The organism is Lysinibacillus parviboronicapiens (genome assembly GCF_003049605.2).
Lineage (GTDB): Bacteria > Bacillota > Bacilli > Bacillales_A > Planococcaceae > Lysinibacillus > Lysinibacillus parviboronicapiens.
The window spans coordinates 1318426-1376096 of record NZ_CP073713.1 but is presented as its reverse complement, the minus strand read 5'-3'; the positions used below and the strand labels follow the sequence as shown (position 1 = coordinate 1376096).

The following is a 57671-nucleotide window of genomic DNA, read 5'->3' as shown; positions in this document are numbered from 1 at the left end:
ACTAGCTATTTATTCGTAATAGAAAATTACATCTAGTATACATTCAGAAACCTTTAGTTTCGAACATCGTTGTTATTTGTTAATAGGAGGAGATTATTTGGACACTCGTTTTACATACGATAACTTCGTTAGCGACAATTCATTTACTTTGCTTGAGCCAATTTTTGAAGCCATTGTACTTTTCTCTGTCATCATGCTTATGATTGTCATCATAAAAAAAGTGCCGATTTGGTTTTCTGTGCTCTTCGCAAGCCTTACTGTCGTTATTTCTGGTCAATTATTATTCTTTAGTGGCATAATTGTTGATGAACTGGGGCTTGGTGGAAATTCGAAAGACTTCTTTTGCTTTATTGCCACGGTCGTACTACAATGTGCAGTGGTCTTGATTAGCCTGCATAAAACTTCAAAAAACGTAAAAATACCGCAGCGCTCGGCAGAGAGTTAACCCTCACTGAGCATTGCGGTATTTTACATCTATACGAGAGATTATAGCGCTTTGACTTTAGCTACAACATTTTCGACTGTAAATCCGTATTTCTCCATCACTAATTCACCTGGAGCAGAAGCGCCAAACTTGTCGATTGCAAGTACATCACCCTCGAAGCCAGTATATTTGTGCCAGCCGAATGATGCACCCATTTCGATAGCAAGACGTTTTGTTACTGCTTTTGGCAGAACGGCCTCTTTGTAAGCTGCGTCTTGTTTTTCGAAGCGATCCATTGACGGCATGGAAACAACTGCTACATCCAAACCTTCAGCTTTTAACGCTTTTTGTGCTTCAACTGCAAGAGAAACTTCTGAACCTGTTGCAATTAGAATGGCATCTGCTACTTCTTTAGAAGCAGGAGATACTGTGTAAGCACCTTTCGTCACACCTTCACGAACTGTATCGATAGACGCGTCAAGCACTGGTAAGTTTTGACGAGATAACACTAAAACAGTTGGTGTTTTTTCAGATGCTACTGCAAGCTCCCAAGCAACAGCAGATTCGTTCGCATCAGCTGGACGAACAACAGATAGATTTGGCATTGCGCGTAATGATGCTAAGTGTTCAATAGGTTCATGTGTCGGACCATCTTCCCCTACAGCGATGGAATCATGTGTGAATACATATGTCACAGGAAGTCCCATTAATGCAGAAAGTCGCATAGCTGGACGAACATAGTCAGAGAATACGAAGAACGTACCACCGAAGACATTAACACCACCATGGAGTGCCATACCGTTCATCGCTGCACCCATAGCGAACTCACGTACACCAAACCAAATATTACGGCCAGCGTAGTTATCTGCTGAGAAATCGCCCGCGCCTTTCATAGTCGTTTTGTTTGAGCCAGCAAGGTCTGCTGAACCACCGAAGAAAGAAGGTGTCTTCTTAGCGATCGCATTGATAGCATCACCTGAAGAAGAACGAGTTGCGACAGATTTACCTACTTCATATACAGGTAATTCTGCTGCGAAATCTTCAGGTAATTTACCATTCATGGCATTTTCAAATTGTGTCGCTAATGTTGGGAATTCAGCTTTATATGCTGCAAATTTTTCGTTCCATGCTGCTTCAGGTTGAGCACCTTGCTCTACTGCCGCTGCATTAAATGTGTCGTATACTTCAGCAGGGATTTGGAATGGTTCATGTGCCCACTCATATGCTGCCTTCGTTAACACAACTTCATCCGTTCCAAGTGGTGCACCGTGTGAATCTGATTTACCAGATTTATTTGGTGAGCCGAAACCGATAACTGTTTTTACTTCAATAAGTGTTGGTTTGCCAGTTGATTTTTTCGCTTCTTCAATAGCTGTGTTAATCTCAGTTACATCTGTACCATCTGCAACTTTCAAGTAGTTCCAGCCATATGATTCGAAGCGTTTTTGCACGTTTTCTGAGAATGATTTTTCTAAATCACCGTCTAATGAAATATCATTTGAATCGTAAAGCACGATTAATTTTTCAAGCTGTAAGTGGCCAGCTAAAGAAATAGCTTCAGCTGCAACACCTTCCATTAAGTCGCCGTCGCCGCAAAGTGCGAATGTGTAGTGATCGACGATATTATGACCTGGCTTGTTGTAAGTAGCTGCTAAATGGCGCTCAGCCATTGCCATACCAACTGTCATGGCAATACCTTGACCTAGAGGACCTGTTGTTGCCTCTACCCCAACTGTATGACCATATTCTGGATGTCCTGGTGTTAATGAATCCCATTGACGGAAGTTTTGAATTTCTTCCATTGGTAAGCCGTAGCCGCCAAGGTGCAGTAGGCTGTATAAAAGCATTGAGCCATGACCTGCAGAAAGTACGAAACGATCGCGGTTATACCATTGTGGATTTGCCGGATTGTGGCGAAGTTGTTTTGTCCATAGCGTATAAGCCATTGGCGCTGCCCCCATTGGTAATCCTGGGTGACCTGAATTTGCTTTTTCAATCGCATCGATTGACAATGTTCGGATAGCATTAATCGCTAGTTGATCCGCATGTTGAGTCATTATGTTGTGACATCCTTTCTCGTCCTATATATTGTTCTTTTACAGTTTAGTCAACATTGTCTTAGAAAACAATGGTTTTGTTATACTATTTGAGATTTATGACATACTTAATAGAATTGTGTCACATTAATTTAAAAATTTATTTTTTTTCGCTTGCTTTACCTTCTCCGGCGTAACATCATTGCCCTCTGCATCTACAACTTTGACGTTTTCAATTGTATCGCGCATAGATGCTCTAAACGTATCCAAATACTCTTTACGCAGTGCAGTACGTTCTTTTGCTTCTTCTTCAGTAAGATTACCTGTTTTAGCTTTAGCTGATAATTCATTAATTCGATTGATTTTTTCTTTTGATAACATAATTCCACACCTTTCAGTACCTATCTTAATGAATATGGTACGCAAAGTATAGCATGAATTGCTTCAAAATGCAGTTATATCAGCCTTTTAAGCGATTTAGTTGTGTTGTAAAATAATGCAAGAAGTAAAGCAGAAAAAAAGTGTGTAGCTTGATCCTTTAAGTATCCTACAATTTCTGTTTTTTGATATGGCTGACCCTAAACCTAACTGTCTTTTTTCACCCAAAAATTTGAGCAGCAAGAGCAAATAGTGTATTGTTTCGAGGTGGCATTTCTACAGAATTAATGATCATAACTGGCGGGTTACTAACCTCCTTAAAGCCACTTTGTGTCAACAATGCGACAAACTCTTCGTTCCCCACTGGCACATCTATTCGCAATTTGCCTTGATGGTTTAAAGCCAAATTATTTAGTATTAAGGAGGCCGTTTGACAATCAGGTGCTACAATTGGTCCTAGCAATAAATTAATTGGCCCTAAAATCGAGATACCGAATCCAATAATTTTTGCATGTTGATCTTTAACGACTAAACATTGTTTGGCTTGTTTTATTCTATTGTGAAGAAATGTACTTCTTTTATCGCCAAATGCTGCTTCGTCTAATGTTAATATTTGATTTAAATCATTTTCATGATAATTTTCAATGGTCATATTATTGGTCGATAACCCATGGTTCACTCTATAATTATCCGCTAGATACTTTTGTACATAATCGACAGTTTTAAAACCCATTTTTTCATATAAGGGTTCGCCTTCTTTTGTCGCAATAAGCATTATAGCGGTATCTCCAGCAGCACTGTCTAAACATTTTTGGGTAGCATCTTTTCCTAAGCCCAATCCTCGGAAATCTTGATGGACAATCACCATGCCAATGGAAGCTATATGCGTATCATACTTAATGATGGCCGCACTTGAAACAATTGTACCTGCTGCATCTTTGTGACCAAATATTTTACCAGATGACAAAACCGTGGCAATTTCAAATTCATCATAATCCCACTCAACTGACGCTGACAATGTAATTAACCCCGAGATATCATTTTCATCAAATTCTACTAGCGCTAACGTATTTTTGTTATATGTAGTCATTTGTTTTCTCCCTCCCCAGTTCCGTGAAACCTAACATCATACTTATATTGGTGGCACCATGTAGGAAATTGCACCTGAACGATGTCTCCTAAGGAACATTTGTTCTAATTTTATCTATACAGTTTGAAATTTACAAGTAATGATAACAATATTCTGTACTTCTTCATTGTTTACCAATAAAATGTAAATAATGCAATCATGACTAAAACTTATGGTTGTGATGAAATGAATAAATGGGAGGTAAAAAAATGTTTATAAAATCACCAAGATTAGTAATACGGGAATTTGAGCCTGATGATTGGCAAGCTGTCTATGCGTACACTTCCGATATGAATGTGATGAAATATATTCCTGAAGGTGTTTTCAGTGAGAAAGATGCAAAAAACTTTGTCAGTGAGAACATGGAGGAAGCTAAAAATTTCCCAGTAATTTTAGTAGAAGAAAATATCCTGATAGGGCATATGGTTTTTCATCAATATTTTGGAGAACATACGTATGAAATTGGTTGGGTGTTTAACCCTGACTATTATAATAAAGGCTACGCCTCAGAAGCAGCACAAGCTCTATTGAATTATGGCTTTAAGGACATGCAGTTACATAGAATTATAGCCACTTGCCAACCACAAAATATAGCCTCATACAAAGTGATGGAAAAAATCGGCATGAGAAAAGAAGGTTATTTCAAAAAGTGTATACCGCACGGAGATGAGTGGTGGGATGAATATTATTACGCTGTTTTAGCGCAAGAGTGGACGTAAAACCATCGTAAAACGACAAAAAAAGATTAGGGGCGCAAATTATTTGCCCGCTAATCTTTTTTGATGTTCTTGATATCGTCGATGTACAGTTGCCTTACTCACTTCAAAACCGAGCCCTCTAAGTGACATCGCAATTTCCTCAAAAGTGAGACCGCGATGACGAAGTCGCACAATTTCTTCTATAGGCACTTCTTTGCGTTCCTGACCAGCTGGATTCCCACGATTGGACAGATTTTTTTCAGGACGATAGCCGTTTTCTACCGCACGACGCATTCCCCTACGAATTTTCGCATTATGAATTTTACGTTGGTACTCCTCGACAATCGCTAAAATTTCGAGCAGCATCGTGTCCATTTCATTCAGCTGTACTGGTCCGGCATCACGCATAGAAAAAACATCTGTTTCAGTTTTTTGCAATAAATGTAGCACTGCCATTCGAGCATTACCACGTCCTAAACGTGTTTCATCCTGCACAAATAATGCTTGAATCTCTTGTTCTTTTATGAAATCTAGCATTTCTAGCAGTCCCTCACGCTCGACATCATAGCCGCTATGTTTATCCATAAAAACACACTTTACTTCATAGCCTTGCTGTTGAGCATAGTGCACTAATTCTTCTTCTTGTCGCTCAAGTGACGAACTTTGCGTCTCTTTTTCTGTACTTACACGGCAATAGACGACAGCCGATTGGTGATTATTCATCATTTTCCACTTCTCGCAATTTCAATTGAATTTGTGGGCCTGGCGTTTTCCCCCACTAATGGTATGACCAATGATTTTCCTGCAACAATATTGACGTTTTTCAATTCATTTTCCACTTTCACAATCTTTATCCAGTCATCTGTTTCCATTTTACCACGGTATTGTTCTGCTAACGACCATAAGCTATCGCCATGTTCTATATGAATTTCTGTATATGTAATATCCCCAGGGTCAGTTACAAAAAGGTACCCCGCAAATAGTAAACAAGCGCCGATTAAAATTGAAATATGTGTATTTTTCTTTATCCAGTTCATGAATTATAACCCCTTTTTAGAATGTTTGTTCGGAATGTATGTTCTGATTTTAAAACGAACAAACGTTTTTGTCAAACACTTTTCGAACCTATGTTTGCATAAGTGTTCGCATTCTGCTATACTATCTAGTAAGAAGAACAAAAGATAAAAAGAGGTGAGCAATCATGAAAAAAGTTTCTAAAAGACAAGAGGACATATTAGCATTTATCAAGGAAGAAGTGCGCGCAAAAGGTTATCCACCATCAGTACGAGAAATCGGTGAAGCGGTTGGGCTAGCTTCTAGCTCAACAGTTCATGGCCATTTAGCTCGTTTAGAGCAAAAAGGCTTCATCCGTCGAGATCCAACAAAACCACGTGCCATTGAAATTTTAGAGCCCGAGGATTCCATTCAAAAACAAAGCGTCATTCATGTACCACTTGTAGGAAAAGTAACAGCTGGATCACCAATTACAGCAATCGAAAATATCGATGAATATTTCCCTTTACCAGATACTTATGGCACAAGCGAAGATCAGCTATTTATGTTAGAAATCATGGGTGAATCGATGATTGAAGCAGGCATTTTTGACGGAGATTTAGTCATCGTTAAACAAAAGGCTACTGCCGATAATGGTGATATTGTCGTTGCCATGACAGAAGAGGATGAAGCGACAGTTAAACGTTTCTTCAAGGAAAAAACACATTTCCGACTTCAACCAGAAAATGCGACAATGGAGCCAATCATTGTTGACCAAGTGACGATTTTAGGACAAGTTGTTGGCTTATACCGCCGCGTGCATTAATGGACTCACAATATTGCTCCATCAAAAAAGAGAAGCATGCAACTATGCTTCTCTTTTGTATTTTAAACTCGCTTTGATAAAAGCTGTAAACAGCTTCTTCGCCACTTCATCACCTACAATTGCTTGTTCTTCAGGATGCCACTGGACTGCGAGACAAAATGCCAATGAGTCATGGACCACCGCTTCTACGATACCATCGCTCGACTTTGCTACGACATTTAATTTTTCCGCTAGCACATTAATAGCTTGATGATGCATTGAATTCACAGCAATCTTATCTTCTTCCACAATCGTGTTTAATAAATTATCAGGAACAACGTTGACATAGTGTGTAGCAACACCCCGAGCTGCTTGCTGTCTATGCTTTAACAGCTTACTACTGTGATATTCACTATCAATATCCTGATAAAGCGTGCCACCAAGAGCAATATTTAATAGTTGGATACCACGACAAATCCCAAAAATCGGCATTTGTCTTATTAAAGCTGCCTGAATCAAAGCGAGTTCTAGCGTATCCCTTTCTGGTTGAATCTGCCCTAATCCTGGCGTCGGTTCTGCGCCAAAGTGAAATGGATGCACGTCATAACCACCAGAAAGTAATAAACCATCAGTCAATGATAAAATTTGCGCCACATCATTCTCTACCCCAAGAGGGATAATAAATGGAATGCCACCCGCTTCGATAATACTTTTACAATATGCTACATTTAATCTTGACGATAAATCATCCTCTGCAAATGCTGTTATCCCAATAATAGGTTTCACACAATCGCCTCCCCTATCTAAAAGGTTTAAAGTCTACCATAATCCTACATACCAATTAATCATGGCGTCCCCAAAGAAATATACAAGAATCGCTGCAAGTGCTATCGACGGACCAAACGGTATAGGTGTTTTTCTGCCTTGCTGACGCAGTCGTAGCACCACGATGCCCACTACCATCCCAATGCTTGCGGCTACAAATAGTGTAAGTAGTGTATTCAACGTGCCAAGTACAAGGCCAAGTAAAAAGAATAATTTAATATCACCACCACCCATGCCGCCACGTGACAGCACTGCAATCAGATATAATATGCCAAAACCAACTACTGCGCCCACTAGACTATCCCACCATGGTGTCAGTGGTGACATGACACGCCCAACTAACAACAATGGTAAAAAGAATATCAGTACTTTATCAGGTATAAGCATATACGCCAAGTCAGAAACAACGAGTATCACTAATAATGATATCAATAACATCGCCACTACAAATTCTACGCTAAAACCTAATCGCCAATACGCAAATGCAAATAAAAGTGCGGTGATAAGCTCCATTAACGGATAAATCCATGAGATTTTTTGCCCACAGCTACGACATTTGCCACCTAAACAGACATATGACAACACTGGCACTAAATCCAGTGCAGTTAGTTGTCTCTTGCAATTCGTACAGTGTGAAGGTGGGCTGACAATCGACTCTTTCAGTGGAACACGTAGCCCCACTACATTAAAAAACGAGCCAAGTACGAGCCCAAAGAGGAAAACTGTCACTGTATAAGCCATTTCCATTTTTATGACCTCCTAAACGAATAGGCGCCCATACATTTGAAGTATGTGCGCCTATGTATCATTGTTGTCCTTCATAATAGAACGTTGTCACTTGAACGGTTGCCTGTAGGGTTAAATCTGCATCTTCATCAAGCTGATCTTGTTCCCCTGGTAAGCTAAAGCTAATCGTATCTGTTTTCATGACACGCTCTAGTTTTTCTATTTCCTTCAAAAAGCTGTCAAGTGCAGTAAAATCTAAAGCGGCGACTTCTACACTAAATGTCACTAGCTTCAGCTCAGCAGGCAACGTTTCCTTTGCAATTGAAGAAACTGGCAAATTTTCATCCGCTTCGGTCTGCTCCCCGTTTACCTCTGCCTGTGCTTTTTCAACCATGTTAGGCTCTGTGACCTCTGATTGTGCCACAGCCGTATCATAATTATTAAAATTCAATGACTCTAATCGCGTACCAGACACTTCTTCTATTTCAGCCATATCTAAAATGATTTTTTCAATGGCCCTTGTTTCAGGCACTTTTTGACGCAACGTTAATATATTTACCAGTTCACCTTGCACTTCATCTAGCTTCGTAAGTTGTCCTTCGATCTCTGTAATTTGTTGTTGAAGTTGGTTAACATTGCTGACTTTTGCTTCGACTTCATCGAGCTTTGGCAGTAGTAAATAGTAATAGAGTGCAAATAATAGTGCTACAGTTAAAGCTACTAGTAACAAGATTGATGAATTTTTACTACTTGTTAACTTATTCATGAGCGTCGACCTCCAGCTAAATACATATAATCTATAGTCGCTGTAATTGTCACTGCATAACGAGGAACTTCCTTAAACTTTTGCTCCGGTGTTTGCTCTATGTGCTCCCCAAGCTCAACATTAAAGTTTGATATCGAACTGATTTGTGTATCTTTGAAATAATTACTTGCAAGAAGCCGTTCAACATATGTAGATATAGCTGTCATTGATTCAAAATCTACTATGATATTGATAGTATCCGCACCAAATTCGTAACTACGTAAATAGGAATGGACTGGCAACAAATTACGTGTTTCATCTATCAGTGGTGTCACCGGATAAGAAACACTTTGCACAAATTGTACGGACTGCTCCAATGACCCCTCATTGACACTTTGTCGCATATCTAGCTCCTGCTGTAATTGCTCGCTTTGTTCCATTAACGCTTGTTCTTCGTTTGTTAAAGCCTTTATCTCACTTTTAGCAGTGAAAAACATCATGAATACATAGGCGATGATAATGCCCACCGCTATAATAAGTATGCCATATAAAAGCTTTGGCGATGTTGTCTTTTTTTCGAGCTGTGGTAAGAGGTTAATGTTTGGAACCATTAATTTACCTCCTTTAAAGCCAAGCCAAGTAACGTCGAAAACTCTCTTTTAAAGGCTGGGAAATACTGCTTCACCATTTCTTCATTTACAACTGTTAATGGTACGCCTAAATTAGACTCCAATAAATGGCCAATTGTTTTTAGTAGTGGGTTATCACCGAGTACGATAATTTCATCGACTGATTTTTCACCTTTATGTAAAGAAAATTTAAAGAAATTCATCATACGGTCAATTTCAAGCACCTGATCCATCACGACCATGCGGTAATCATCGATTTCGCTGCTATAGCTAAATCGATAGCTAAAATCATCCTCTTCTTTATTCTGCCATTGTGTTAAATCCGTTTCGATCGATTGATAACGTAAAAACTCTATCTGACCTTGCGAAAAAATACTAATGGACAGTTCATTGATAGACCAATCAGCAATTAGATATGTTTTATCACTAACTAAAACATGCAAATTTTCTAGCAATCGAATATTGCACAACGCACGAATATCCGCAGCTTCCGGCTCTAAAGAAACATCAAGGAACATACCGACCATTTTATTTATCTCTTCCGATGGAGCCGCAAATAACATAGCCTTCCCATCGTCTGGCTCAGGATCATACACATCAATCAACGGATCTTGGAATGGTAAATGAATGGAATGCCCAAGCTCCATTTCTGCATAACCCCTTAGTTCGTGAAGCTTAACATCTTTCGGATAATCAAAACTCTTTAAAAGCACCGTAGTATCCGGCACAAACATACGCACAGCTTGTTTTTTCCCGGTCCATTTCACTACCTGCTCTTTTATAATTTCAAATAATTCTACTTCTTCAACAATGGTCGCATTTTCAACAATGCCCGGTGTTAAAGGATACTCATAGCCCTGCCACTGACTAGGCTCCGGTCCTTTCGCCACAATCGCACGTAACACATAATCCTTTAATTCTATTGAAACATGCGACTTTCGCTTTCTCTTAAACATGTGAAAAGACCCCCTTTTCCATTTCAGTATAAACGATTCCCTCAATTAGTCATCCATTTCCCAGCCAGAAACGCTAGGAATTCTTCATTTCTGGCTGAGTTGGGAGGACTGATCATTTTGAAGCTATGTCAGCTTCCAGTTGGAGGTTACTGTGTTGATTCCTTTGCACCTTTTATAGTATGTCCACCTTCACCGCTCCCTTTTTTATCATCTTCATTAATACCTTCAATTGTTGCGCCATCAAAAGTTACTGTTTTAGACCCGCTATAAGTTACTACAGCATCACTTAATGTTTTAGGATTAGCATTTTCCACTATTGCAGTTAGAGGAATTTTACCCGCAGTATCCAAGTATTTAGCAGATTTTAATTGATCCACTGTAATTGATTTTACAGTTGAACCTCCTGTAGCATTTGTATCACCCGCTGGATTCTCTGTGTAATAAAGTTGACCCGCGTTTAAGACATTAATCGCATCTGCTTTCACGGCGTTATAGCGTGAGTTTTCGATGATGTTACCAATGGCTGGAATTGCAATAGCTGAGATAATCGCTAGGATAACGATAACTGCTAGTAACTCTATTAAAGTTAAACCTTTTTCATTTTTCACGTGTTTCTTGTTTAGTAATTTTTTGAACATAGTAGGTTCCTCCTTGAAATTTTATTATATGAAGTGTGTGTACACGGACTTCCTTGAATTTTTTATGTGAATAACTTTTATATGAATAGCTAGTTAAGGTACTCTGATTACGCCAAACAAAACAAATTTAATGAACAACCAATTTTACATATTCTCATATAGCTGGAACATCGGTAAAAATATCGCTGCGACAATCACACCAACCACTAATGCAAGCACAACAATCATCAGAGGCTCGATTAATGACTTCAATGTATCAACAGCGCGATCAACCTCGTCCTCATAAAAATCAGCTACTTTTTCAAGCATGTAATCCAACGAGCCTGTACGTTCGCCAATTGACGTCATCTGTGTGACGAGCGGTGGAAATAGCCAGGTTTTTTCTAATGGCTCCGATAAAGTGCCACCCTTTTCTAAATTATCGCGGGCTTCTAGTACCACCTTGCCAATAACGGGATTCCCCGCTACTTTTTCAACAATCGTCAGCGCCTGTAAAATGGGTACAGAGCTACTAAAAAGAGTAGCCAGTGTTCTCGTCATTCGTGCAATCACATCTTTTTGTAAGAGCTGCCCGAAGACAGGCATACGCAAAAGCACAACATTGACTGTATAGTGAAAATCCTTGTTATTTTTATAAAAAAAGTTAAATCCGACTACTACAATAAGTAGTGCCAAAATAACGATATACCAAAATTCAATTAGCCAATCACTGATGCCCACGACAATAATGGTAATTAAGGGCATCTCTAAATCCATATCTTTAAAGGCATCCATAAAGGTCGGCACGATAAAGACCATTAAAAACATCCCAACGACTAATGTTAGAACTGATAATACTGCTGGATAAGTCATAGCGGATTGAATTTTCTTTTTAATGTTATACTGTTTTTCTAGTGTGCCTGCTAATCGCTCAAGCGTATCATCGATGTTTCCAGTTGCTTCACCGGCCCGCATCATGTTAATGAAGAGCACAGGAAATACTTTAGGATGTTTGGCAGAGGCATCTGAAAACGACGAACCGCTTCGAATGTCTTCCTCAACTTGCATCAAGGCACGCTTTAATGGCTTACTCCTTGTTTGTTCCCCTAAAATATGAGTGGCTTCCACTACAGATACGCCCGCACGAATGAGCGTGGCATATTGCCTACAGTAAATGACGAAATCCTGATGTTTGACCTTGGTACCAAAGGCGATGTCCTTGTGTAAAATACTATTGGACTCTTGAATATCTCGTGCATTGATGCCCTGTGCACGTAGCTTATCAATTGCCACTTTTTTATTTGGCGCATCAATAGTGCCCTTTTTTTGTGCCCCTGTTTTCGTGCGACCACTATAGCGAAATACTGTCAACTATAATCACCAGCGTTCATAAATGGTCGTGCATCCTCTAATAAAATTTTTCCTGTAGCGATTAAGTGCTGCATGGATGATTCCAGTGTGTGCATCCCCAGAGCCTTACTTGTCTGCATCACACTTGGAATTTGGTGAATTTTCTCATTGCGAATTAAGTTGGCAATGGAAGGTGCTTGTACCAAAATTTCAGTTGCTGCAATACGTCCCTTTACATCTTTGCGTACAAATAAACGCTGTGAAATAATTCCTTGCAGTACATTGGCAAGTTGCACACGGATTTGACTTTGCTGATGTGGTGGAAACACATCAATAATGCGGTCGATTGTGGTTGGTGCACTGCTAGTATGCAAGGTTGCCATGACTAAGTGCCCTGTTTCAGCAGCAGTAATTGCCGTCGAAATTGTTTCATAATCGCGCATCTCACCAACTAAAATAATATCGGGGTCCTGCCGTAATGAAGCCCGTAAACCATTGGCAAAGCTCTTCGTATCGACGCCTACTTCCCGTTGGTTAATGACTGATTTTTTATGAGCATGTAAATACTCAATCGGATCTTCTAGTGTGATAATGTGCTTGGCACGCGTTTCATTTATGTAATCAATCATTGCCGCTAAGGTCGTGGATTTTCCTGAACCAGTTGGCCCCGTTACTAAAATAAGCCCCTGGGGTTTTTCTGCCAATTGATACAGTACTTCTGGCATATTGAGTGATTCAATGGACGGTATTTGCGCCTCTATTAAACGTGCCGCAATTGTTACTTCATTGCGTTGATGGTAGGCATTGACACGGAATCGGCATTTTCCAGGCAAGGAAAAATTAAAGTCCGTCTCGCCTTTCTCTTCAAATTCCTGTAGTTTATGTGCTGGTAAAATAACCTTCACCATTTCCTGTAAATCTTCTGTCTCTAATGGTGTTTCTCCATATGGCTCTAGCTTGCCATGGATACGATACACAGGGGGAATGCCTTTCGTTAAATGTAGATCAGATGCTTTTTCCTCAAATGAACGGGTTAATAGTTCAACAATTGAATATGCTGTCATTTATGTCACATCCTAGTCTGCGCTTGCTACGCGTAATATTTCTGATGTGGTCGTTTGGCCAGCAACGACCTTTAATAGCCCGTCCACTAAAAGCGTATGATAGCCTTTTTGCTTCATGTAATCCCTTATGACGCTATCACCCATACGACTTAAAATCATGTCTTTTACTGTGCGGTCAACTGGCAAAATTTCATGAATTGCCATACGTCCACGGTAACCAGTCTGATTGCAAGCTGGACAGCCACGACCTTTCTTGCCATGTGTTACACCTTCGATCCCGTTTTCTTCTAGAATTTCGAGTTCACGTGAAGTAAATGCATATGTTTCTGGACAATCTCGACACACTTTTCGTACTAAGCGTTGAGCCATAATTCCGACAAGTGAAGAGGATAGAAGAAATGGTTCAATCCCCATATCATGTAAGCGTGAAATAGATTCCACTGCGCTATTTGTATGCAATGTGCTTAACACTAAATGGCCTGTCAGTGACGCACGGATAGAAATCTTTGCTGTTTCAAGGTCACGAATTTCACCAACCATAACGATATCTGGATCTTGACGTAAAATGGAGCGTAAACCAGTCGCAAACGTTAAACCGACCTCTTCTTTAACCTGAATTTGATTGATGCCATCTAGCTGGTATTCAACTGGGTCTTCCACCGTAATAATATTGACGCCCTCTTGATTTAAATAACTAAGTGCAGCATATAAAGTGGAAGATTTTCCTGAGCCTGTTGGTCCTGTAATTAGCATAATGCCATTTGGATGGGCAATCATTTTGCGGAAAAGTGCTTCATTGCTTTCACTAAAACCTAATTTGTCTATGTCATTTGCCGCATTCGTTAAATCTAAAATACGCATGACAACTTTTTCCCCGTAAATAGTGGGTAACGTTGATAGTCGGATATCAACTGGTCTGAAATTAACATTCGTTTTAATGCGCCCATCCTGCGGAATACGATTTTCAGTAATATTTAAATTGCCCATAATCTTAATACGTGCTAGAACAACATTTTGCATATGTTTGGGCAATGAACGCTCGGTACGTAACACCCCATCCACTCGATAGCGCACACGCAGTTCAGTTTCCTGAGGATCAAAATGGATATCACTCGCTCGCTGCGCCACACCGTTCGCTATTATTTGATTCACTAAACGCATAATCGGCGAATCTTCGTTTTCGATTTCTTCTTGCGTGTCTGTTCCCAAAGCACCTAAATCTTGTAGTGCTGCATCCATCGATTCTTGTAAATCATAGTATTTCGTTATCGTACGGTACAAATCATCCTTAGCCGCAATACTTGTCTCTATTTGACAGCCTGTCGTCATGCGAACTTCTTCAATTGCAAAATAATCCATCGGGTCTGCCATAGCGATAAATAATTTGTTTTTCTCCTTACGAATAGGCATAATATTCGTCCGCTTCGCTAGTTCAGCTGGAATTAACTGTAGTAACTCTGGGCTTATTGAAAATTGGTTTAAGCTAATATGCGGAATGCCCAGCTGAAACTCCAGTACTTCGATGAGTTGCTGTTCCGTTAAGTAATTTTCTTTAATAAGAAAATCCCCTAGCTTTTCCTCTTTCATTTTCGTCGTTAACGCATAATCTAGCTGTTGCGCTGTAATAACAGCTGATTCTACAAGTAAATCGCCTAAACGTTTACGTCCTACAGCCATTTGCTTACCTCCCTTTTTATCACGGACTCGTTTGCACAAAATTGCCACCTTTATCGTAATAACCATAGACAATTTCTGGATCGTCTACTTGCGTATCGTTATTTGTCTTTGCCAAACTGTCTGTATCAGACAAACCATTACCATCTAGATCGATTTGTAAATCTGGGTCTGCTGTAGCTGCACTTGCATTTTGTGTTGGCGCAGTCACAGGGGCAGGCTCTTTCGTGGAGCGTGTAACTATCCGATTTTCAGGCGCATAATAGTCTTTACTTATAAGCTGTTCATCCGTTGTACCATGCTCAACAATGGAACGATAAACCTCCACACGAAACCCCTCTTGACCTTCTTGTTCCACTCTCTCTTGCCCAACTTTTAAATCATCAGAATACCGATAAATAATACGAGGTTTTACAATTTTATCTTTAGTAACACGAACAGTAATTTCTTTGTCCTTTGTCGGTGCAAAAATTTCTATTTTTAATTGATTGCCCTCAAGAGTTGTTTTCAACTTTCCAGTAAGTGTAGAGCGGTTGATAAATTGTAAGTCCTTATGTAACGCTACATTTACATTAGCCTCGATGCCCTTTTGCATATAACTAGGCAATACCTGTTGTGCGTGACGTTCAATTATTTCATAGTCTGCTTGAAGCACAACACTGTATATCGTTGAAGCAAGAAAGTTTAGTCCTGCTTCACTTACAGCGCTTGTTTGTTCACCTAACAAAGACAGCAAGGACACTGGTTTATTCGGCACTAAATTTAATTCTTGTAAAGAGGGAATGATTTTAGGAATCCCAATGGCCTCGGCAGGTATATCCACTACTTGGAAGCCGATTCTTTCCTCTGTTTGCATAAAGGCATCATTTACAACTGCTTCAATTTCATGATTGCGCAAAAGACTTGCCTGCGAAGAAATATTAAGAAGTGTTTTTTCTGATTGCCAAATGTCTACTGCCTCAATTTGCTGAATACTCTCTTCATTTATTGTGACGGGAATTGGAACATGCACCACTTTATCCTCTTGCCAAAATGCATACCATGGTTTTTTTGTCAGCGATTCATATTGTGTGATTGCTGCTGAAGTATCAAAAGAGAGTTGCTTAGCGTCTAGCGTTATGGAAGTATTTCCACCACTAATTACGATTGCTGTCGCTTGCCATTGAGTTATTGCTGCCTGTAGGGTTGATTCTAACGCTGCGTCTTTTATTCCTTCGATTTCAATACCACCAATCGTTGATTCCTTGGTATCCTCCTTGGCAAAAACTGTGCCATTTAACACAATATTCGGCAGACAGACCGCTACTATTAGCACTGCCCCTATCAACATCATTGCTATTTGTAAGTATCTTTTCATAGCCTGCCCCCCTAATTTGCTACTAAATTATATATGTTTCAACTAGTTTTAATACTATATACTCATTACATTTTCAAGGATACTACAAAATAACATTAATGGCACTACTATCAACCCATTTTTTTCTAAAATTTTTTCTTTTGTCCATAAAAACTTCGAAAAACAGCCTACTTTATAGTTAAATAAATGATATATTATCGATACACACATCTTTTATACTAGGCAATAGGGATTGCACCATTTTCACTACGTTTAAATGAAATACTAATTTCAGGCAGTTAAAGTCTAAGAAAAATCAGTTATTATGATTTCGATCTAAACTCAAACAGTATTTTAAAGTACATATCTATATTCTCAGCGTTTAAAGGAAGTGAACATGATGTTTGTAAAAAACAACGAATCGGGCATTACACTTGTTGAAGTTGTTGCCTCGCTCGTTATCATCACTATTATTCTAGTGAGCTTTTTCTCATTCTTTATGAACACCGCCAAAACGACCAAAACAGCCAATCATATTTTTGATGCCACTTACTATGCTCAGAAAGAGATGGAGGGATTTTACAATCTAACCCAAACGACTGTCATTCATAAAGATGAGAATAAAGAACAACAAATCAAACAAGCGATTGTTACCAAAGGTTATGAACCAGATGAAAATAACAGTGGTTATTTTAAGAAGGAAGGAGATGTGACAATAGAAAAAAATAATGTTTTTAATTATAAACTGAAAATTATTGACATAGATAAAACGTTAACGCGCTTTACGATCTACGTGTGTGACAAAGAGAAATCATGTGGGAGCAATACGGCAAAAGCTCAAATGGAAAACATTTATGAATGGAGGGCTAGGTAATGAAACACCAGAAAGAATGTGGTTTAACACTTGTAGAAACACTAGCCGTTACTGTCATTGCAAGCATTATTTTGCTAGCTGTATACTCCATTATCAGTCAAAGTTCAAACACCTATGTAAAACAAAGCAACACTAATAAAGATATTAATGATGCTGCATATGCATTAAAGGTCATCACAAAAGAAATACGTAAAAATCCTAAGTCTGTATCAATTGATTCTTCAACACAATTAACGATTAACAAAGATATTTCCGATAAAGAAATTCGTTTTGTTTTTGATGACAAAAAACAAATGTTGAATAGAAATGGCGTAATTCTTTCTACAGGTATTCAAGATTTTCAAGCTAGTATGAACGGGCAAGCCATTACAATAAAAATTACAAATGTGCAAGGTAAAACAAGTACTACTGAATTATATTTAAGAAAGGCGGGAGCAAAGTGAGTCAGAAATATTTATGTAAAAATGAACATGGTTACACTTTTGTTATTGCCCTCTTTGTTATTGTTTTGATAGCAGTATTAGGGCTTGGATTAATGTCCGTCACTTCAAACACCTTAAATACTACGAAGCATGAACGAAACGACCAATCTATTTTTTATATTGCTGAAGCTGCACTAAATGTAAAAAAACAAGAAGTTTATACTATAGTCTATAACGCATACGACTGGACAAGAGAAAAACACAAAAAAACGAAAAAAGAAGATCGAGATAAAATTGATTTTGTCAAAATGTTTATCGACAAAATCAAGGATGACATACCAAGTCAACCTGTTTCTTACAGCAACTTCGAACCCCAGTTTAATCAGCAACCCGAAGCTTGCATCAAAGTGACTATAGAAAGTGAATCACCGTTGAAAATAAATATTGAATCAACCGGCTATCTTTTAGACTCTTCTCCTACAGCAAGTTGCCCTAATAACATCGTTAAACATAATCGTACGGTTGAACAAATCATTGATGTAGATTTAAATTTGAAATTATTAACGGATATTGATGGTGAAAATGGAGGTGGAAATGGTCCTAACCTTCCAAATCTTGCAGTACAAACGACTGGAAACATTCGATTAGAAGGGTCTGCTAAAATCGATGGCAGTGCAGTTTCGAATTCCGGCTCAATTTATTTAGAAGGGTCTGCCAATATTACTGGGGCTGTGGGAACTAGTCAACCGTTAGATGCACCAGATTGGTTAATCAATAGAGAAAAGCTTAATGACCGACTTGTTGATACAAAGGTACCTGAAATATCATTACCAGAATTCCCGAACAGTATTTTTAATACTTTGGCCTCATCAAGTTATCCGAAAGATTTCCCGCTAACAAACGGGAACTACGCCGCTGGTTCGGATCCACCACACTCTAGAGAATTATTAACATTGACTGAAGATGCGAAGCTAAATAATTTCTCTGTGCCAGACGGTAAAAGAATTACCATTGATATTGGTGATAAAACAGTGAATTTATTAGTAGAAAATACCTTCAGCATCGGAAGTAATGCTACTGTTAATATAAAGGGCAATGGTAAATTAAATATTTATGTGAAAAATTCACTTACCATCACTGGCACACTAGGTACAACGAATAGAGACCCAAATAATATAAATGTATACTATGCAGGAACTAAGATACCTAAGATAGATGACGGCGGAAGCTTAATCGCTGCATCTTTATATGCAGAAAAATCGGACTTAGCTTTAAGTGGTGGCGGTGGAATTAGCGGTAATATCGTTAGCGGCGGCTCGAATGTAACAATTGGAGGCGGAAGAAAACCAACTGGACAATATATTCTGGCCCCAAACGCTAAAGTTTCTCTTGGTGGAGATTTCAAAGGTGTAATTATAGCTCAATCCTATCTGGGAAATGGCTATGGAACAGTTACTTACGCACCAGGTATCGTCCCACCCCCTTTCCCTCCTAGTTCAACACCAGATTATAGTGATCCAGAACATTTAATTACCGAAGAAGATTTAATGGAAATCTAATGACAACAAGGGTTGCCCTCACAAATATGGCACATGGAGAAAACAACTCGTTTTTTCCATCTGCCTTTGTTTTTTGCTGTTGCGCTACAAGCCACTTATGTTACCGATAATGTGCAACAGAGCGCAATGCTTCTTTTATGAACAACAGTCTCTATTTCTCGCATTACTATTTCCTCAACAATCGCCCCGACAACAGCATGCCAATGCCACCAATCGTGATAAATAGTATGGCTCTTATTAGTAAATCTAGTGCTGATAAATCCAAGAATATGAGTTTTATAAAAGCAATGGCTAATACTGCAAAGCCAGTAAGTCGTAGTTTTCGCAAATGATGTACTGAACTCAGCCAAAGTGAGATACTTGCTGTAAGGAACAGTGTCATTGTCGATAAGGCAATACTTAGCTTCCAATCGAGTAGACTGTTATAGGCAAGCTGGTACACAAAGCCCCAAATAGCTAGCATGACAAGCACAACCCCTGCACTTACAGTAGTATCCAAGAATTTTGCCATGCGTTCTTCATATAGTTGATAGATGCGTCCCTTCATTAGCAAATCAATAACAATTGCCACAATAACAGCCATGTAAACAAGCCTTGTTGCTAGATTTATCCATTCAATACCTTGCATATTGTATGGAAGGACCGTCAGCAGCAGTGTAAAGAACAGGAAAAACACACCTAGTACTGGTGTTAATGCGCGTCCCTTCCACTTTACAGGTAGTAAAAGCGATAGGACAAATATTAGCGCCAAAAGGATAAACATGCTATGCGGTATTTCGCTAACACCTGCAAAATAGGCGGTATCGAGCTTGCCAACATACGCTAGGATATAGCCAGTCGTGATAACAGCTAACAAGTCGAGTACATATAGATCCTTCATCAACTTTTCAAATGTAGTCAGCGTCTCTTTTGGACGTCTTGCATATACATATATAATCAAGAGATATATTCCAGGCATCAACAAGCTAGCATGATCTATGCTGAAAAATGGTGTCGGCTCATGGATAATAAAGCTTAATGTGAGAGTAATCGCAAATAACAATGAGCCGACGACTTTCATCAAGCTTGCTCGCAAACGTAAACCCATCATAACACCTGCAAATACAATGAACGGGAATAACAAATGATCCACTTTCTCTGGCAAACTCATAACAAGTAACGTATTACATAGTGTGATAAAAGCGAGTGTTACGGCACTATCAAATGCCTCCTGCCATTTTTGCTTATAGCCATAACTCGCTACAGCTACAAATAAGCTAAGTAACACGATCAGCAATAACTCATTATAGTCGACATTTCTTATGATTAAATTCATGAGTAATAAACTAAAAGTCCCAAGGCTAAATTGCATTCCAACATGTAGATGTTTCCATGTGGATTCGGGATTGTATAAACGACACCAACTCATGAAATAGAGAGCAAGTACAATGAGCATACCTATCGCAAACACAACTTGGTTGTCACTGTTCATAAACGCTACAACGCTAACAGCTAGTACAGTGAAAAAGGTCGCAACATATAGAGCAATTTTCTGTTTATGTTGAAGAATGACAAATTGCAACATGGAAAATAGAACGATGACAAAGATTAATATAATGACAGAGCTAAAATCCATATATTCTAATAAATATGGTAGTAATAATGAGGTAAAGGCCACAAATAGTGTAAGGACCTCATTTTTCTTGAAATAACTAATGGCAATGCCATAACCAATGAATATAACAGCAATGATAAGTGCCATTGTTAAACCAAGTACTTCGTATAAAATAGCACCAGCCGCTGTGGTTAAAATCCCAATAATAAATGCGCCACCGTATAAGGAAATCATGATGGCTGATGACCCAAACTTTTTAACCTCTATCACATAAGCTATGACAGCTAAGCTAATAGATAAAATATAGGCGAGGATGATTTTTACCTCGTTCGACAAGTAGCCGTAATCACTCACGAGTTTTAAGCCCCACAGCACTCCTAGCACTAAAATAACCATAAATACTTTCGGTAATGCCCACATAATGCGCTCCTCTAATGAACGCTGTGGTTGCACCGTTTTTTCATGAACAGGCATTGGTCTAGGATTGGGTGTTGGCGTTGGAGAAGTTTGTTCGAGCATGGATTTTCTGGCATTCAGCGTACTTGTCTTGTCAACAGCAGGTGACTGCTTCAACGCATCCACTTCTTGCCGCAAATCCACAACCTCTTTTTCTAGTTTGGCGATTCGCTGCTCCAATTCTAGCGACATTCAATCATCCTCCTTACTATTCCAATTTTATTACATTATACCATAGTCAACTTTATTGTAAAATTACACTTTTGGTGTATTTAATAATTTTTTTATCTCGGTTTTCGATACATGAGTGCACGTTCACTATCTCGGGTGCCTCGTGTAGTAGGGTCAACAATAACCCCCATTAAAACGAGAATCGATAACACTGTATTAATGATGGACGTTAGCTGATCGCTCATCGCACTTGTTAATTCATAGCCAAAAATAGCTGCCACTTGCTGTGCGAGTAATAGCAGTAAGGAAAACAACGCCAATAAAAATGGTGTATGCATTAACCGTATTCTCCAGTTAACTCTCATAAATGCTCACCTCCCCCCTCCCTCACCACAGTATATGCTTAGAGTTCCGTGGTACATATGCAAAAATGGAGCTTTCAACAGTGATTTCAAAAGCTTTGATTACAGTTCTGGCTATCAGCTTTTTTTCATCGTCTGGCAGCTGTTTTTTTCGCGAGGCTACCGGCGATTTCCGCGGTCCTATCAGCGATTTCCTCACTTCTTTCAGCGATTACGAAGAAACAATTAAAGTTGGAATGATAACCAATTTCAGTCTACCTATTCAAACATCTTTATTTGTTTTTTAACGACTGTATTGTAACTGTAAAACTAAATGTTTGATATCTAAAAAAGGGAACACCCGCTAACCAGGAAGTTCCCTTTTATTTCTTAAGATAAAAGTACACCAAATCAAAACGCCAAAATTATTAAAAATCCTCCAGACAATCTAACCGTAATAGACACTTTCACATGTTTCAGCTGCTGGTTCATAAAAACAATGATTTTTAAATTGACCAGTAAAAGGTTGACCGTACCATGTAGGAGGACAGGGAGCATATGGATTAAAATACCAAAGGGCGAATTTCGCTGGATGTTGTCTCCAATAATCCAGATTCTGTTTTGCTAATCTTTTTTCAGTCGATCTCGCTCTTTGATAAAATAAATTCCCTTTTTGAACAGCTTCAAAAGAATAATTTCCTCCTTGTACCTGATAAATGACATCTTCAATTGTTCTTACATCTTGAAAGTCTAAACAATTTGCTACAGCACGATTAACAATTACATTGCCAACATATAACATCCCTTGTTTTCCTTCACCCTCGGCTTCCGCTCTCATCATCCTTGCCATTAAATCAATGTCTGCTTCACGGTATTTTACTCTTGGCATTTTTCCACCCCAAATATATAGTATGAAAAAAAGCCTCCATTGATGTCGTTTTTAATACCTTATCCAACTATCCTGTGACGTTAGTTGAATACCTCAGATTCGATTTATTTGGATTTAATTTTCCATTCATTGTTGTGACATATGCAAAAAACATCCACATGATGTTTACGCCAATTTTCTCGTTGATGTACCAGCCAATCGCTTCTCAATAGCCTTCATGTTTACTTCGTATGGATAACTCACTCCTGTTCCCATAGAAAAAACACCTCCTAATTGAAGTTTAAGTATGTATGAACTGCTCCCTGTCAAGTAGACAGTGGAAATAATAAAAATGCTTTACGCGGCTTGAGACCTGAATTCCAAGGGGCTCAAGCTGTTTAATTTTTCTTGATAGCGCTCTGAATTATAAAACGAAATGTATCCTAAAATTGCTTTTTTTAGCGCTTCATATGTATCATATTTATTTAAATAGTATTTTTCGCATTTGAGCGTACCCCAAAAAGCCTCGATTGGTCCGTTATCGATACAACGTCCCACTCTAGACATACTATGTACCATCTCGGCATCATCTATCATACGTTTGAAAAGTTTTGAAGTATATTGATAACCACGATCGCTATGAATAAGTGGATGCTCATCCTCTTTTAATTTTTGTATGGCTAGTGTCATCGTTTGAAAAACAAGTTTATTGTTATTCGAGTGCCCTAATACATAACTCACAATCGAATTATCGTATAAATCAATAATGGCGCTTAAATAAGCCTTTTTACCATTCTCATATTTAAATTCCGTGACATCTGTACACCATTTTTGATTCGGTTTATCTGCTTTGAACTTGCGACTGAGTATGTTTTCTGCTACATAATCTGGATTCGATTTACGATATTTTTTTCGTTTTCGACGAATCACCGATTTTAATCGACACATTTTCATCAAACGATAAATACGTTTTTTATTTACCTTCGGTAAATCTACTTTTTCACGATGACGATTGATTGTAAGTGTGATGCGACGATATCCATAAATCCCATCTACTTGTGTATAAAGGTACTGAATTGATTCTAGAAGCTGTTCATTCTCGATTTCTCGTGCTGATGACTGACGGTTCAACCACTTATAATAAGCAGCACGTGTAACATCGGCAATTTCACATAATAAAATGATTGGCAGTGCTTCCTTCGCTGCTAATTCTTGAATGGCAATATAACGGCTATGTATACGGCTTTTACTTAACGACGCCTCCTTTCGATTTCCTCTAACTTTTTTAAGAAGAGATTTTCTGCACGTAATCGTTCATTTTCACGTTCCATACGCTGGATTTCTAAACGAAACTTGTCTTCAGTGCTTAACTCTTCTTCTAACTTTGTACGCCCACGGCGATCATGCAAGCCTAATTCCCCGTATTTTTCGAATTTTTTTACCCATTGATATACTTGTTGGTAAGAAACCGCATATTGTTCAGCTGTTACTTGATAATTCTTATCGTTGGCAATACAAACTTGTGCTATTTCAATGCGCTCTTGTACTGTTGTTTTTCTACCTTTAGTCATAGTTTGGCTCATTCCTTTACCCGAATCTTTTAATTCACTATGACTAGTATACTTTTTTATCCAATTCCTTAAAACCGATCTACTAGAAAGTCTATACTTTCTTACAACCTCTCTTAATGAAAATTCGCCTGAAAGATAGTCTCGGACAGCCGCTAATTTTAATTCCTTAGCATAACGATTCTGCTGGTTTAATCGTTCAAGACCCTCTTCTCCAAAATAACGATAATCATTTTGCCAATCTTTAATCGTATCACGATGCACTTTATATAATTCGGCAACTTCATTAAGAGTAAATTGGCCAGTATGATAAAATTTTAAAATCTCTAATTTTTCTTCTTTTGAAAAACTACACGTTCTCATAAAAAAATCTCCCCATTTGATAAACAGATTTTATTTTTTAATCTGTCTACTTAATGGGGAGCATACCAGTAAACCCCAAATTCAATCGAAGATGCTTTTTTATTTTTCTATACGTTTGGGGGTAGTCCCATAGACAGGCGTAATAAGCAGACTTCCATAGTTTTATAGAGGGTTTCAGCTATGAACCTCTCCCGTTTAAATGTCGGTATTATTCGTTTGACATCATACCTAAAACAAAGGAATACGTCAAAAATATTTTGAAATCACAGCTTTATTACAAAAACTTCGTATTCAGTGCAGCCATAATTGCTACTCCAATCGATACAATGACTACTAGAATCGGTGCATAAAAAATTAAAAAATCATGCATTTTCTTACACTCCTTATACATGTGTTTCTTCTTTACCAGATACATAGTCTTTGTTAAAGACAAATAGCTTAAATACTAAATATAAAGAAGGTACAAGCAATACTAAGCCTGCGACAAATGCCACAACGAGTGCAATGGCCATCGCTTCATTCGTAAAACTATCGTGAATCGTTAAGTACGGATAAAGTAGATATGGATAGTGTGAAATCCCATAGGCGAAGAATGCGATCGCAAACTGGAAGATTAATAAAATGACGGCTAACCCATATTTTACTTTCGCCCATAATAGCCAAACTGTCGCTAAAAAGACAATGCCAGATAGCGCAAACAACCAAGATAAATCAACCATTTGGACATAATGCCAATTCCCAAGCGACTTTATCTCGATAATGATGCCCAGTGCACTAACAATAAGTGGCACCGCCCAAATAAGAGCGTATTTACGCATCAATTCACATGCTTTATGATCCCCTGCTTTTTGTGCGTACCATGTTAAAAAGACAGCTGAGATATACAGTACTGCAATGATACTTAATACAACGATGGACCATGATAATGGGCTTGTCAGCAATGCTTTGTAGTCTAAAACTGGCTGGTCGCCTTGCATCGTCACAAAACCACCTTCAGAAATCGTTAGAATGACCGAAAATGCAGCTGGGATAAAAAGACCTGACACCCCATAAGCGAGTGCATAGCCTTTATGTCCGCTCATACCGCTATAAGATTCAAAGGCATAGTAACTACCGCGAATTGCTAGCAAAATAAGCGCAACGGAAGCCGGTACTAATAAGATGGTACCGTAGTAATATGCGCTTTGCGGAAAGAATCCAACAATCCCAACAAAGAAAAAGACTAAAAAGACGTTGGTAATTTCCCATACCGGAGATAAATACCGCTTAATAATGTTTGACACAATATGGTCATTGCCGCGCATTAAACTATAGGCATTAAAAAATCCTGCGCCAAAATCAATCGATGCGACAATCACATAGCCTAATAAGAAGAGCCAAAGTACCGAAATACCTAGTATTTCTAATGCCATACAGATTCACCGCCTTGTCGTGCTGCTAATTCTTTTTCAACCGGGTTGTTTTTAAACATGCGACATAATACGACTAAACTGCCGATTGCCAACACAAAGTAAACAATCGCAAAGGCGATAAATAAATATTCTACGCCGGTAGCATTTGTCGCGCCGTCTTCTGTGCGCATAATGCCATATAATATCCATGGTTGTCGTCCTAATTCCGCTAACCACCAACCTGCTTCAATCGCTACAAGTGATAATGGACCACTTAAAACAATCAGCACTCGGAACCCTATTGATTCAACCCACTGCCACTTTCTCCATTTTCCTACTAAATAAGCTACTGAAAGGACAATCATCATCATACCGATCGCTACCATGATATCAAAGAAATAGTGGGTCATGAGTGGTGGATGTTCGTCTTCTGGATATTGATCTAACCCAATCACTTCTGCATTGAAATCATTACTAGCTAAAAAGCTTAACATTTTAGGAATGCGGATTTCATACTTGATTTCTCCTTCATCTAGTACACCAAAGAGGATTAAATCTGTCCCTTCTTCTGTTTCGAAATGCCACTCCGCTGCGGCTAGCTTTTCAGGCTGATATTCGGCTAAGTATTTTGCTGAAAAGTCACCAACTAATGCAGAAGCAATAGAGAAAATAACACCTAATTTCATCATCATAAATAATGATTTTTTGTGATACATATGGTCTTCGCCGCGCAATAGCTTATACGCTGCAATCGCCGCTAAAATAAAAGCTACCGTCATATAACTTGTTACGAGTACATGCCCGATTTTTGTCGGCATGGCCGGTGTAAACATCGCTAAAATTGGCTGAATATTAATGAGCTCACCATCGACGATATCAAACCCTTGCGGTGCATTCATAAAGGCATTGACAATCGTAATAAAAACGGCTGACATTGATGCCCCTATTGCTACAGGAATAAGCAATAATATATGATTTTTTGGATTCTTAAATCGATCCCATGTGTATAAATAGATTCCTAAGAAAATCGCCTCAAAGAAGAAAGCGAATGTTTCCATGAATAGCGGTAGTGCAATGACCTGCCCTGCTAATTCCATAAAGTCTGGCCACAGTAACGATAGCTGTAAGCCGATGACTGTACCTGTTACGACCCCAACTGCGACTGTAATTGTAAAGCCACGCGCCCAACGTCTTGCCATCATCGTGTAGTGCATATCATTTTTCTTATAGCCTACATATTGAGCAATTAAAATCATTAACGGTACACCCACACCTAGTGTTGCAAAAATAATATGGAAAGATAACGTTAATTCGGTTAATGCCCTACTCCAAAAGACAGTTGCCTGTTCCATCTAGATTCACTCCTAAACTCCAAATATTGTTGTAATCACCGCTACTAAAAAAACAGCTGAAATGGTGAAGCTCGTAATCATAAATCCTTTCGATTTTTCCATAACCAATCACCTCTTATAAAATATCTAACCATGTTTTAATGGCCGTACCTAAAATTAATAGTGCTAAAATAGCTTGTAGTGCTTTTGTATTGAGCTTGCCGCCGATCTTTGCGCCAAGTGGAGCCGCAAGTATACTTGCCACAATCATTACCGCTGCTGGTCCATAGTCGATTTGCCCAGTCATAATTTTGCCGACCGTTCCACCAATCGATGAAATAAACGTAATTGCTAAGCTCGTTGCAATCGTCATACGTGTTGGAATTTTCAATACAACCAGTAAAATTGGTACTAATAAAAAGCCACCTGCTGCTCCAACAATCCCCGAACCAACCCCAACAATAAACGCCAGGCTCGCTGCGAGTGGTTTACTAAATGTAATTTGATCTAACGGCTTATCGTCAATTTGCTTTTTCGGAATAAACATCATCATAGCTGCAATCAAGGCTAAAACACCATATACAATATTCACTGCCGCTTCTGATAACATGCTGGAACCAAAGCTACCGATGAAGCTGCCTGCTAAAATAGCTATACCCATATAAAGAATAAGCGTTTTGTTTAAATAGCCGCTTTTTCGATATGCCCATACACCTGCAATCGATGCAAATAATACTTGAATGGCACTAATACCGGATACTTCATGTGCGGTGAAGGCAGCTAATCCAAATAACGGAGGAATATACAAGAGCATTGGGTATTTAATGATGGATCCCCCAACACCTACCATCCCCGATACGAATGATCCAATAAAACCAATTAAAAATATGACGACGATGAATGTAAAATCCATCGTACACACCTTCCTTCTACCTTATTTACTTTAAGTATAGAGAGTGCGCTGTTTCTAAAGTATAGGGGGAAGCCCCTATACTTCCGGAGAAAAAGGCGGATTTGTGTGTTCGGAAAATCAATGACATGAGGGAAACTATTGGGAGGAGGAGGATGAACAAGTTTCTATTCTTCCCCTCAGCATCTAGCATGTAAAAAGCGATAAAGCCGATTGCTTTATCGCTCAAGACAAGGGTAAAAACGGATGATAAACTGTTCTTCGTTACAGAATGTTGGCCTGTATTGTCTACACGAAGTTGGACATAAAAATAAGGGCTAGTACATTCAGACTACCAACTAAGGAGCGTGCTACTATGTCACGGCAACGTCGCACTTTTACATCTGAATTTAAATTGCAAATTAGTGAAGTTTTATGAAAATGGAAAATCCCGTGCAGATATTGCCCGAAAATTTACTCTTAGTACGGTGAAGAGGTTAATCTATACAAAAAGACGGTCTTAGAAATTCTTTTCAACTTCAACCACTAACAAATATAAAAATATCAAAAAATCTGCCCACCTATTTTAAGGATGAGCAGATTTTATTGGACAGCCCTCGCATACTACGTAATGTACTTATTCGTAATGCCATATTGAATGAGCTCTGCCTTGTTATTTAAATGTAGCTTTTGCATAATGTTTGCTTTATGGTTTTCTACCGTTTTGGCACTAATAAATAGCTTTTCTGCAATTTGCATATTCGTAAATCCTAAAATAGTTAATCGAACAATTTCTTGTTCACGCGTTGATAAAATATCTGGGTTGTTTTTTCTTTTTTTCTTAAATAATTTTTCGATTTGTTCTCGTGGCAATCCGACTTCATAGTAGCGGCGTCCTGTATAGACACTTTGAATCGCTTCATACATTTCGCCACCTTGACTATTTTTTAAAATATAGCCATCTGCCCCAACTTCCATCGCCTGTTGAATATAGGCTATTTCGTTATGCATTGTCAGCATAATGACTTTCATTTCAGGTAAATTCTTTTTAATTTCCTTCGTAGCAGTAAAACCGTCCAAACCATTTGGGATCGAAATATCCATTAAAATCACATTCGGCTCTGTTTGGTAGGCAAGCTGAATCGCCTCTTCCCCGTCACTTGCCTCTCCTACAACTGTAATATCTGGATAATTCCCTAAAAGAAGTGCAATGCCCTTTCGTATTAAAACATGGTCATCGACGAGCAATATTTTAATCATGTTGCGGCCTCCATCTCGGAATGACAATATCAATACATGTACCTTGTCCTAATTTTGACATGATTGTACAAGTGCCGCCCAGCTGATCGACTCGTTCTTCCATATGCTTTAGACCAAGCCCCGCATTTTGAATCTTCTCTCGTTCAAAGCCAATCCCGTTATCTTGAATTGTCATATAAATATGCGTGTTGTCCTTTTTAATATGGATATGCACTTGTGTTGCTTTTGCATATTTAATAATATTATGCAGCGCTTCTTGTGTGATGCGATACAAATTAATCTCGACTGCTGGGTCACATCGGTCAAGACCACGTGTCGTTAATTGAATAGCCAAATCCGGTATTTTAATCGCATCAATTGTCGCCTGAATGGTTGGCTCTAACCCTAATTGGTCTAAACTGTGCGGTCGTAATTGATGAGAGTACGCGTTAATGTCATTCATTACCCTTTGCAGTTCCGCACGTACCTCGGAAATATACTCATTCAACTGGGCATTATCCTGAACAAATGATTCAATTGCTTGCAGCGCAACAGATACCGAAAATAATGATTGTCCGACACCATCATGTAGTTCTTGCGCTAACCGTTTATGTTCTGATTCTTTTGCTTCAATTAATGCTCGAATCATCTTTTTATTGATGGCCGCCTCTTGTGCTTTTTTAAATGTTTCCTGATCACGTAATACAAGCAGATATTCTGTTTCCCCTGTATTTTCATTAGCATAAATTGCGGCTGTGCTCATTTCGACATCAATCTTTCTCCCGTGATATGTGGGCATTTCCGATAAAAATGAAGGCACCTCATTGTTCGCAATTAGATAGCACGTTGATTCGCTGTGCTCCTTTTTTCGGGTCATACAATAGGAGCAATACGGCACAAAATCACCAATCTGCCAACCCGTCAAGCGTTGTGCAGCTGGGTTCATCATAATGATTTCCCTGCTTTCCTTCATAATGATAATACCATCTTGAATATGCTCATAAATTTGCTGTAAATACTCATTTTGTAGGCGGGATTGCATATTTTACGCCTCCTTATAAATCATCGCTTTTACTTTACACGGTTTTTTTCATCATCGTATAACTATTTACACTATACCCTTTTTTTCGTAAAAAACGGCTAGCCATATTTAAATCCATTTGACTTTCTACAAGCAGATGGATGGGGCGATTTTCGATTTCTGTATAAAAACGTGGCAGATAGCCATATGGAATATGCTTACTATCATAAACTAAACAGCCTGCTGTATTGTAATCACGCACATCAAATATTTGATGTGCCTCATCTACTTGGCGATACGGAATGACTTTCACCTGTTTGACGGGGACAAGACGGATATAAAAAATACGCGCTAAGACAATGCCTACTACACCGATTAGTAAAACTTTCATATGAAACCTCCAAAGAGTGCCTCACATTAGAAGGCACTCTTGATATTGATTAATTATTTTACTTCTTTCACCCATTGACCGTAACCGCCAGTCATATTGACTAAATTGTGGAAGCCGTTTGCTTTTAATATGCTGGCTGCAATAGCAGAACGACCACCTGCTTGACATTGAACAATGAGTTTTTTATGTTGTACTTCATCTAAACGATTTTTTAATGTACCCACCATAATGTGCTGTGCACCTTCAATATGCCCTTCGTTATATTCTGTTAGATTACGCACATCTAATACAACTACATCTTCTGCGTCCATCATAACTTTTGCCTCTGAAGGTGTAACATTTTCATATGAATCTAGTACATTCGCTTGCTCAATCATCGCCTCTACATGTGCATAACCTAGTACTTGGTCAATACCGATTGATCGAAGTGCGATCAGCATGTCATTCATCTGAGCAGGATCAACTAGTAAATATAAAGGTTCCTTGTAGTTAACAATCCAGCCCATCCAGTTTGTGAATGCGTTATTAAATGGCACGTTCTTCGTTCCCTTAATATGTCCTTGTGAGAAGCTTTGTGCATCACGTGTATCTACTACTTGCTGCCCTGCTGCAATCAATCCTTCAATTTCTTCAACAGAAGTAATAGCTTGTGGCTCTGGTAAATTTTTAATTAACGCAAGACCAATTTTATTGACTGATTTCATCACTGCAAAATAATAAGGTGGTTCTGGTTGACCGTCTAATAATGCTTTCACAAAGTCTGGCTCGTTGTTAAATTGCATTGCCCAGTTGAATTGTTTTTCATAGCCAACGGTTGTAGAAGGTACTGCACCAAGCGCTTTCCCACACGCACTACCTGCTCCATGAGCTGGCCATACTTGTAAATAGTCTGGTAATTGCTTAAAGCGCTCTACAGATGTATACATCACTTTTGCTCCTGCTTCAGCTGTACCTTGAATACCTGCTGCTTTTTCAAGTAAGTCTGGTCGACCAATATCCCCAGCAAATACAAAGTCACCTGTAAAGATGCCAATTGGTTTGTCTGCCGCTGCTCCATCTGTTAACAAGAATGAAATTGATTCTGGCGTATGACCTGGTGTATACATTACTTCAAAAGTCAGCTTACCAAGTTCAAATTTGTCACCATCTTTTAATAACACATGGTTAATGCCTTCTAAATTTTGGTATTTCCAGTTTTCATCGCCTTCATCTGAAATATACATTGTTGCACCAAAACGATCGGCTAACTCACGAGAACCTGCTACAAAATCGGCATGGATGTGCGTTTCTAACGCCCCAACGATTTTCATATTTTCTTTTTCAGCCACTTGGATGTATGGCTCAATGTTGCGCATTGGGTCAACAATCACTGCCTCGCCTTTTCGTTGACAACCTACCAGGTAAGAAGCGTGTGCTAATTTTTCATCATAGAAATAACGTAATAACATAAAATCCTCTCCTTTTAATTTGATTGTTTATTTAAAACCTGTAGTGTTGCTTGTACATATTTCAGTGACTTTTGAACACTCGGGTCTTTTAACCATTTCATAATGGTAAAGAGTTTTACTGGTTCTGCTGTTGCTTCTACTTGTTGTTGAATTTCTTTTACTAGCGATAAGCCTTGTTTTCCTTTTTCTACAACAGGTTCTGTGTAGGAGTGGATACTTGCTGTTGCATAATCGATTGTTTGTTTATTCCCTAACACAGCTGTTGCAAAATCGAGCATGTCCTCTAACTGATTAATCGTTTGTAAAAGCTTCGGCAATTTTGCTAATAAACCAACTAATGCTTCCACTGTTTCAAGATTTAAGTTATAGCTTCGTACAAGTTCGTCGTATTTTTGAATGGCTTGCTGATCTTGTAATACCGCTTGTCCAAAACTTACTATATTGCCGATTGCTTGTAAGTTTTTTTCATATGTCGGCAATTGCTGTAGTAATGATACGAGAGCAGTTTGAACTTCCGGCTGTGTTAGTTGCTCTAGTAACGGATTCGTATCCATCACACATGCCTCCTTCCTACATCGTTCCTTTTAGCATGCCGTCCCAGTACATGATCGGTAATAAATGTTTTTTCATAATATACATGCTCGTACGTTCAACTGCTTGGTTAAATGGCATAGATTCAGCAGGCTCTTTTGTATAGTCAAACTCTGCTAAAATTAACTTGTTGTAACCTGTTACAATTGGGCAAGATGAATAACCGTTATACGTTTTATCCATTATTTGATTGCGCATACAGGCTAGTACATTTTCGGCTACGACGGGCGCTTGCTTGCGAATGGCTGCTCCTGTTTTAGATGTTGGCAAGTTTGCACAGTCTCCAATACCGAATACGTTTGCATATTTTTTATGCTGCAATGTATACATATCCACATCTACCCAACCATTTTGATCAGCTAATGGGCTATTCGCGATAAATTTTGGTGCATTCATATAAGGTGTGACGTGAATCATGTCATACTTCACTTGCACTATTGCACCGGTATCTAGATTTTCGAAGATAGCGATTTTTTCATCCGTTTTAATTTCGATTAAGTTACGGCGGAATCGTGCATCGATTTGTTTTCGTTCCACTACTTTTTCTAGCGCCTCACGGTATTTAAGTACATCGAAAATGGCTGAATTTGCTGAACCGAATACAACGTTCATATTTTGACGAACCCCCACTTTACGGAAGTAATCTTCAGCTATATGCATAATTTTTTGTGGTGCACCACCGCATTTTACTGGTGAATTCGGGTGTGTAAATAAGGCTGTACCCGATTTTAAATTGCGAATAGTTTCCCATGTATAATCTACATGTTCAAATGAATAGTTACTGCAAACAGATTTTGTACCAAGCGCTTCTTTTAACCCTTTAATGGCACCCCAGTTAATTTCAATACCGCCTGCTACAACTAAGTAATCGTACGTAACAGTTGTTTGATCTCCTAGGATGACTTCGTTTCGTTCAGGTTTAAATTCAAGCACAGGTTGTTGCATCCATACTGCACCTTCGGGGATAATAGATTCCATTGAACGTTCAGAGTCTTCTTTTTTAGCAGCGCCTCCACCAACTAGCGTCCATAGCGGCTGATAATAATGCTTAGATGCTGGATCTATAATCGCCACTTCATGGAAGAGGCTTTGCGATTTTCTTATTAAGCGAGCGGCAACAGAAATACCAGCTGTTCCCCCACCAACAATGACGACGTTGAAAGAATTTTTCATGCTTCTTCCTTCTTTCTGCATTTTTGTGTTGTGAAACTTACACTCTCATCATAGTGAAATCTATATTTCAAAAACATAGGGGTTTCCCCCTAAACAATGACTTGTTTTTAGTGGAAAACCCCTAATTTTATTTATATTTATCTATATTAATATAAGAAGAAAGGAGCTGATACAAATGCATTCTTTACAAACATGGGCAGCGGCACATAAAGGGAAGCTGCTTATCCTCTTTGTTTTATCTGTATTTTTAGGTGGCAGTATCGTTCTACAAGGCTATAGCATTGTGCAAATTGTCAACCTTGTATTTATAGAACAAAGCCCTTTTTCATCTACACTTCGTTTTTTACTTTTATTATTTCTTGCTATTTTGTTACGCTTATTTACACAGTTTTGGCTAAATAGAATAGGTGGGACATTGGCTGAGCGTGTCAAAAATTCGATTCGCCAAGCATTGCTTCAGCATTGGACACAAAATGCAATGGAAGCGCAAATGACCACACAAACAGGTGAAAAGGTGACATTGTTAATTGATACAGTAGACCAATTAGAAAGTTACTACCGGGAATATATACCACAGGTCATCAAAACAACCGTCGTTCCACTCATGGTGTTAATCACTGTCTTTATGACACATGCGGCAAGTGGCTGGATTATGCTGATTACAGCCCCGTTTATTCCGTTAACGTATATCATCGTCGGCATGCAAACAAAAGCAAAAACCGAAGAACAATTAGTGGCGATGAATCGATTTTCTGGAAAATTCCTTGATTTACTGCAAGGACTTCAATCAATTCGCCTCTTTGGACAAAGTGATAAGCAAGAGGCTGTGCTAGCACAAAACAATAAAGGATTTATGGAACGTACATTGTCCGTTTTAAAAATTGCCTTTGCTTCCACATTATTTATTGAATTAATAACAACATTAGGGGTCGGATTGGTCGCGCTCGAGATTGGTTTTCAAATGATTGTCTTTCAGTCGCTCACTTTTGCACCTGCATTTTTTGTTTTAACATTAGCACCTGAGTACTACAATTCCTTAAAAGAACTCGGCGCAGCCTTTCATACAGGTCGGGGAAGTTTAGGCGCGGTTTCCATTATTGAAGAGGCTATGCAAACAACCGCAACACCCGTGCATTGGGGCAAAGAGTCGATTGACGATAAACCACAGCTTTCCTTACAAAACGCAACATACCAATATGAAAATGGACCGCTCATTGGCCCAATTTCTCTTGATGTAAAACCTGGGGAAATGGTTGCTTTAATCGGTCCAACTGGTCACGGTAAAACAACGATTTTAAATATGCTGTCAAGTATGGTGGAATTATCTAACGGTGCGGTTATAATCGATGGTAAACCGCGCACACAACTGTCAGAGCAAGATTGGTATCGTCAAATGAGCTATATTTCGCAACATCCATATGTATTTGCTGGTACGCTTCGAGATAATATTCGAATGGGGCTTTCAGCTACTGATGAGGAGATTTATGAAGCATTGCATAAAGCACAACTCACATCTTGGCTGGACACATTGTCTGAACAATTAGACACAAACATCGGTGAAGGTGGACGTGGATTATCTGGTGGCGAAAAACAACGCGTCGCTATTGCTCGTGCTTTTTTAAAGAACCCAGCAATTTTATTTTTCGATGAACCAACTGCCGGACTGGATGTGTTAACAGAGCAACTGCTCACACAAGCGATGTATACATTCCGTCAACATGCAACCGTCATTACGGTCGCACATCGATTCGAGAGCATTCAGCATGCTGATATATTATATATTATTGAAAATGGTCAAGTTAGCGTGAGCGGCACACATGCACAATTAGCATCTCACCCGTTTTACGAATATATGAAGAAAAGAGGTACGTATCATGAAAGCACTTATTCAGATGATTTTACATGATAAAAAAGATGTGCTACTTGCGATGACTGCTGGTACAATTAGCGGTCTTACAGCAGTCGCATTATTTGCACAGAGTGGCTTTCTCATTTCAAAAGCTGCTCTCATGCCTCCTTTCTATATCATTTTGATTTTAACGGCATTTTTAAAGCTTTTTGGTGTCGCCAAATCCGCTAGTAAATATGCCGAACGCTATATTTCACACCGTGTTACCTTTCGCTTTATAAGTGCTGTACGCATGCGCTTTTTTAAAAAGCTAGTACCGCAAACAAACTTATTATATTCATACAAAAGTGGCGATTTATTAAATCGGATTACGAGTGACGTGGATCTATTGCAACATTTTTTCTTAAGGGTCATCTATCCACCGTTTATTGCGCTATTTGTTTTTTTCGCAACGATTCTTTTTACACTGTGGTTTTCACCGTGGCTAGCACTGATTTTGATGATGGGCTTTATATTCACAAGTACAGTCGTCCCTGCAATTTTGATTTTTCAAAAATCGAATACAACTGTGCCAGTCAAAAATGCATTTACAAATGAAGCAGCGGAATATTTATACGGTTACCGTGATTTACAGCTACATTACCAATTAGCAACGAAGGAACAGTCGTTACAAATCATAAGTACAGATTATTCACGACTAAAAAAACAAGTGCTAAATCGTGAACAAAGCATACATTTTTGGAATCAGTTCATTTCTTTATTAACGGCGTTTTTCATCGTCAGTGTAGGAGCCTATTTCGTTTCCATCGGTACTTTAGATGGTTTATACCTTGCGATGCTAGTATTAGTGGCATTAACAGTGTTTGAATCGGCTATCCCACTTGCGATGCTACCTAGTCATTATAAAAATGCTCAAGAAGCGACCGCGCGATTAGATGCGATTGCACCACCCACTTCTCCTACTGAGCGTATGCCATTAGTAAGCAATAAGCCATTGCACATTACATGTGAAAATGTATCTTATACGTATCAAAACACATTGCATTCTGCTGTTTTACATGTCAATTGTACAATCGCCGCAGGTGAAAAAGTAGCGATTGTCGGTCCAAGTGGCTCTGGCAAATCCACATTATTTCAACTGCTTATTCATGAGTTCAAGCCGATTAGTGGCGAGATTTTTATAAATGAGCAGCCGATGCGCTCTATCGATGAGCAGGAACTTTGGGCACAAATGAGTATTCAATTACAGCATAATCACTTTTTCTCTGGCACCCTTCGAGAAAATTTACTACTGGCAAAACCAAACGCGACAGATGAAGAATTACAGCAAGTGCTCGACCAAGTATTTATTACGAAATCATTAACTGCTATTGTATATGAAAAAGGCGGCAATTTATCAGGAGGCGAAAAACAACGCCTGGCCTTTGCACGTGTCCTATTAAAAAATAGTGACCTTTGGCTGTTAGATGAACCATTCACGAGTGTAGATGCTCAAACCGAGGTGCATTTATTTAATACTTTACTCACGAAAGGAAAAGATAAAACAATTGTCCTAATTACACATAAGCTAATAGATTTAGCAAAAATGGACCGCATCTTCGTGATGAATAATGGCACACTAGCAGAAAGTGGGACATTTGATCAATTGCTTACACAGCACGGCCTTTTTTATACGATGTATATGCAACAAATACGTTGTGATAAAAAATGACTATGTGGGATCAACGCTTTAAACAATAGGAATATGTATACGGATTAGAAGCAAATAAATTTATATGAGAACAGTCTGACCGTTTTCCAACGGGCTCTACTATTATATGAAGACCAATAGCTCGCTTACGATACAGGTGGTCTCAAAGATGTAGAATGGCTTTACATGGACACGATGTATTAGCATGGGCACAGCTATTCCCATGGTGCATTTCTTTATAGGTGAAGCAACACGCTATGTTGTGCAAGTAATAGTGAAAAAGTAAAACAGATTTTGTAAGTCGTAGCACTTCATATAATCGAGGATGAATTGAAAGGATGAGGCATCTGCTCATCCTTTTAATTTTGTTGTGGTTTACACGATGGGGTTACTTGGGTCTGCTGGTTTTGACTGGATAGCCCCACGTTTTGCTCGTTCGTCCAAGCACTTTTGACCGTTGATGATGACCAATTTCGCTCAATCTAGACAGTTTATCATTCCACCACTTCAACAATCACCTTTGCCTCTAGCTGATATTTTTCGTCCTGCTCCACTTCGATGACAAAGGCCGTTCGCTCCATTAATTTCATGTTGTTCAAGTTAGCTAAGGTAATGAAATTTATTCAAAATGCTGTGATGATTAGATTAACTCATTAGCTACTTTAAATTTTTTAGCATAAGTACCCCATTTTATCGGATTTCTACAATGACCTATATTTTCGTAGTAATTCCCCTCCTATTTGTGTATACATTCCCACGATTTATTAAGGCAATTCCAGCACCACTTATAGCAATCTTTAAAAAACAGCCTTTAATTATAATCAATAATGTTTAGTTGCCGACATTGTTGTTATAAATTTTTATTTTAATCGACAACAACTTTTTATGTTAATTGAAAATAAGCTGGAAAATCATTTACAGATTCAAACTTTATGTGTGCGTTACATCAAGTGAAAATTTTTCCATCAAATGGATTGACAATTTTCACATCACGTTATATAGTTAGTTACACAACTAACTAACCAACGAACTAGGAGGTGTATTGTGAGCTATTCGTTAAGCAATGAAAAGCCTATTTTCCAACAAATTCGTGAACGCATTGAGGATTCTATTCTCGATGAACTGTTACAGCCTGAAGATCGCATTCCATCAACAAATGAATTTGCCAAAGAATATCAAATCAACCCTGCTACAGCAGGAAAGGGCGTGAACGAATTAGTGGATAAGGGTGTGATTTATAAAAAACGTGGCGTCGGTATGTTTGTTAGTACTGATGCGCGAAAGATATTAATTGCTGAGCGGAAAGAAAGTTTTTTTGCCCAGCATATTGAACCACTGAAAAAAGAAGCCACAAGATTAGGCATCTCACATGAAGAATTACAAAATATGTTACAAAGGGGATAACTTATGATGATTAAAGTAAGTAATGTAAGTAAATCGTATAAGCACAAGCAGGCGTTAAAAAATGTCTCGTTTACGATTGAAGGTCCGAAAATCATTGGTTTCTTAGGTCATAACGGTGCTGGAAAAACGACCTTCTTAAATCTGTTAGCAGGACTCATTGTTCCATCTAACGGAAGTGTTTGTGTGAATGGAGAAAATGTCTTTAATGCCCCATCTATTTTACGTGACATTTGCTTTGTTGCAGAGAGTGGTAATTTTCAAGAGGAAATGACGATTGCTCAAAGCTTAAAAGCCAATAGCTTCTTTTATCCAAAATGGGATGAAAATCTTGCTTTAGAGCTACTACAGGTATTTGCGCTTAATCCAAAAGACAAAGTGCGCAGTCTGTCGAAGGGAATGGTCTCGGCACTGGGTATTATTACAGGGTTTGCAAGCAATGCCGCCATCACGATTTTTGATGAACCTTATATCGGGCTAGATGTAGCCGGACGTAATACATTTTATGATTTATTAATTGAAAAGCAGTCTGATAATCCAAGATTATTTATCTTGTCAACGCATTTAATTGATGAAGCAAGTGCGTTGTTTGAGGAAATCCTTATCCTTCACGAAGGACAATTACTACTTCAAAAAACGGCGGATGAATGGCATCAGCATATTGTCGCTGTGAAAGGTGGCGCTCTTGATGTCGAGCAGGCAACTGCTGGTTTAGAGGTTATTTACCAGCATTCGTTCATGCAGGAAATGACCGCCGTAGTCTACGCCAATGGCCGCACGATCGAAGGCAACAATATTACACGTGAAAGTGTTTCTCTACAAGACATGTTGGTGTATTTAAGTAAACAGCAGAAAGCGAGGGTAATTGTATGAATACAGTAAAGGGGAGCTTTTATGTATTATTTCAAAGCTATAAAAAGAAAAATATTATATTCTGGAGTATTTTATTTTCCATTGTTTTACTGTCATTTTTCTTAGACACCTTTTTTGGTAAGTATATTTCCTTTGTCATCACGATTTCTATACCTGTCTATATTTTTTATAGTACGATGGGCGCTAAAATATTAAATAGAACCATGCCATATTTTTTAAAGCTTGGTTTAAGTCGTTGGCAATATCTATGCAATGTTGGACTTTTTTTCATCGTGTGGAGCATTGCAGGAGCGCTCATTATTACTTGCACCCATACAATGATTACCTACTTTTCTGACCTATTGCATATTAAAGATACGATCATTATTCATCCTATTCAATTCTTTGAAAATGCCCAGTCATTTTTACTAACGATTACTTTAGACACAGTGTTACTATTATTTTTCCTTCTTTCTGGACTTTTATTAAATGTTGTCTTTTATCGTTTAGGCACACTAGGTGGCTATAGTTTTATAGGATTGCTGGCATTGATTCCGATTGTCATGGTGATTTTCGAATGGTACCTCCCACTGTATAATCTGCTATCAGAGGCTTCTGTTTATGTCCTATTAAGTAGTTTACTAGGTATTAGTATTCTGCTCTATACAGTAATTACAAGTGCTATGTATAAGGCATCAGCGAATCCAGCCTAAATCTAATTATATTATCATAAGATGTACGGATATAAGAAATTCAGCATCGAAAGGAATCCATGAAATGAACAAAAAGATTACCTTTAAACTTATAGGTTTGGAATTACTGTTAATATTTTTCTATGTTTTCAACGGTGCTTATGTATCCATTCAGCAACCTTCTAGCCCGTTTTTACAATTTGCCCTGTTGATACCATTAGCACTTGGACTCCTACTATATATTGCTTCGAAAAAAATGTGGCGTAATTATTTCTTTGCCCCTATCAACAAAGATTATATTTTCATATGTAGTCCACTTTTGCTCGTTTTATGTATTATTTTCATCAGTACGAAGGGCTTAAATTTCGAATCCTTTAGCGATTTACTGTTAATGTTTATCATGCAAATGTTCGTCGTTGCATTTATTGAAGAAACAGTTTTCAGAGGAATCATGCTTCGAATATTATTAGCTAAGGGTACTTTTACCGCTGTATGGATCTCTAGCATACTTTTTGCTGTAACACATGCCTTACAGCTAATAGCCGGACAATCAGTTGAAGATACTATCATACAGATTATATACGCATTACTGGTAGGTCTTGTTCTCTCTTTACTCATACTAGATGGTCAATCTATTATACTGACGATTCTATTTCATGGCCTCAATAATTTCTTCAACTTTATGGGTAATGAAGAAGGTTCAATGCTGACGGCATATATCATTATTTCTGTACTAGTTGTCTATATGATATTCCTATGGAAGCGCGTAAAGAAAAAAGTACCTAAACACTAATGAAATGAAAACAGCCAAGTCAGCTCAATTTAGCACTTGGCTGTTTTTATTGGTGTAACCACTAAAAAAGCAACTGCTTACATTCATAAGATGTAAACAATTGCCGTTAAGACTAGAAGAGTATATGTGCAACTAATGCTGCAATTGGTAGTGAAATGATTGTTCGTAATAAAAATAGGACAATTAAATCAAAAAATTTCAGTGGAATTTTTGTACCTAAGATCAGCCCACCTACTTCAGACATATAGATCAACTGTGAAACAGAAACAACAGCAATTACAAAGCGTGTCGTTTCAGCTTCAATACCTGCGCCCAAAATGGAAGGCAGGAACATATCGGCAAAGCCAACAACCATTGTTTGTGCTGCCTCAGACGCTTCTGGTAAGCCGAGCACTTCTAAAATAGGTTCGAATGGCATCCCTAACACTGTAAAGATATTCGTGAATTCAGCAAGCATTAAAGCAGTTGTACCAAATGCCATAACAATGGGTGCGACGCCAATCCATAAATCCAAGACATTTCTAAACCCATCTTTTAAAAATTGGCCAGGACTACGATTTGCATGTGCGACTGTTAACGCATTTTCCAAGCCATGTGTCACAGAGTTATAGCCTTCTGGTAATTGCTCACGTGATAAATCTACTGGTGTACCGTCAATATAAGTATCTTCCTTTTTCGCAAGTGGATAAATGCGAGGCATCACGATAGCTAGCACAATCCCACAAAGTACAACCGTTAAATAATATGGAATAAAATAGCGCTCCAAGTGAACTGTTTCTAACACGACGATACAGAAAGTAATAGACACAACAGAGAAGCTGGTTGCAATAATAGCTGACTCTTTTTTCGTGTAATTCCCCATCTCATATTGTTTACTCGTCATTAAAACACCAATCGTCCCATCACCAACCCACGAAGTAAGTGCGTCAACAGAGGAGCGTCCAGGGCTTTTAAAAAGTGGACGCATGATTTTCACCATCATTGTACCGAAAAACTCAAGTAAGCCGAAGTTTGTTAAAAATGGTAATAACAATCCAGCAAATAAGAAAATTGTAAATAAAAATGTTACTAAACCATCATTTGGATCCATCAATAATCCGCCAGTATTTTCATTGCTAATGGCAGCTGGTCCGAAATTAAAGACAACCATCGATGCAAACACTAAACCGATAAGACGAATGATTGTCCAAAACCAATTTACATAAAATAATGAATCTAAAATACTAGGTTCTTTAGTATTTTTTCGAGGAATAAATTTAGCAATAAGTGCGCCGATAGCCGATATCGCAAACATCGATACAGTAAAATAGCTAATGACGGGTGCCAAAATTCCCGCTAGCAAATTTGCTAAAATGGCAATCGGTACTTTCCAACCTGCATCTGTTAAAACTGGTGTCATGAATAATAGGACACCAATAAGAGATGGAATAATAAAGTAAAAATAAGTGGAAGTAGGATATTTTTTCATATTTTTCAATAAACCTCATTTCTCTATTTTGATTGAAGTTCCATATAAGCTTGCTCATTATGCACTGTTAAAATATCAATATATGTAAGTACCGTTTCATCTGAATGAAACTTGAACACATAAAAAAACATTCCTCTAAAAAGTATCAAGGAATGACCAGCTCTACTTTTTTATCATTAACATAGGCATTTACAATTTCTTAATATTAAACCGGACTTCAACTTGATGCTCTAGGCAAACATCAAACTATGCCCTTCAAAATTCCTAACATCTTGTCATACATTAAGTCGATTTATATCGTGTAAAGTGCACATTTAGATTTGTAAAATAAATTTCTGTGTTAAAAGTAAAATTAACCATTTATCACACAAGAAATCTTTCAAACATCTCCCCCCATATATTTTCAACTTCCCCTCGTATCATCCTCCGATATGGTGAACGCTCAGTGCCATATCATTTGTCCCTTGTCCGCTACAAAAATAAATGTAGATACTGTTTTCGCTCATAATATCACAAGTTATAAAGACATTGAAGCATTCGATGAAATTTAAAATAATACTCATATTATTCATATTTTTATAATATTTCTGTATTATCAAACTATTGTAAATCCTATAATGCATTCGGTTCAACCTAACATAAAAGTGAATTTTTATACAATTGAAATAATGGCAATCATTTCACTATTATGGCATTTGTCAATAGCAATCTTGCCTCGTATTATGGCCTTTCTCTACTATTAGCCGCGCCCTTTTTAAGGAATGGAAAATATTATATCCCTTAGCAAGGCATTCCTTCTAACAAAAGGAAGCTCCTGAGGTTTTTACATTTTCACTTAACTTGTATACGGCTTTCTTTCTTTCATTAGTAGGTCGTAACACATATCATTTCTATTGTTATTGCCTAAGAGATTTAACCAGCGCTTAATAGGCATACAAATAGACCATTTAGTCTTACATCTCATATGTTAATTATGAACGACAACTTATCAAAACAGGAGGTTTTAACATGTTTAATCGCAATCGCCGTCATGGTAAAGGTCCACACTGCTGTCCGCCACAAACAATGCCTACACAATTTGATCCGCCGCAGTTTTTACCAGCTGAACAATATGTTCGCACTAACTATATCCATACTGTCGTACCACACGTTCAACCTGCACATATCACAACTGTCAACAAACATATCTTCGATCATCAATACTATTTCCCTTGTACAGAATCCGTAGTAAATGAGTGCTGTGAAAATCACACACTTTGTGAAATGCCACCTAACCCTTGCCATATGCCACAGCACTGCCATATGCCACATCATCATAGACGTATGGGCTATTAATAAAACAAAGCGATGGGCTTTTTTGCTCATCGCTTTTTCTTTTGCACCGGGAATAAAAGGTCACGGCACGCCTTCTTTTTTTGAATTAATATTTAAACGTAAGAAAGATTAAGGAAAAATGAGGTTTCATTACCTTTTTTCTTTCTCTTTATAGCACAATTTATCAATTGTCTGTATATCACTATGGGATAACGTACGCATAAGCAGTACCTACCTTAATTTTCTTAATTGAATTTCAGATATCACTTTTGTTAGAGTAATCTTTTTTGTTTATTTCTTAAATTTTCTTGCAATAGAGCGATTGATTAGACGAATACCCTTCTCCTTTCAATGACAATACATAAAATAAACTTTAGAAAGGAGTGGTCCTGATGGGATATTTTGGAAATATAGGTAATTATAATAGTTGTTGCGGCGGCTACTATGGTAATGACTATGGCAAGGGTTATTGCATGGACTATGGTAAGGATAATAGTTCAACATTCGTGTTAATCGTTGTTCTATTTATACTTCTAATTATTGTTGGCGCAACTTTCATGCAAAAAGATTATTAATATTTATTTTTAAGTGTAAAAAATGAAAAGAAGGCTAGTACCTTCATTATTTGCAACTATCAATAATCCCCATAACCCCTTCTACAAACTATCATCATAGTGGTGTATGGCTAATCTATCAGCCGTATACACTTCTGATATGATCAAAGGGTCACTCCCAGCCTGGTGACCCTTTATATTTTACTCCTAATATTCATTATTATCGTTAAAAGCAACAAAAAGATTCTAGTTTTAGAACCTCATTTAACTGTTCCTGTGTCAGTGTGGGCATAAAAATAAAGAAGCGTTGGAGCTTTTAATTAGTACATTTTTAAATATTGATCGCGTTCCCATTGGTGTACGGTTGTGCGGTACATGTCGAACTCGATTTCTTTTGCTTCTTTGAAGTTTGCATAAATGTGCTCACCTAGTGCTTCTTGCGCAATTTTGTCTTTCGCAAGTAATGCTAAAGCGTCATCAAGTGCTGGTGGTAGATTTTCAATACCATTGGCCTTACGCTCTTCTTCACTCATTACATAGATGTTACGGTTAATCGCAGCTGGTGGTGTTAATTGTTGGCGAATTCCTTCAAGGCCCGCTTCTAAAATAACAGCCATTGCTAAATAAGGATTTGCTGCAGGGTCTACTGAACGAACTTCTACACGAGTTGAAAGTCCACGTGCAGATGGAATACGAATCAGTGGTGAACGATTTTGTGCTGACCATGCTACGTAACATGGCGCTTCATAACCAGGTACAAGTCGTTTATAAGAGTTAACTGTTGGGTTTGTTACTGCCGTGAAGCCTTGAACATGCTTAAGCACCCCTGCCATGAATTGCATTGCTGTTTCAGAAAGACCAAGTTCTGTTGATTCATCGAAGAATGCATTTTCTTTACCTTTAAATAAAGATACGTTGAAGTGCATACCAGAACCCGCTTCACCGAATAATGGTTTTGGCATGAATGTAGCATGTAGGCCATGTTTGCGTGCAATTGTTTTAACAACTAATTTAAATGTTTGGATGTTGTCACAAGCAGTGATGGCATCAGCATATTTGAAGTCGATTTCATGTTGTCCAGGCGCTACCTCATGGTGAGAAGCTTCGATTTCAAAGCCCATTTCTTCAAGCTCTAATACGATGTCACGACGGCAATTTTCACCTAAATCTGTTGGTGCTAAGTCGAAGTAACCACCGTGGTCATTAACTTCTAATGTTGGCTCGCCTTTTGCATCTAATTTGAATAAGAAGAATTCTGGCTCAGGCCCTAAGTTGAAGCTTGTGAAGCCTAAGTCTTCCATTTTTTTCAGGATTCGTTTTAAGTTGTTACGTGGGTCACCAGCAAATGGGTCGCCTTTTGCAGTGTACACGTCACAGATGAAACGTGCTACTTTCCCTTTTTCAGAAGTCCAAGGGAACACTACGAAAGAATCTAAATCAGGATATAAGTACATATCTGATTCTTCGATACGTACGAAGCCTTCAATGGATGAGCCATCGAACATCATTTTGTTTTCTAGTGCTTTGTCTAGTTGGCTAACAGGAATTTCAACGTTTTTGATTGTGCCAAGAATATCCGTAAATTGCAAACGAATAAAGCTTACATTTTTTTCTTCGATTAGACGCTTAATGTCCTCTTTTGTGTATTTACCCACAGTTTTCCACACTCCTATAAATTGTCTAGCTTATATCATTACTCTACCCTATTAATAGAACAATAAACCGTCCGCTTAAAAAGCAACCTGTTGCTCAATTTTAATAGAATCGAGATAAATCCCCACGTCTGATGGATGATTTTTGCATGCGCTGTGCTTGACGCATTTCTTCACGCATTATTCGACGCAATTCTGTGTCGCTTAAATCTGGTTCTTCTGTTGCAACAGGATCAAGTTTTTTAGCGAATAATTTTTTAATCTTCGCCATATTCATGCCCTGCTCCAAGTAATCTTTTACTTCTAGCAGTGTGTCGACATCATTTAATGAAAACATACGACGATTGCCTTCTGTTCGGTGTGGCTCGATTAAATGGTGTTCTTCATAATAACGAATTTGGCGTGCCGAAAGCTCGGTCAATTGCATCACGATACTCATAGATAATAACGGCATAGTTCGTCTAATTTCACGACTCATTTAAGTCCCCTCCAATACCCGCTAATCATATAACGAAAATTTTTCACTGTCAATAAAGATGTAAGGTTTCCTAACATCGTTTTTTAGATTTTTTTTAAACGGATGAAAATTTGTAAAAACCGATGAAAATTCGTGCATGGATTATCTATTGTCTGCCTCTTTTGGAATAGATTGCACGGCGCTGCAAATGGCAAATTTCACATGTTCGTACGTTAGGCCCCCCTGTATAAATGCCGTATAAGGCGGACGAATTGGACCATCCGCTGTGAGTTCAATACTCGAACCTTGAATAAATGTGCCTGCCGCCATAATGACATCATCTTCATATCCTGGCATATACGCTGGTTCTGGGGCATAATGCGCATTTATCGGGGAATTCGCTTGAATTTCTCGACAAAAAGCAATCATCTGCTCCGCTGTTTGGAAAGAAACCGATTGAATTAAATCCGTACGTACAGCATCATAACTAGGTGATGTCACCATACCTGCTTCTTCCAACATTCCTGCTGTGAAAATGGCTCCTTTTAATGCTTGGGCTACTACATGAGGGGCAAGGAAAAAGCCTTGATAGAAATCACCTAACGTATTTAATGTTGCACCGGCCTCCGCACCAATGCCTGGTGACGTCATACGGTAGGCACATTTCTCTACTAAATCAGCACGGCCAGCAATATAACCACCTATTTTGGCTAAGCCACCACCTGGGTTTTTAATAAGCGAGCCTGCCATTAAATCCGCACCTACCTCTGTCGGCTCAAGTGCCTCGACAAATTCACCGTAGCAATTATCCACAAATATAACTGCTTCTGGGGCAAGTTGGCGGACCTTAGCACACATTTCTGCTATTTGTGCAATCGTAAATGACGGTCTTGTTGCATAGCCCTTTGATCGTTGAATAGCAATCATTTTGGTGTTTGGTGTAATGGCTGCTGCCACACCTTGCCAATCAATTGTTTGGTTATCGACTAGGTCCACATGGCGATAGCCGATGTTATAATCCTTCAGTGATCCAGTATCCTTCTCCCCACCATCAACAATGGATTGTAAAGTATCATATGGTTGACCAGAAATATACAGCAACTCATCACCTGGACGTAACACACCGAATAAACTAAGCGTAATGGCATGCGTACCCGAGATAATTTGTGGACGCACTATGGCCGCTTGTGCTCCAAACACCTCTGCATATACGCGCTCAAGATTGTCACGACCTTCATCATCGTAGCCATAGCCATTAGAAGGATGCAGATGATAATCACTTACCTGATGCTTTCTAAATGCCGCAAGCACCTTTTGCTGATTGAAAAACGCCATTTCCTCTACCTTTGCATGATAAGGACGGACCTTTTCCTCTATTATAGCCGCGAAAGCTAGCGTGTTTTCTGTTAAATTGCTTGTAAAAGTCATTGTTTTCGTCTCCGTTTCACATTTGTCCTCCGTAAAAGGTCCGTCATTCGTTCAACACCCATAGAAAAGTGAAAAAATAAGTTTGATGAACGATTACTAACTGACCATTAAATACTCGAACTGTTTACTAGTATTCAGTAGAGAGAATCCCCCACTCATTGGAGTTTTGCTTAATCCCAGTCCTATCTTAACAATTTGTAAGCCTACCTGCAAAACTTGCCTATTGTTTCTAGAGGTAAGATGCGCTAAGCTAATGTGCGGACTTATTCCAAAAAAAGTATTCAAATGCTGAATTTAGCTACAAAATTCATAGATTCTGTTACATTCAGCAAAAGTCTTTAACTTTATTGCTAAAGTTAATTATTTGTTAGAAGGGGTGAAAGGGATGGCTTGGGAGTTTTTTAGCATTATTGGGACAATTGCCTTCGCTATTTCCGGGGCAATAATTGCGATGGAGGAAGAATACGATTTATTCGGTGTCTATATACTTGGTATTGTTACGGCATTTGGTGGCGGTGCCATCCGAAATTTACTTATTGGTTTGCCTGTGACAACACTGTGGGGACAGGATATGATGTTTCAAATCGCCTTAGCGGCGATTACCATATTTTTTATATTTCCACACCATCTTATTCAGCATTGGCATCGCTGGGGTAATTTCACAGATGCTATTGGATTGTCGGCATTTGCGATTCAAGGCGCATTATATGCTGTCAAACTCGACATGCCAATTAGTGCGGTGATAGTTGCCGCTGTTTTAACAGGTTCAGGCGGTGGGATTGTTCGTGATGTATTAGCTAGACGCAAACCACTCGTACTACGCGATGAAATCTATGGCGTCTGGGCAGCATTAGCAGGGCTTTTCGTAGGCCTTGAATTATTATCAGGAGATATCTTTTTATATGTATTATTTGGTGTCATAACGGCATTACGCATTCTTTCTTATATGAAAAAATGGCGTTTGCCTTTACGGAAGTTAAATCGAGCATAACTAAGCCCTGTATTAATAACAAGCCCAAATAGCTAGTACGGTTATTTGGACTTGTTTTCCTGTATTTCTTATAAAAGATCAACGCTACGCTTACCGAATACTGTTTCCCTGTTATCCTTTTATAGTGATTCTAGTCAATATAGTGGCACTACGTTTTATGAACTCATTTTATTTCCTTCATTAAAAACTTTAAAATATAGGTTACTTTTCTAACATCATCATAGATTCCTCTAATGTAGCCATGTTATTCATCATGGAGCAAGCTGCATCCAAAATAGGGAATGCTAAAGCTGCACCCGATCCCTCTCCTAATCGCATATTCATATGTAGCATCGGTTCAACTCCCAGCATTTCAGCAGCAATTTTAGCACCTGGTTCTTCAGAGGCATGAGAAGGAATGATATAGTCTTTCACTTGTGGTTCAAGCTCATAGGCAATTAGTGCCGCAATCGTAGAAATAAAGCCATCGATGACAACCGGTTTGCGATTGGCAGCAGCTGCCAGTACGACTCCAGCCATAGCGCCTATTTCTAAACCACCGACTTTTGCAAGAATATCAATAACGTCATCGCGTTTTGGATTGTTTAAGGCAATGGCTTTTTGAATGACCTCTACTTTATGCGCAAGCCCTCCTGTTCCAACACCTGCACCGAATCCAGTCACTTCACACGGATTACATCCATGAAGAACCGATAAAATCGCAGCACTTGGTGTTGTATTGCCAATGCCCATTTCACCTGTCCCGAGTAAATCCGCTCCACTTCTAATTTCCCCCATCGCTACTTCAATTCCTACTTCAATAGATTGAATCGCTTGTTCCCTTGACATAGCAGGACCCTTTGCCATATTATCCGTGCCGTATTTAATTTTTTTAATCATGACACCTGCATCGAGTGGAATATCCTCTTTTACGCCAACGTCTACTGTGACAATTTTTGCATTGGTTATTTTTGCGACAGCACAAACACCTGTTAAGCCTTTTGGAAAATTTAATGTTTGAAAGAGCGTCACATTTTGCGGGTTTGACGTCACCCCTTCGTCACAAACACCGTGGTCTGCCGCACAGACAATGATGGCTTTACGATCAATCTTCGGAAATAATTGTCCCGTGATACCAGATAGCTGCACGGCAAGAGACTCAAGTTTACCTAAGCTTCCAGGTGGTTTACTAAGGATATCTATTCGTTCCCTCGCTTTCTCCATCATATTGTTGTCAACTGGCTGAATGTTTTGTATCGTTTGTTGTAATAATTGCATGACAATTTCTCCTTTTTTGTTTGCCTGTTACTATGAAGTATCAGTAACTATCCCCTTGGTTTTTGAATAAAGAAAAAACAAAAAGCCTGTAGTTTATTCATAACAAATAAACTACAGACTTTTCCATCGTCTATATCATACGAAGTCAATTAGGCAGGTCTCCTGGCTCAATTTCAACATTTCATAGAACCTTCCCAGACTATTCTAGTGGCATTCTCTATGAAACTCCATTTTACAGTGGTGGGACCGCTCAAGCATTTCACTTTATTCCCTATTCTCCCGCAATGGGCACCTAATACTTTTTATGCAACTACTTTAAATCTACGTCAAAGTATTTTTAGTGTCAATATATTTAATGAATGGATGAAAATATAATGAAGTCCTTTTAAGAGAGCTAACTATAAGCAAATCGATACGATAAAAAGTGCGCAAGCGTTCGGGATGAATCTCAACAAGAAGTTTAAACTAAGCTTAGCCTCTCTAGGAGAGCAAAGAAAACTAGATGCGCAAAATTTACACAGACTGATTTATATAACACCACATAAAAAAAACAAAACCCTCGCTTAAGCGAAGGTTTTAATGAATCATTATTTAAATTCTAACTCACCATCGTAAGCAAGCATTCCGCCTTCAAGGTTTGTTACGTCAAAGCCTCGATCTTCTAAGAATGCACAAGCATTTGCAGAGCGTCCACCAGCTTTACAAACCACGATATAAGGTTTTGACGCATCCAATTCATCTAGTCGATCTGGAATAGTGCCAAGTGCGATGTGCTGTGCGCCTGGAATCATACCTTGTGCGACTTCATCATCTTCACGAACGTCAATAATGTATAAATCTTCGTTTGCATCCAGTAAATCTAATATTTCAGTTGTTTCGATTGTTTTCATGTGTCTAATCCTCCAATATGTCAAACTCTTGTACTATTATAGCTTGAACAAAAAAAAACAGCTAGTGTCACACACTAACTGTTCATATATCCCTTTATTATTCTGTCTCTGAAAACTCAACTTGCTTAGCTGGAACGAATGTAGAAATTGCGTGTTTGTAAATAAGATGCTGTTTATTGTCAGCATCTACTAATAACACCGTAAAATTATCATAGGATTTCACAGTCCCTTTTAACTGGAATCCATTTAAAAGAAACACAGTTACAAAAACACTGTTTTTACGTAGATGATTTAAGAACGTATCTTGCAAATTAATTGATTTCATCGAATGCGCCTCCCCTAATCTCTTTCTACCTCTTCATTCCTATAGTAGCATGTTATCCCAATTAAGCAATTAGTAATTTTTACAAATTATTGGATATTCCAGTCTTTGTCCACGAATTGCACATCCATTTTATTTCGGAAATAGGTTAGCTGCCTTTTTGCATAGCGTCGTGAATTTTGCTTTAAATTTTCAAGCGCCATTTCAAGTGAGCATTTACCATCTAAATAATCATATAATTCCTTGTAACCGATTGCCTGAATCGACTGTACATCTCGTATATTTTGTTGCCATAAGCCTTTCACTTCTGCTAATAGACCTTTTTCCATCATTAAATCTACCCGAAGATTAATGCGGTTGTAGAGTTCTTCACGAGACATATTTTGACCAAGTCCTAAGATTAAATGATGATAAAGGGGCGCTTGCCCTCGATTTTGTGCTTCTGAGGCCTTGGAGATTCCACTAAGCTCTATCATCTCTAATGCTCGAATAACACGGCGCGTATTATTTGGATGGATTGTCTGAGCTGTTTTTGGGTCAAGCGCAGCTAGCTTTGCATGCATAGCCTCTGGACCTAATTTTGCAAGCTCAGCATAATAGGCTTCTCTTGCTGCCACGTCTACCTGCTCCTCTGTAAATTGAAAATCATAGAGTACTGCTTGCACATATAATCCCGAGCCCCCTACTAAAATGGGAAGCTTTCCACGTTCTTGAATATCCGCAATTTTAGCTCGCACTAATTTCTGATAGTCCGCAACCGAAAATGAGTCGGTTGGCTCTTTGAAGCTCAGTAAATGGTGTGGCACACCCTCCATCTCTTGCTCCGTAATTTTCGCTGTGCCAATATCTAAACCTTTATAGACTTGCATGGCATCGCCGTTAATGATTTCGCCATTATATTTTTTGGCTATTTCTATACTTAGTGCCGTTTTGCCGGAAGCCGTTGGTCCCACAATTGCTACGACCTCAGCCTGCTGTAATTTATCTTGTATCATATTTTCCCAACCACCGTAATAAAACTTGATAAACCGCTTCTTTATTGTCCTCGTTCAAGATCTCATGTCGCTTATCTTCAAATAAGTAGACCGTTACATCTTCTACTCCCGCAGCTGCAAACTGCTCAGCGACTGTGTATACACCTTGTCCTTGATCACCAACTGGATCCTTGCTACCACTTATCAATAAGATCGGTAAGTTTTTCTTTATTTTTTCAATCTCTTTTTTTCGATTTAGCATCATAAAACCAGCCGTTAAATCAACAAAAAATTGATTTGTTGGCATAAAACCACAATATGGATCATCTATATATTTCTGTACTTCATGTTCAGCGGAACATAACCAATCATAAGCCGTTTTCGGATTTTGAAACTGTTTATTAAAGCTTCCAAAGCTCAGCTTATTTAACAGTGGACTCTCCGTATCTTTACCGCGTTGCATGGCCAATGTACGGGCAAAGACATGCCCTGCCATATGCAATGTTGATACACTTCCGGTCCCACATAAAATCACATTATCCACACTATCACTATATAATTGAATATATCTTCTCGTAATAAATGACCCCATACTATGACCAAATAATATAAACGGCACATCTGCAACTTGATTGTGCATAGTCATGACAATTTCATGTACATCTTCCACGACCCGATCAAAGCCACTGTGCTCGGCAAAAAAACCAAGCTTGCCGTTATATGCCGCTGTTTCTCCATGTCCTCGGTGATCATGCATCGTGACCGCGTAGCCCACAGCACATAGCTGATCTGCAAACTCCACATAACGTCCGCTATGCTCCGCCATACCATGCAAAATATGAATATGACCAATACATGAAATAGTTGGTGTTAATGTTCGCGTAAAGACAAAATGTCCATCTGACATTTGAATATAGCGTTCCATTTTTATACCCCTTCCTCAGCAAAATTTGTCGCATCTAAGATTGACTGTTCTAGCTGAGCAACATATGTGTTTTTTTGTGCCTCTGTATAGTGAAAGCGCTGTTGCATCACTTGAATGACTTGCTGTTTATAGCGTTTAACAGCATGGATATCAAAGTATAATAAGCCCGTACGACGGATAAAGAAATCACTTGGTGTGTATACCATCTCCGCCTTGATGCCGTATAGTAGCATTGCGTGTAAAGCTAGCGGCATTGTACTCCCATGTTCATGCAAATATTTCACCTGTTCAAATAAAGCATCGACATTCGTGCCGTATTTTTGCACAAGATGTTTTGCTTCATCATAATTCAAACCATACTGAACGCCTTCTCTTGCTTTATAAGCTGTGTAATCTGGGAAATTAATAGCATTAATGCCCTTCGCCCCAGAAAGCGAAAGTTCACGCGTAATACATGGACTAGCATGCTTAAATTTATGCATTTTAACAATTTTATCGACAACGGTTTCAGCCATTTGACGATAACCTGTTAACTTGCCACCCGCAATTGTCATCAACCCACTTGATGCTGTCCAAATTTCATCTTTACGTGAAATTTCTGAAGGGTCCTTGCCTTTTTCGAAAATAAGGGGACGTACACCAGCCCACGATGACTCAACTGTCTCACGAGCAATATTGGCTGTTGGAAATATATTTTTTGCAGCAGCTATTAAATAATCAACGTCTGCTTGGGTTGCCACCGGATGGACAGGATCACCTTCATATACTGTATCGGTTGTACCAATATAAGCCTTACCATCACGTGGTATCGCAAAGGCCATACGACCATCTGGAATATCAAAATACACAGCTTGTTGTAATGGAAAATGCTTTTGGTCAAGGACAATATGTACACCTTTTGTTAGGCGTAATTGTTTCTTGTCTGTCGTTTTATCCTTTTGACGAACCTCATCCACCCATGGACCTGCCGCGTTGACAATTTGTGCTGCATGTACTTCCACCGTTTCTCCCGTAACATGATTCTTAACTTTTGCTCCAACTAGCTTTTTCTTGTTATATAAAAATCCAGTCATTTCGGCATAATTTAAACAAAGCGCCCCGTATTCCACTGCTTTTTTCAGCACTTCAATTGTAAGGCGTGCATCATCTGTACGATATTCCACATAATAGCCTCCACCGACAAGCTCTTCATTATTTAAAAGAGGCTCAAGCGCGGCAGTTTCTTGTGCGCTCAGCATCGTACGACGTTCATGCTTTTTCACACCTGCCAGTCGATCATAGACTTTCAATGCTAATGATGTTGTCAATGGACCAAGCGAGCCCTTCTTATATAAAGGCAACAACATTTTTTCAGGCATCGTGACATGAACAGCATTGTCATAGACTATTTCACGTTCACGTCCGACCTCTGCCACAACACCTACGTCAAACTGTTTTAAATAACGAAGGCCACCATGAATAAGTTTTGTCGAACGACTTGACGTACCCGCGGCAAAGTCCTGCATCTCAATCAGTGCGACAGACAATCCTCTTGAGGCAGCATCAAGCGCAATCCCTGCACCCGTAATGCCTCCTCCAATTACCAAGACGTCAAAGCTATACTGCTCTAAATAATGCATGATTTTAGGTCGATGCTCAAATGAAAACATACTCTTCTCCCCCATTAGCTATGATTTAAATATACGTGTAGCTGCTACTGCTTTTTGCCAACCTGCATATAAAGCCTGTGCCTGCTCCGCTTCCATCTTTGGTTGATAGTTTTTGCCAGTAACCCACAGTGCAGATAAGGTCTCTTTATCCGGCCAAAAATTAGTTGCAAGTCCCGCTAAATAGGCCGCACCCAATGCTGTTGACTCATTGAGTTTGGCCAGCTCCACTTCTAACTGCAAAATATCACTTTGGAACTGCATCAACAGACTGTTACTAACTGCTCCACCATCCACACGAAGGACCTCAATCGGTGTACCAGCCGCCTCCTCCATTGCATCCAGCACATCCTTTGTTTGATACGCCAAAGATTCAAGTGTTGCACGGATAAAATGTTCTTTCGATGTACCACGTGTTAATCCAAAAATCGCCCCGCGCGCATCCGTATCCCAGTACGGTGTACCCAAGCCAACAAATGCTGGTACAATATATACACCATCTGTATCTTCTACCTTTTTGGCATACTTCTCAGAATCTGCCGCAGTACGAATCATCCGAAGGCCGTCTCGTAACCATTGGATTGCTGAGCCAGCTACAAAAACACTACCTTCTAAGGCATATGTCACCTTACCATCTATACCCCAAGCAATCGTTGTGAGTAAACCATTTTCAGAACGTACTGCTTGCTCTCCCGTATTTAATAGCATAAAACAACCTGTACCATACGTATTTTTAGCCATTCCTTTGTCAAAGCAAGTTTGCCCAAAAAGTGCAGCTTGCTGATCACCTGCAATTCCAGCAATCGGAATTTTTTCGCCAAAAAAGATACTCGGTGCAGTCATCGTATAGACCTCTGATGAATTTTTCACGTCTGGCAACATCGTCATCGGAATATCTAAAAGGTCACATAGCTCATCGTCCCATTTAAGCTCATGAATATTGTAAAGTAATGTACGTGCGGCATTTGAATAATCCGTAATATGTGCCTTTCCCTTTGATAATCGCCAAACAATCCATGAATCAATCGTACCGAATAATAAATCGCCATTTTCTGCTTTGTCACGCGCGCCTTCAACATTATCTAAAATCCATTTAATCTTCGTTGCTGAGAAATAGGCATCAAGACGCAGCCCTGTTTTTTGCTGGAAAACATCCTCTAGGCCTTGTTCCTTCAAATCATGGACAATGTCCTGCGTTTGGCGTGATTGCCAGACGATTGCATTGTAGACTGGCTGCCCCGTATGTTTGTCCCAAACAACGGTTGTTTCCCGCTGATTGGTAATCCCTATAGCGTGAACTTCACTTGCTTCATGTCCACTTTCCGTTAAAACAGCCGCAATAACTGCTAGGATTGAGCCCCAAATTTCATTAGCATTATGCTCCACCCAGCCGGCTTTTGGAAAATACTGCTGAAATTCCTTTTGCGCCACATGGGCAACCTCACCCTTATTATTGAATAAAATGGCCCGCGAGCTCGTTGTTCCCTGGTCGATTGCTAAAATAAATTCACCCATCCATTCTCCCCCTTTTTCCCGTTTAGCCATGTACGCAATTGGCATTAGCTCTTAAAGTCCTCGGGTTGCCAACTTCCACATTGTGAATTCAAAGCGACAGCGATAACCCCTCTGTGGCATTGTGCGTAAAATACACTTAAAAATCACATCACTCGTTTAAACATTTTCTCTACTTCATACGTTGTAAAATGTATGAGGACTGGACGTCCATGTGGGCAAGTAAAGGGATTATCAGCCTGACGTAAATCCTGCAGTAAGACATCCATTTGTTCCTTCGTCAAATAATGATTCGCCTTAATCGATTTTTTACAGCTCATCATGATGGCCGCGGCTTCACGCAATTTTTTTACATCTGCCTTTTTTGTCGTCAGTACTTGCTCGATTAAGTCTTCAATAATCTCCTGCTCCTCACCCTTTGGAAACCAGCTTGGATGCTCTCGCACAACAAAAGATGACTGTCCAAACTCCTCTAAAAATACACCGACAGCTTCAAGTTCCAGTCTATTTTCACGTAAGATTAGTGCCTCGTCCGCTGCATAATGGAAGGTTAGCGGCAGCAATAAGGCCTGACGTTCATTCGGATTCACTTGTCCAACTTTTTCACGGAAAAATTCATATTTAATACGTTCCTGTGCTGCATGCTGGTCAATTAAATAAAATCCATCCTCCATTTGTGCAACAATATAAGTACCATGTATTTGTCCAACTACTTCAAGTGCAGGAAATGGCTCTTTTATTGTCTCTTGCTCAGGGACTTGCTCTAGCTCTTTCTGAACATTTTCTACAGGATTCGATGCAGTCAGCAATGAGGGCTGCCAGCTTTCCTCAGTGACAGTCACCTGTGGTTTTTCAATAGGAGGTAAGCTCGATTCCTGGACCGTCTGCACGTCATAAAGCTTTTCCACAATGGCGTTCATTTTCTCCAC

The 57671-nt window shown here is 38.8% G+C and carries 56 protein-coding genes and 1 riboswitch (1 of these 57 running past the window's edge); of the genes, 15 read left to right on the top strand and 41 right to left on the bottom strand.

Annotation, left to right across the window (positions count from 1 at the left end):
- Window positions 1-97: 97 nt before the first annotated feature.
- A complete protein-coding gene (locus C9J31_RS06435) occupies window positions 98-445 on the top strand; it encodes a hypothetical protein (RefSeq protein WP_107949769.1) in 348 nt (115 codons plus the stop codon).
- 41 nt (window positions 446-486) lie between these two features.
- Here C9J31_RS06435 and tkt read toward each other — a convergent pair whose 3' ends face one another.
- The 3 genes from tkt to C9J31_RS06420 all read right to left on the bottom strand — a co-directional run bounded on the left by tkt (window position 487) and on the right by C9J31_RS06420 (window position 3928).
- Entirely contained in the window at window positions 487-2481 is a 1995-nt protein-coding gene (gene tkt / locus C9J31_RS06430; RefSeq protein WP_107949771.1) for a transketolase, read from the bottom strand.
- 126 nt (window positions 2482-2607) lie between these two features.
- Entirely contained in the window at window positions 2608-2841 is a 234-nt protein-coding gene (locus C9J31_RS06425) for a DUF896 domain-containing protein (RefSeq protein ID WP_107922964.1), read from the bottom strand.
- 217 nt (window positions 2842-3058) lie between these two features.
- Window positions 3059-3928, bottom strand: coding sequence for a GNAT family N-acetyltransferase (locus C9J31_RS06420; protein WP_054767187.1), 870 nt, complete (start codon window positions 3926-3928; stop codon window positions 3059-3061).
- Window positions 3929-4176: 248 nt separating this feature from the next.
- On the opposite strand from C9J31_RS06420, the gene C9J31_RS06415 reads away from it, so the two are divergent.
- A complete protein-coding gene (locus C9J31_RS06415) occupies window positions 4177-4686 on the top strand; it encodes a GNAT family N-acetyltransferase (protein ID WP_107949773.1) in 510 nt (169 codons plus the stop codon).
- Between the two features lie 39 nt (window positions 4687-4725).
- On the opposite strand, the gene C9J31_RS06410 is transcribed toward C9J31_RS06415, so the two are convergent.
- Complete coding sequence (locus C9J31_RS06410) at window positions 4726-5391, bottom strand: YneB family resolvase-like protein (RefSeq protein ID WP_107949774.1); 666 nt, start codon at window positions 5389-5391, stop codon at window positions 4726-4728.
- Entirely contained in the window at window positions 5388-5702 is a 315-nt protein-coding gene (gene yneA / locus C9J31_RS06405) for a cell division suppressor protein YneA (protein WP_054767186.1), read from the bottom strand. Before yneA ends, C9J31_RS06410 begins: the two co-directional genes overlap by 4 nt.
- Window positions 5703-5866: 164 nt before the next feature.
- Between yneA and lexA the strand changes: the two genes are divergently transcribed.
- Window positions 5867-6484 (top strand): transcriptional repressor LexA, encoded by a 618-nt coding sequence (gene lexA, locus C9J31_RS06400; RefSeq protein ID WP_010858610.1) that lies wholly within the window; start codon window positions 5867-5869, stop codon window positions 6482-6484.
- Window positions 6485-6526: 42 nt separating this feature from the next.
- Here the strand turns inward: lexA and C9J31_RS06395 are convergent, their stop codons facing one another.
- The 10 genes from C9J31_RS06395 to C9J31_RS06350 all read right to left on the bottom strand — a co-directional run bounded on the left by C9J31_RS06395 (window position 6527) and on the right by C9J31_RS06350 (window position 16406).
- The gene (locus C9J31_RS06395) at window positions 6527-7249 is read right to left on the bottom strand and encodes a gamma-glutamyl-gamma-aminobutyrate hydrolase family protein (protein ID WP_107922967.1); all 723 of its coding nucleotides are present in this window, start codon (window positions 7247-7249) and stop codon (window positions 6527-6529) included.
- A gap of 33 nt (window positions 7250-7282) precedes the next feature.
- Entirely contained in the window at window positions 7283-8035 is a 753-nt protein-coding gene (locus C9J31_RS06390; protein ID WP_107949777.1) for a prepilin peptidase, read from the bottom strand.
- Between the two features lie 58 nt (window positions 8036-8093).
- Window positions 8094-8780: a hypothetical protein gene (locus C9J31_RS06385; protein WP_107949778.1), complete on the bottom strand. Its 687-nt coding sequence runs from the start codon at window positions 8778-8780 to the stop codon at window positions 8094-8096.
- Complete coding sequence (locus tag C9J31_RS06380) at window positions 8777-9370, bottom strand: PilN domain-containing protein (protein ID WP_107949780.1); 594 nt, start codon at window positions 9368-9370, stop codon at window positions 8777-8779. The genes C9J31_RS06385 and C9J31_RS06380 overlap by 4 nt, the downstream gene beginning before the upstream one ends.
- On the bottom strand, window positions 9370-10344 hold the full coding sequence (gene pilM, locus C9J31_RS06375; RefSeq protein ID WP_107949782.1) for a type IV pilus biogenesis protein PilM: 975 nt from the start codon (window positions 10342-10344) through the stop codon (window positions 9370-9372). Before pilM ends, C9J31_RS06380 begins: the two co-directional genes overlap by 1 nt.
- A gap of 146 nt (window positions 10345-10490) precedes the next feature.
- Entirely contained in the window at window positions 10491-10982 is a 492-nt protein-coding gene (locus C9J31_RS06370) for a prepilin-type N-terminal cleavage/methylation domain-containing protein (protein WP_107949784.1), read from the bottom strand.
- 144 nt (window positions 10983-11126) lie between these two features.
- Complete coding sequence (locus C9J31_RS06365) at window positions 11127-12332, bottom strand: type II secretion system F family protein (RefSeq protein WP_107949786.1); 1206 nt, start codon at window positions 12330-12332, stop codon at window positions 11127-11129.
- On the bottom strand, window positions 12329-13375 hold the full coding sequence (locus tag C9J31_RS06360) for a type IV pilus twitching motility protein PilT (RefSeq protein ID WP_107949788.1): 1047 nt from the start codon (window positions 13373-13375) through the stop codon (window positions 12329-12331). Before C9J31_RS06360 ends, C9J31_RS06365 begins: the two co-directional genes overlap by 4 nt.
- A 12-nt stretch (window positions 13376-13387) precedes the next feature.
- Window positions 13388-15052 carry a GspE/PulE family protein gene (locus C9J31_RS06355; RefSeq protein WP_107949790.1) on the bottom strand — a complete coding sequence of 555 codons (1665 nt, stop codon included), beginning with the start codon at window positions 15050-15052 and terminating at the stop codon, window positions 13388-13390.
- Window positions 15053-15071: 19 nt separating this feature from the next.
- Window positions 15072-16406 (bottom strand): VanW family protein, encoded by a 1335-nt coding sequence (locus C9J31_RS06350; RefSeq protein WP_107949792.1) that lies wholly within the window; start codon window positions 16404-16406, stop codon window positions 15072-15074.
- Between the two features lie 376 nt (window positions 16407-16782).
- Between C9J31_RS06350 and C9J31_RS06345 the strand changes: the two genes are divergently transcribed.
- Genes C9J31_RS06345 through C9J31_RS06335 form a run of 3 tightly spaced genes read left to right on the top strand, consistent with a single transcriptional unit; the run spans window position 16783 to window position 19240 of the window.
- A complete protein-coding gene (locus tag C9J31_RS06345; RefSeq protein ID WP_107949794.1) occupies window positions 16783-17259 on the top strand; it encodes a type IV pilus modification PilV family protein in 477 nt (158 codons plus the stop codon).
- Window positions 17259-17702, top strand: a complete 444-nt coding sequence (locus C9J31_RS06340) for a prepilin-type N-terminal cleavage/methylation domain-containing protein (RefSeq protein WP_107949796.1) — start codon at window positions 17259-17261, stop codon at window positions 17700-17702. Before C9J31_RS06345 ends, C9J31_RS06340 begins: the two co-directional genes overlap by 1 nt.
- A complete protein-coding gene (locus C9J31_RS06335; RefSeq protein ID WP_107949797.1) occupies window positions 17699-19240 on the top strand; it encodes a DUF7305 domain-containing protein in 1542 nt (513 codons plus the stop codon). The genes C9J31_RS06340 and C9J31_RS06335 overlap by 4 nt, the downstream gene beginning before the upstream one ends.
- Before the next feature lie 166 nt (window positions 19241-19406).
- On the opposite strand, the gene C9J31_RS06330 is transcribed toward C9J31_RS06335, so the two are convergent.
- From C9J31_RS06330 to C9J31_RS06270, 14 genes are all read right to left on the bottom strand, one after another.
- A complete protein-coding gene (locus tag C9J31_RS06330; protein ID WP_107949799.1) occupies window positions 19407-21482 on the bottom strand; it encodes a DUF2339 domain-containing protein in 2076 nt (691 codons plus the stop codon).
- A gap of 92 nt (window positions 21483-21574) precedes the next feature.
- Window positions 21575-21826, bottom strand: a complete 252-nt coding sequence (locus C9J31_RS06325; RefSeq protein ID WP_054767178.1) for a phage holin — start codon at window positions 21824-21826, stop codon at window positions 21575-21577.
- A 424-nt stretch (window positions 21827-22250) separates the two neighbouring features.
- Window positions 22251-22691, bottom strand: coding sequence for a cell wall hydrolase (locus C9J31_RS06320; protein ID WP_107922978.1), 441 nt, complete (start codon window positions 22689-22691; stop codon window positions 22251-22253).
- 336 nt (window positions 22692-23027) lie between these two features.
- A protein-coding gene (locus C9J31_RS24215; RefSeq protein WP_420798456.1) for an IS3 family transposase occupies window positions 23028-24601 on the bottom strand; the annotation gives its coding sequence in 2 pieces (ribosomal slippage) (window positions 23028-23959 and window positions 23959-24601; 1575 coding nt in all).
- A 274-nt stretch (window positions 24602-24875) separates the two neighbouring features.
- A complete protein-coding gene (cydS, locus tag C9J31_RS24210) occupies window positions 24876-24971 on the bottom strand; it encodes a cytochrome bd oxidase small subunit CydS family protein (RefSeq protein WP_420798407.1) in 96 nt (31 codons plus the stop codon).
- A 13-nt stretch (window positions 24972-24984) separates the two neighbouring features.
- Window positions 24985-26013: a cytochrome d ubiquinol oxidase subunit II gene (locus C9J31_RS06310; RefSeq protein ID WP_107947914.1), complete on the bottom strand. Its 1029-nt coding sequence runs from the start codon at window positions 26011-26013 to the stop codon at window positions 24985-24987.
- Window positions 26004-27344, bottom strand: a complete 1341-nt coding sequence (locus C9J31_RS06305; RefSeq protein WP_107947912.1) for a cytochrome ubiquinol oxidase subunit I — start codon at window positions 27342-27344, stop codon at window positions 26004-26006. Before C9J31_RS06305 ends, C9J31_RS06310 begins: the two co-directional genes overlap by 10 nt.
- Window positions 27345-27459: 115 nt before the next feature.
- A complete protein-coding gene (locus C9J31_RS06300; RefSeq protein ID WP_107947910.1) occupies window positions 27460-28236 on the bottom strand; it encodes a sulfite exporter TauE/SafE family protein in 777 nt (258 codons plus the stop codon).
- A 600-nt stretch (window positions 28237-28836) separates the two neighbouring features.
- Window positions 28837-29472, bottom strand: coding sequence for a response regulator (locus tag C9J31_RS06295; protein ID WP_107922982.1), 636 nt, complete (start codon window positions 29470-29472; stop codon window positions 28837-28839).
- Complete coding sequence (locus C9J31_RS06290; protein WP_107922983.1) at window positions 29465-30493, bottom strand: ATP-binding protein; 1029 nt, start codon at window positions 30491-30493, stop codon at window positions 29465-29467. Before C9J31_RS06290 ends, C9J31_RS06295 begins: the two co-directional genes overlap by 8 nt.
- Window positions 30494-30527: 34 nt before the next feature.
- Window positions 30528-30863 (bottom strand): sulfurtransferase, encoded by a 336-nt coding sequence (locus C9J31_RS06285; RefSeq protein WP_107922984.1) that lies wholly within the window; start codon window positions 30861-30863, stop codon window positions 30528-30530.
- Between the two features lie 53 nt (window positions 30864-30916).
- Window positions 30917-32311: an MBL fold metallo-hydrolase gene (locus C9J31_RS06280; RefSeq protein WP_107947908.1), complete on the bottom strand. Its 1395-nt coding sequence runs from the start codon at window positions 32309-32311 to the stop codon at window positions 30917-30919.
- A gap of 14 nt (window positions 32312-32325) precedes the next feature.
- Entirely contained in the window at window positions 32326-32865 is a 540-nt protein-coding gene (locus C9J31_RS06275) for a helical membrane plugin domain-containing protein (RefSeq protein ID WP_107947906.1), read from the bottom strand.
- A 16-nt stretch (window positions 32866-32881) separates the two neighbouring features.
- Window positions 32882-34075, bottom strand: coding sequence for an FAD/NAD(P)-binding oxidoreductase (locus C9J31_RS06270; RefSeq protein WP_107947904.1), 1194 nt, complete (start codon window positions 34073-34075; stop codon window positions 32882-32884).
- A 175-nt stretch (window positions 34076-34250) separates the two neighbouring features.
- Here C9J31_RS06270 and cydD point away from each other — a divergent pair, with 175 nt between their 5' ends.
- The 6 genes from cydD to C9J31_RS06240 all read left to right on the top strand — a co-directional run bounded on the left by cydD (window position 34251) and on the right by C9J31_RS06240 (window position 41352).
- Window positions 34251-35981, top strand: coding sequence for a thiol reductant ABC exporter subunit CydD (cydD, locus tag C9J31_RS06265; protein WP_107947902.1), 1731 nt, complete (start codon window positions 34251-34253; stop codon window positions 35979-35981).
- A complete protein-coding gene (gene cydC / locus C9J31_RS06260) occupies window positions 35950-37635 on the top strand; it encodes a thiol reductant ABC exporter subunit CydC (protein ID WP_107947901.1) in 1686 nt (561 codons plus the stop codon). The genes cydD and cydC overlap by 32 nt, the downstream gene beginning before the upstream one ends.
- A 1023-nt stretch (window positions 37636-38658) precedes the next feature.
- Window positions 38659-39018 carry a GntR family transcriptional regulator gene (locus C9J31_RS06255; protein WP_107947899.1) on the top strand — a complete coding sequence of 120 codons (360 nt, stop codon included), beginning with the start codon at window positions 38659-38661 and terminating at the stop codon, window positions 39016-39018.
- A 3-nt stretch (window positions 39019-39021) separates the two neighbouring features.
- Window positions 39022-39888: an ABC transporter ATP-binding protein gene (locus tag C9J31_RS06250; protein WP_107947897.1), complete on the top strand. Its 867-nt coding sequence runs from the start codon at window positions 39022-39024 to the stop codon at window positions 39886-39888.
- Window positions 39885-40580 (top strand): hypothetical protein, encoded by a 696-nt coding sequence (locus C9J31_RS06245; protein WP_107922992.1) that lies wholly within the window; start codon window positions 39885-39887, stop codon window positions 40578-40580. Before C9J31_RS06250 ends, C9J31_RS06245 begins: the two co-directional genes overlap by 4 nt.
- A gap of 64 nt (window positions 40581-40644) precedes the next feature.
- The gene (locus tag C9J31_RS06240; protein WP_107947895.1) at window positions 40645-41352 is read left to right on the top strand and encodes a CPBP family intramembrane glutamic endopeptidase; all 708 of its coding nucleotides are present in this window, start codon (window positions 40645-40647) and stop codon (window positions 41350-41352) included.
- Window positions 41353-41464: 112 nt separating this feature from the next.
- Here C9J31_RS06240 and C9J31_RS06235 read toward each other — a convergent pair whose 3' ends face one another.
- Complete coding sequence (locus tag C9J31_RS06235; protein WP_107947893.1) at window positions 41465-42820, bottom strand: YjiH family protein; 1356 nt, start codon at window positions 42818-42820, stop codon at window positions 41465-41467.
- Window positions 42821-43828: 1008 nt separating this feature from the next.
- Here C9J31_RS06235 and C9J31_RS06230 point away from each other — a divergent pair.
- Both C9J31_RS06230 and C9J31_RS06225 read left to right on the top strand, forming a co-directional pair.
- Entirely contained in the window at window positions 43829-44155 is a 327-nt protein-coding gene (locus C9J31_RS06230; RefSeq protein ID WP_107947891.1) for a CotD family spore coat protein, read from the top strand.
- 371 nt (window positions 44156-44526) lie between these two features.
- Complete coding sequence (locus C9J31_RS06225; protein ID WP_107947889.1) at window positions 44527-44709, top strand: YjcZ family sporulation protein; 183 nt, start codon at window positions 44527-44529, stop codon at window positions 44707-44709.
- A gap of 299 nt (window positions 44710-45008) precedes the next feature.
- Here the strand turns inward: C9J31_RS06225 and glnA are convergent, their stop codons facing one another.
- From glnA to C9J31_RS06210, 3 genes are all read right to left on the bottom strand, one after another.
- A complete protein-coding gene (glnA, locus tag C9J31_RS06220; RefSeq protein ID WP_107922995.1) occupies window positions 45009-46343 on the bottom strand; it encodes a type I glutamate--ammonia ligase in 1335 nt (444 codons plus the stop codon).
- Window positions 46344-46443: 100 nt separating this feature from the next.
- The gene (locus tag C9J31_RS06215) at window positions 46444-46818 is read right to left on the bottom strand and encodes a MerR family transcriptional regulator (RefSeq protein ID WP_107922996.1); all 375 of its coding nucleotides are present in this window, start codon (window positions 46816-46818) and stop codon (window positions 46444-46446) included.
- Between the two features lie 141 nt (window positions 46819-46959).
- Window positions 46960-48225 (bottom strand): methionine gamma-lyase family protein, encoded by a 1266-nt coding sequence (locus C9J31_RS06210; RefSeq protein WP_054767164.1) that lies wholly within the window; start codon window positions 48223-48225, stop codon window positions 46960-46962.
- Between the two features lie 385 nt (window positions 48226-48610).
- Between C9J31_RS06210 and C9J31_RS06205 the strand changes: the two genes are divergently transcribed.
- Window positions 48611-49216 carry a trimeric intracellular cation channel family protein gene (locus C9J31_RS06205; protein ID WP_107947887.1) on the top strand — a complete coding sequence of 202 codons (606 nt, stop codon included), beginning with the start codon at window positions 48611-48613 and terminating at the stop codon, window positions 49214-49216.
- A 201-nt stretch (window positions 49217-49417) separates the two neighbouring features.
- On the opposite strand, the gene cobT is transcribed toward C9J31_RS06205, so the two are convergent.
- From cobT to mutL, 8 genes are all read right to left on the bottom strand, one after another.
- Window positions 49418-50473, bottom strand: a complete 1056-nt coding sequence (gene cobT / locus C9J31_RS06200; RefSeq protein WP_107922998.1) for a nicotinate-nucleotide--dimethylbenzimidazole phosphoribosyltransferase — start codon at window positions 50471-50473, stop codon at window positions 49418-49420.
- Window positions 50474-50608: 135 nt separating this feature from the next.
- A riboswitch (cobalamin riboswitch) is annotated at window positions 50609-50784 on the bottom strand.
- 276 nt (window positions 50785-51060) lie between these two features.
- A complete protein-coding gene (locus C9J31_RS06195; RefSeq protein WP_107947885.1) occupies window positions 51061-51363 on the bottom strand; it encodes a rhodanese-like domain-containing protein in 303 nt (100 codons plus the stop codon).
- 97 nt (window positions 51364-51460) lie between these two features.
- Window positions 51461-51688 (bottom strand): RNA chaperone Hfq, encoded by a 228-nt coding sequence (gene hfq, locus C9J31_RS06190; protein ID WP_054767162.1) that lies wholly within the window; start codon window positions 51686-51688, stop codon window positions 51461-51463.
- 86 nt (window positions 51689-51774) lie between these two features.
- Window positions 51775-52680 carry a tRNA (adenosine(37)-N6)-dimethylallyltransferase MiaA gene (gene miaA, locus C9J31_RS06185; protein ID WP_107947884.1) on the bottom strand — a complete coding sequence of 302 codons (906 nt, stop codon included), beginning with the start codon at window positions 52678-52680 and terminating at the stop codon, window positions 51775-51777.
- Window positions 52667-53584, bottom strand: coding sequence for an alpha/beta fold hydrolase (locus C9J31_RS06180; protein WP_107947882.1), 918 nt, complete (start codon window positions 53582-53584; stop codon window positions 52667-52669). The genes miaA and C9J31_RS06180 overlap by 14 nt, the downstream gene beginning before the upstream one ends.
- A 2-nt stretch (window positions 53585-53586) precedes the next feature.
- Window positions 53587-55233 (bottom strand): glycerol-3-phosphate dehydrogenase/oxidase, encoded by a 1647-nt coding sequence (locus tag C9J31_RS06175; protein ID WP_107923000.1) that lies wholly within the window; start codon window positions 55231-55233, stop codon window positions 53587-53589.
- A gap of 18 nt (window positions 55234-55251) precedes the next feature.
- Window positions 55252-56745, bottom strand: a complete 1494-nt coding sequence (gene glpK, locus C9J31_RS06170) for a glycerol kinase GlpK (RefSeq protein WP_107947880.1) — start codon at window positions 56743-56745, stop codon at window positions 55252-55254.
- A gap of 143 nt (window positions 56746-56888) precedes the next feature.
- A protein-coding gene (mutL, locus tag C9J31_RS06165; RefSeq protein WP_107947878.1) for a DNA mismatch repair endonuclease MutL crosses the window boundary here: on the bottom strand, window positions 56889-57671 show its end. It continues 1071 nt past the right edge of the window; the window shows 783 of its 1854 coding nt (coding positions 1072-1854); its start codon lies off the right edge, out of view; its stop codon occupies window positions 56889-56891.

Coding starts and splice junctions, on each gene's coding strand:
- tkt (WP_107949771.1), bottom strand. CDS start 2,481: ATGACTCAACATGCGGATCAACTAGCGATTAATGCTATCCGAACATTG.
- C9J31_RS06425 (WP_107922964.1), bottom strand. CDS start 2,841: ATGTTATCAAAAGAAAAAATCAATCGAATTAATGAATTATCAGCTAAA.
- C9J31_RS06420 (WP_054767187.1), bottom strand. CDS start 3,928: ATGACTACATATAACAAAAATACGTTAGCGCTAGTAGAATTTGATGAA.
- C9J31_RS06415 (WP_107949773.1), top strand. CDS start 4,177: ATGTTTATAAAATCACCAAGATTAGTAATACGGGAATTTGAGCCTGAT.
- C9J31_RS06410 (WP_107949774.1), bottom strand. CDS start 5,391: ATGATGAATAATCACCAATCGGCTGTCGTCTATTGCCGTGTAAGTACA.
- yneA (WP_054767186.1), bottom strand. CDS start 5,702: ATGAACTGGATAAAGAAAAATACACATATTTCAATTTTAATCGGCGCT.
- lexA (WP_010858610.1), top strand. CDS start 5,867: ATGAAAAAAGTTTCTAAAAGACAAGAGGACATATTAGCATTTATCAAG.
- C9J31_RS06390 (WP_107949777.1), bottom strand. CDS start 8,035: ATGGAAATGGCTTATACAGTGACAGTTTTCCTCTTTGGGCTCGTACTT.
- C9J31_RS06385 (WP_107949778.1), bottom strand. CDS start 8,780: ATGAATAAGTTAACAAGTAGTAAAAATTCATCAATCTTGTTACTAGTA.
- C9J31_RS06380 (WP_107949780.1), bottom strand. CDS start 9,370: ATGGTTCCAAACATTAACCTCTTACCACAGCTCGAAAAAAAGACAACA.
- pilM (WP_107949782.1), bottom strand. CDS start 10,344: ATGTTTAAGAGAAAGCGAAAGTCGCATGTTTCAATAGAATTAAAGGAT.
- C9J31_RS06370 (WP_107949784.1), bottom strand. CDS start 10,982: ATGTTCAAAAAATTACTAAACAAGAAACACGTGAAAAATGAAAAAGGT.
- C9J31_RS06360 (WP_107949788.1), bottom strand. CDS start 13,375: ATGACAGCATATTCAATTGTTGAACTATTAACCCGTTCATTTGAGGAA.
- C9J31_RS06355 (WP_107949790.1), bottom strand. CDS start 15,052: ATGGCTGTAGGACGTAAACGTTTAGGCGATTTACTTGTAGAATCAGCT.
- C9J31_RS06350 (WP_107949792.1), bottom strand. CDS start 16,406: ATGAAAAGATACTTACAAATAGCAATGATGTTGATAGGGGCAGTGCTA.
- C9J31_RS06345 (WP_107949794.1), top strand. CDS start 16,783: ATGATGTTTGTAAAAAACAACGAATCGGGCATTACACTTGTTGAAGTT.
- C9J31_RS06340 (WP_107949796.1), top strand. CDS start 17,259: ATGAAACACCAGAAAGAATGTGGTTTAACACTTGTAGAAACACTAGCC.
- C9J31_RS06330 (WP_107949799.1), bottom strand. CDS start 21,482: ATGTCGCTAGAATTGGAGCAGCGAATCGCCAAACTAGAAAAAGAGGTT.
- C9J31_RS06325 (WP_054767178.1), bottom strand. CDS start 21,826: ATGAGAGTTAACTGGAGAATACGGTTAATGCATACACCATTTTTATTG.
- C9J31_RS06320 (WP_107922978.1), bottom strand. CDS start 22,691: ATGCCAAGAGTAAAATACCGTGAAGCAGACATTGATTTAATGGCAAGG.
- cydS (WP_420798407.1), bottom strand. CDS start 24,971: ATGCATGATTTTTTAATTTTTTATGCACCGATTCTAGTAGTCATTGTA.
- C9J31_RS06310 (WP_107947914.1), bottom strand. CDS start 26,013: ATGGCATTAGAAATACTAGGTATTTCGGTACTTTGGCTCTTCTTATTA.
- C9J31_RS06305 (WP_107947912.1), bottom strand. CDS start 27,344: ATGGAACAGGCAACTGTCTTTTGGAGTAGGGCATTAACCGAATTAACG.
- C9J31_RS06300 (WP_107947910.1), bottom strand. CDS start 28,236: ATGGATTTTACATTCATCGTCGTCATATTTTTAATTGGTTTTATTGGA.
- C9J31_RS06295 (WP_107922982.1), bottom strand. CDS start 29,472: ATGATTAAAATATTGCTCGTCGATGACCATGTTTTAATACGAAAGGGC.
- C9J31_RS06290 (WP_107922983.1), bottom strand. CDS start 30,493: ATGCAATCCCGCCTACAAAATGAGTATTTACAGCAAATTTATGAGCAT.
- C9J31_RS06285 (WP_107922984.1), bottom strand. CDS start 30,863: ATGAAAGTTTTACTAATCGGTGTAGTAGGCATTGTCTTAGCGCGTATT.
- C9J31_RS06280 (WP_107947908.1), bottom strand. CDS start 32,311: ATGTTATTACGTTATTTCTATGATGAAAAATTAGCACACGCTTCTTAC.
- C9J31_RS06275 (WP_107947906.1), bottom strand. CDS start 32,865: ATGGATACGAATCCGTTACTAGAGCAACTAACACAGCCGGAAGTTCAA.
- C9J31_RS06270 (WP_107947904.1), bottom strand. CDS start 34,075: ATGAAAAATTCTTTCAACGTCGTCATTGTTGGTGGGGGAACAGCTGGT.
- cydD (WP_107947902.1), top strand. CDS start 34,251: ATGCATTCTTTACAAACATGGGCAGCGGCACATAAAGGGAAGCTGCTT.
- cydC (WP_107947901.1), top strand. CDS start 35,950: ATGAAAGCACTTATTCAGATGATTTTACATGATAAAAAAGATGTGCTA.
- C9J31_RS06250 (WP_107947897.1), top strand. CDS start 39,022: ATGATGATTAAAGTAAGTAATGTAAGTAAATCGTATAAGCACAAGCAG.
- C9J31_RS06245 (WP_107922992.1), top strand. CDS start 39,885: ATGAATACAGTAAAGGGGAGCTTTTATGTATTATTTCAAAGCTATAAA.
- C9J31_RS06240 (WP_107947895.1), top strand. CDS start 40,645: ATGAACAAAAAGATTACCTTTAAACTTATAGGTTTGGAATTACTGTTA.
- C9J31_RS06235 (WP_107947893.1), bottom strand. CDS start 42,820: ATGAAAAAATATCCTACTTCCACTTATTTTTACTTTATTATTCCATCT.
- C9J31_RS06230 (WP_107947891.1), top strand. CDS start 43,829: ATGTTTAATCGCAATCGCCGTCATGGTAAAGGTCCACACTGCTGTCCG.
- C9J31_RS06225 (WP_107947889.1), top strand. CDS start 44,527: ATGGGATATTTTGGAAATATAGGTAATTATAATAGTTGTTGCGGCGGC.
- C9J31_RS06215 (WP_107922996.1), bottom strand. CDS start 46,818: ATGAGTCGTGAAATTAGACGAACTATGCCGTTATTATCTATGAGTATC.
- C9J31_RS06210 (WP_054767164.1), bottom strand. CDS start 48,225: ATGACTTTTACAAGCAATTTAACAGAAAACACGCTAGCTTTCGCGGCT.
- C9J31_RS06205 (WP_107947887.1), top strand. CDS start 48,611: ATGGCTTGGGAGTTTTTTAGCATTATTGGGACAATTGCCTTCGCTATT.
- cobT (WP_107922998.1), bottom strand. CDS start 50,473: ATGCAATTATTACAACAAACGATACAAAACATTCAGCCAGTTGACAAC.
- C9J31_RS06195 (WP_107947885.1), bottom strand. CDS start 51,363: ATGAAAACAATCGAAACAACTGAAATATTAGATTTACTGGATGCAAAC.
- hfq (WP_054767162.1), bottom strand. CDS start 51,688: ATGAAATCAATTAATTTGCAAGATACGTTCTTAAATCATCTACGTAAA.
- miaA (WP_107947884.1), bottom strand. CDS start 52,680: ATGATACAAGATAAATTACAGCAGGCTGAGGTCGTAGCAATTGTGGGA.
- C9J31_RS06180 (WP_107947882.1), bottom strand. CDS start 53,584: ATGGAACGCTATATTCAAATGTCAGATGGACATTTTGTCTTTACGCGA.
- C9J31_RS06175 (WP_107923000.1), bottom strand. CDS start 55,233: ATGTTTTCATTTGAGCATCGACCTAAAATCATGCATTATTTAGAGCAG.
- glpK (WP_107947880.1), bottom strand. CDS start 56,745: ATGGGTGAATTTATTTTAGCAATCGACCAGGGAACAACGAGCTCGCGG.